Source organism: Pseudomonas sp. D2002 (genome assembly GCF_013385735.1).
GTDB lineage: Bacteria > Pseudomonadota > Gammaproteobacteria > Pseudomonadales > Pseudomonadaceae > Aquipseudomonas.
The window spans coordinates 1-57,671 of the sequence record NZ_JACAPL010000001.1 but is presented as its reverse complement, the minus strand read 5'-3'; the positions used below and the strand labels follow the sequence as shown (position 1 = coordinate 57,671).

General features: G+C 60.4%; 44 protein-coding genes (1 of these 44 running past the window's edge). 23 read left to right on the top strand and 21 right to left on the bottom strand.

All coding sequences use genetic code 11. The annotated features are described in order from the left end of the window. Nucleotides 1-314 carry the 5' end (the start) of a transporter substrate-binding domain-containing protein gene (locus HX783_RS00220; RefSeq protein ID WP_177015491.1) on the bottom strand. It extends 493 nt beyond the left edge of the window, so 314 of the gene's 807 nt are visible here — the first part of the coding sequence; it begins with the start codon at nucleotides 312-314; its stop codon lies off the left edge, out of view. A gap of 2 nt (nucleotides 315-316) precedes the next feature. After that, the gene (locus tag HX783_RS00215) at nucleotides 317-1,138 is read right to left on the bottom strand and encodes a transporter substrate-binding domain-containing protein (RefSeq protein ID WP_177015490.1); all 822 of its coding nucleotides are present in this window, start codon (nucleotides 1,136-1,138) and stop codon (nucleotides 317-319) included. A gap of 244 nt (nucleotides 1,139-1,382) precedes the next feature. Here HX783_RS00215 and HX783_RS00210 point away from each other — a divergent pair, with 244 nt between their 5' ends. Further along, nucleotides 1,383-2,234 carry a LysR substrate-binding domain-containing protein gene (locus HX783_RS00210; protein WP_159956917.1) on the top strand — a complete coding sequence of 284 codons (852 nt, stop codon included), beginning with the start codon at nucleotides 1,383-1,385 and terminating at the stop codon, nucleotides 2,232-2,234. Between the two features lie 144 nt (nucleotides 2,235-2,378). Here HX783_RS00210 and HX783_RS00205 read toward each other — a convergent pair whose 3' ends face one another. Next, a complete protein-coding gene (locus tag HX783_RS00205; protein WP_177015513.1) occupies nucleotides 2,379-3,773 on the bottom strand; it encodes a PLP-dependent aminotransferase family protein in 1,395 nt (464 codons plus the stop codon). Nucleotides 3,774-3,903: 130 nt separating this feature from the next. Between HX783_RS00205 and HX783_RS00200 the strand changes: the two genes are divergently transcribed. The 3 genes from HX783_RS00200 to HX783_RS00190 are packed head-to-tail and all read left to right on the top strand — an operon-like array spanning nucleotide 3,904 to nucleotide 5,400. After that, complete coding sequence (locus tag HX783_RS00200; RefSeq protein WP_177015489.1) at nucleotides 3,904-4,380, top strand: carboxymuconolactone decarboxylase family protein; 477 nt, start codon at nucleotides 3,904-3,906, stop codon at nucleotides 4,378-4,380. After that, nucleotides 4,373-4,813: a GNAT family N-acetyltransferase gene (locus tag HX783_RS00195; RefSeq protein WP_159956921.1), complete on the top strand. Its 441-nt coding sequence runs from the start codon at nucleotides 4,373-4,375 to the stop codon at nucleotides 4,811-4,813. The genes HX783_RS00200 and HX783_RS00195 overlap by 8 nt, the downstream gene beginning before the upstream one ends. After that, a complete protein-coding gene (locus HX783_RS00190; protein ID WP_177015488.1) occupies nucleotides 4,810-5,400 on the top strand; it encodes an FMN-dependent NADH-azoreductase in 591 nt (196 codons plus the stop codon). Before HX783_RS00195 ends, HX783_RS00190 begins: the two co-directional genes overlap by 4 nt. 62 nt (nucleotides 5,401-5,462) lie before the next feature. On the opposite strand, the gene HX783_RS00185 is transcribed toward HX783_RS00190, so the two are convergent. Next, a complete protein-coding gene (locus HX783_RS00185) occupies nucleotides 5,463-9,860 on the bottom strand; it encodes a hypothetical protein (protein WP_256347078.1) in 4,398 nt (1,465 codons plus the stop codon). A gap of 281 nt (nucleotides 9,861-10,141) precedes the next feature. Between HX783_RS00185 and HX783_RS00180 the strand changes: the two genes are divergently transcribed. Further along, nucleotides 10,142-11,287 (top strand): MalY/PatB family protein, encoded by a 1,146-nt coding sequence (locus HX783_RS00180; protein WP_177015487.1) that lies wholly within the window; start codon nucleotides 10,142-10,144, stop codon nucleotides 11,285-11,287. Between the two features lie 58 nt (nucleotides 11,288-11,345). Here the strand turns inward: HX783_RS00180 and HX783_RS00175 are convergent, their stop codons facing one another. Further along, complete coding sequence (locus HX783_RS00175) at nucleotides 11,346-15,710, bottom strand: hypothetical protein (protein ID WP_256347077.1); 4,365 nt, start codon at nucleotides 15,708-15,710, stop codon at nucleotides 11,346-11,348. A 315-nt stretch (nucleotides 15,711-16,025) separates the two neighbouring features. On the opposite strand from HX783_RS00175, the gene HX783_RS00170 reads away from it, so the two are divergent. Then, nucleotides 16,026-19,373: a hypothetical protein gene (locus HX783_RS00170; RefSeq protein WP_177015486.1), complete on the top strand. Its 3,348-nt coding sequence runs from the start codon at nucleotides 16,026-16,028 to the stop codon at nucleotides 19,371-19,373. Between the two features lie 44 nt (nucleotides 19,374-19,417). On the opposite strand, the gene HX783_RS00165 is transcribed toward HX783_RS00170, so the two are convergent. Then, nucleotides 19,418-19,633 carry a molybdopterin-binding protein gene (locus HX783_RS00165; RefSeq protein ID WP_003173733.1) on the bottom strand — a complete coding sequence of 72 codons (216 nt, stop codon included), beginning with the start codon at nucleotides 19,631-19,633 and terminating at the stop codon, nucleotides 19,418-19,420. A 319-nt stretch (nucleotides 19,634-19,952) separates the two neighbouring features. On the opposite strand from HX783_RS00165, the gene HX783_RS00160 reads away from it, so the two are divergent. The 3 genes from HX783_RS00160 to HX783_RS00150 are packed head-to-tail and all read left to right on the top strand — an operon-like array spanning nucleotide 19,953 to nucleotide 22,475. Then, a complete protein-coding gene (locus HX783_RS00160) occupies nucleotides 19,953-20,924 on the top strand; it encodes an aliphatic sulfonate ABC transporter substrate-binding protein (RefSeq protein ID WP_177015485.1) in 972 nt (323 codons plus the stop codon). Between the two features lie 10 nt (nucleotides 20,925-20,934). Beyond that, nucleotides 20,935-21,762 carry an ABC transporter permease gene (locus HX783_RS00155; protein WP_177015484.1) on the top strand — a complete coding sequence of 276 codons (828 nt, stop codon included), beginning with the start codon at nucleotides 20,935-20,937 and terminating at the stop codon, nucleotides 21,760-21,762. After that, a complete protein-coding gene (locus HX783_RS00150; RefSeq protein ID WP_159956933.1) occupies nucleotides 21,759-22,475 on the top strand; it encodes an ABC transporter ATP-binding protein in 717 nt (238 codons plus the stop codon). Before HX783_RS00155 ends, HX783_RS00150 begins: the two co-directional genes overlap by 4 nt. 92 nt (nucleotides 22,476-22,567) lie before the next feature. Here the strand turns inward: HX783_RS00150 and HX783_RS00145 are convergent, their stop codons facing one another. The 3 genes from HX783_RS00145 to HX783_RS00135 form a co-directional block, all read right to left on the bottom strand. Further along, entirely contained in the window at nucleotides 22,568-23,488 is a 921-nt protein-coding gene (locus HX783_RS00145) for a FecR domain-containing protein (RefSeq protein ID WP_177015483.1), read from the bottom strand. Next, entirely contained in the window at nucleotides 23,485-24,003 is a 519-nt protein-coding gene (locus HX783_RS00140; RefSeq protein ID WP_177015482.1) for a sigma-70 family RNA polymerase sigma factor, read from the bottom strand. Before HX783_RS00140 ends, HX783_RS00145 begins: the two co-directional genes overlap by 4 nt. 92 nt (nucleotides 24,004-24,095) lie before the next feature. Further along, nucleotides 24,096-24,713 (bottom strand): LpxA family transferase, encoded by a 618-nt coding sequence (locus tag HX783_RS00135; RefSeq protein WP_177015481.1) that lies wholly within the window; start codon nucleotides 24,711-24,713, stop codon nucleotides 24,096-24,098. Nucleotides 24,714-24,835: 122 nt separating this feature from the next. Here HX783_RS00135 and HX783_RS00130 point away from each other — a divergent pair, with 122 nt between their 5' ends. Next, entirely contained in the window at nucleotides 24,836-25,801 is a 966-nt protein-coding gene (locus HX783_RS00130) for a threo-3-hydroxy-L-aspartate ammonia-lyase (protein WP_177015480.1), read from the top strand. Nucleotides 25,802-25,827: 26 nt separating this feature from the next. On the opposite strand, the gene HX783_RS00125 is transcribed toward HX783_RS00130, so the two are convergent. The 6 genes from HX783_RS00125 to HX783_RS00100 all read right to left on the bottom strand — a co-directional run bounded on the left by HX783_RS00125 (nucleotide 25,828) and on the right by HX783_RS00100 (nucleotide 33,526). Next, nucleotides 25,828-26,454 carry a transcriptional regulator gene (locus HX783_RS00125; protein ID WP_177015479.1) on the bottom strand — a complete coding sequence of 209 codons (627 nt, stop codon included), beginning with the start codon at nucleotides 26,452-26,454 and terminating at the stop codon, nucleotides 25,828-25,830. A gap of 207 nt (nucleotides 26,455-26,661) precedes the next feature. Next, entirely contained in the window at nucleotides 26,662-28,272 is a 1,611-nt protein-coding gene (locus HX783_RS00120; RefSeq protein ID WP_177015478.1) for a GMC family oxidoreductase, read from the bottom strand. Nucleotides 28,273-28,299: 27 nt separating this feature from the next. Beyond that, complete coding sequence (locus HX783_RS00115) at nucleotides 28,300-29,517, bottom strand: mandelate racemase/muconate lactonizing enzyme family protein (RefSeq protein WP_177015477.1); 1,218 nt, start codon at nucleotides 29,515-29,517, stop codon at nucleotides 28,300-28,302. A gap of 1 nt (nucleotide 29,518) precedes the next feature. Continuing rightward, nucleotides 29,519-30,829: a nitrate/nitrite transporter gene (locus HX783_RS00110; protein WP_177015476.1), complete on the bottom strand. Its 1,311-nt coding sequence runs from the start codon at nucleotides 30,827-30,829 to the stop codon at nucleotides 29,519-29,521. Nucleotides 30,830-30,905: 76 nt separating this feature from the next. Continuing rightward, the gene (gene aldA / locus HX783_RS00105) at nucleotides 30,906-32,330 is read right to left on the bottom strand and encodes an aldehyde dehydrogenase (RefSeq protein WP_177015475.1); all 1,425 of its coding nucleotides are present in this window, start codon (nucleotides 32,328-32,330) and stop codon (nucleotides 30,906-30,908) included. 266 nt (nucleotides 32,331-32,596) lie between these two features. Continuing rightward, nucleotides 32,597-33,526 (bottom strand): LysR substrate-binding domain-containing protein, encoded by a 930-nt coding sequence (locus HX783_RS00100; protein WP_159956971.1) that lies wholly within the window; start codon nucleotides 33,524-33,526, stop codon nucleotides 32,597-32,599. Between the two features lie 286 nt (nucleotides 33,527-33,812). On the opposite strand from HX783_RS00100, the gene HX783_RS00095 reads away from it, so the two are divergent. Continuing rightward, a complete protein-coding gene (locus HX783_RS00095; protein ID WP_177015474.1) occupies nucleotides 33,813-35,045 on the top strand; it encodes an MFS transporter in 1,233 nt (410 codons plus the stop codon). Here the strand turns inward: HX783_RS00095 and HX783_RS00090 are convergent. Then, nucleotides 34,983-35,897 (bottom strand): LysR family transcriptional regulator, encoded by a 915-nt coding sequence (locus tag HX783_RS00090; RefSeq protein ID WP_177015473.1) that lies wholly within the window; start codon nucleotides 35,895-35,897, stop codon nucleotides 34,983-34,985. The genes HX783_RS00095 and HX783_RS00090 overlap by 63 nt on opposite strands. A 105-nt stretch (nucleotides 35,898-36,002) precedes the next feature. On the opposite strand from HX783_RS00090, the gene HX783_RS00085 reads away from it, so the two are divergent. From HX783_RS00085 to HX783_RS00050, 8 genes are all read left to right on the top strand, one after another. Beyond that, a complete protein-coding gene (locus tag HX783_RS00085) occupies nucleotides 36,003-36,884 on the top strand; it encodes a hypothetical protein (RefSeq protein WP_177015472.1) in 882 nt (293 codons plus the stop codon). A gap of 50 nt (nucleotides 36,885-36,934) precedes the next feature. After that, complete coding sequence (locus HX783_RS00080) at nucleotides 36,935-38,158, top strand: Xaa-Pro peptidase family protein (protein ID WP_177015471.1); 1,224 nt, start codon at nucleotides 36,935-36,937, stop codon at nucleotides 38,156-38,158. Nucleotides 38,159-38,547: 389 nt separating this feature from the next. After that, a complete protein-coding gene (locus HX783_RS00075; RefSeq protein ID WP_177015470.1) occupies nucleotides 38,548-40,182 on the top strand; it encodes an ABC transporter substrate-binding protein in 1,635 nt (544 codons plus the stop codon). Nucleotides 40,183-40,247: 65 nt separating this feature from the next. Next, nucleotides 40,248-41,201, top strand: a complete 954-nt coding sequence (locus HX783_RS00070; protein WP_159956983.1) for an ABC transporter permease — start codon at nucleotides 40,248-40,250, stop codon at nucleotides 41,199-41,201. Further along, nucleotides 41,198-42,034, top strand: coding sequence for an ABC transporter permease (locus tag HX783_RS00065; RefSeq protein ID WP_159956985.1), 837 nt, complete (start codon nucleotides 41,198-41,200; stop codon nucleotides 42,032-42,034). Before HX783_RS00070 ends, HX783_RS00065 begins: the two co-directional genes overlap by 4 nt. A 2-nt stretch (nucleotides 42,035-42,036) precedes the next feature. Then, complete coding sequence (locus HX783_RS00060) at nucleotides 42,037-43,674, top strand: ABC transporter ATP-binding protein (protein WP_177015469.1); 1,638 nt, start codon at nucleotides 42,037-42,039, stop codon at nucleotides 43,672-43,674. 85 nt (nucleotides 43,675-43,759) lie between these two features. Further along, on the top strand, nucleotides 43,760-44,929 hold the full coding sequence (locus tag HX783_RS00055) for a hypothetical protein (protein ID WP_177015468.1): 1,170 nt from the start codon (nucleotides 43,760-43,762) through the stop codon (nucleotides 44,927-44,929). Nucleotides 44,930-45,072: 143 nt separating this feature from the next. Beyond that, nucleotides 45,073-45,948, top strand: a complete 876-nt coding sequence (locus HX783_RS00050; RefSeq protein WP_177015467.1) for a LysR substrate-binding domain-containing protein — start codon at nucleotides 45,073-45,075, stop codon at nucleotides 45,946-45,948. Here the strand turns inward: HX783_RS00050 and HX783_RS00045 are convergent. From HX783_RS00045 to fae, 4 genes are all read right to left on the bottom strand, one after another. Further along, a complete protein-coding gene (locus HX783_RS00045) occupies nucleotides 45,895-47,271 on the bottom strand; it encodes an MFS transporter (RefSeq protein WP_177015466.1) in 1,377 nt (458 codons plus the stop codon). The two genes, HX783_RS00050 and HX783_RS00045, sit on opposite strands and share 54 nt — an antisense overlap. Before the next feature lie 192 nt (nucleotides 47,272-47,463). Beyond that, nucleotides 47,464-48,897, bottom strand: coding sequence for an NAD-dependent succinate-semialdehyde dehydrogenase (locus HX783_RS00040; RefSeq protein WP_177015465.1), 1,434 nt, complete (start codon nucleotides 48,895-48,897; stop codon nucleotides 47,464-47,466). Further along, a complete protein-coding gene (locus tag HX783_RS00035; RefSeq protein ID WP_177015464.1) occupies nucleotides 48,894-49,928 on the bottom strand; it encodes an aldo/keto reductase in 1,035 nt (344 codons plus the stop codon). Before HX783_RS00035 ends, HX783_RS00040 begins: the two co-directional genes overlap by 4 nt. Nucleotides 49,929-49,938: 10 nt before the next feature. Continuing rightward, nucleotides 49,939-50,451, bottom strand: coding sequence for a formaldehyde-activating enzyme (gene fae, locus HX783_RS00030; RefSeq protein WP_177015463.1), 513 nt, complete (start codon nucleotides 50,449-50,451; stop codon nucleotides 49,939-49,941). 325 nt (nucleotides 50,452-50,776) lie between these two features. On the opposite strand from fae, the gene HX783_RS00025 reads away from it, so the two are divergent. Beyond that, nucleotides 50,777-52,027, top strand: coding sequence for a ribonucleotide-diphosphate reductase subunit beta (locus HX783_RS00025; RefSeq protein ID WP_005788524.1), 1,251 nt, complete (start codon nucleotides 50,777-50,779; stop codon nucleotides 52,025-52,027). 147 nt (nucleotides 52,028-52,174) lie between these two features. Further along, entirely contained in the window at nucleotides 52,175-52,663 is a 489-nt protein-coding gene (locus HX783_RS00020; protein WP_159956999.1) for a DUF1289 domain-containing protein, read from the top strand. 125 nt (nucleotides 52,664-52,788) lie between these two features. Here HX783_RS00020 and mdeB read toward each other — a convergent pair whose 3' ends face one another. Next, a complete protein-coding gene (gene mdeB, locus HX783_RS00015; RefSeq protein WP_177015462.1) occupies nucleotides 52,789-55,467 on the bottom strand; it encodes an alpha-ketoglutarate dehydrogenase in 2,679 nt (892 codons plus the stop codon). Nucleotides 55,468-55,658: 191 nt separating this feature from the next. Between mdeB and HX783_RS00010 the strand changes: the two genes are divergently transcribed. Together HX783_RS00010 and pcsA are read left to right on the top strand one after the other, a co-directional pair. Beyond that, nucleotides 55,659-56,573 carry a class I SAM-dependent methyltransferase gene (locus HX783_RS00010; RefSeq protein WP_177015461.1) on the top strand — a complete coding sequence of 305 codons (915 nt, stop codon included), beginning with the start codon at nucleotides 55,659-55,661 and terminating at the stop codon, nucleotides 56,571-56,573. Nucleotides 56,574-56,722: 149 nt separating this feature from the next. Continuing rightward, nucleotides 56,723-57,439 carry a phosphatidylcholine synthase gene (gene pcsA, locus HX783_RS00005; protein WP_177015460.1) on the top strand — a complete coding sequence of 239 codons (717 nt, stop codon included), beginning with the start codon at nucleotides 56,723-56,725 and terminating at the stop codon, nucleotides 57,437-57,439. The last annotated feature ends 232 nt before the right edge of the window (nucleotides 57,440-57,671 follow it).

Genomic DNA, 57,671 nt, shown 5'->3' with positions numbered 1-57,671 from the left:
CGCTCTTCGGTGAATTGCATATTGGCGATCAGAATGTCGACCTTGCCCTGCTGCAGGAACTGCACGCGGTTGGGCGCCAGCACCGAGACCGTCTTGGTCTCCACGCCCAGCGCCTGGCCGATGCCTTTGGCCAGTTCGACGTTGTAGCCCAGGTGCTCGCCGGTTTTCGGGTCGAGGGTGCCGAACGGCGGGCCGCTGAGGATCACGCCGACACTGATGGCATGGCGTTGCTGGATCTTGTCGAGGGTGGCATCGGCGTGGGCGAAACCGGCGCACAGGGCCAGGCCAAGTGCGGTGAGGGTTTTAAACGGCATGCTCAGGCACCCTTGAACTGTTGTTGCAATTCCACCAGCGCCGGCGAGGCCGGGCTGATGCGGTTGCGGGTCTGGGCGTCGATCAGCCAGCCGCTGCGGTGCAGTTCCTTGACGATCGGGTCGAGTTTGGCCTGGGTGTCGCCTTCGCCGCGACGGGTCCAGATCACCGACGGCGCCGGTTTGAGTTCCGGGCTGATGGCGCGGTAGTCCTTCCATTCGGCGCTGTCGTTGATCAGCGGATTGATCAGCGTGGAGTCATGCACTGCCGCCACGCAGTTGTTGCCGCGCAGGGCCAGCAGCGATTCGGACGAGCTCTTGAAGGCTTTGATCTGCGCGCCGAACTCGGTCAGCGGCTTGACGTAGCTGCTGCCTTGGGAGGTGCACACGGGTTGGCCCTTGAGGTCTTCCCAGCGGGTGATCTTGCTGTCTTTGAGTACCGCTGCGGTGCCGCCGATGCGGTAGAACGGGGTTGGCACAAAGCCGAGGATTTCACCGCGCTCGGCGGTCCATTCCATGTTGGCGATCAGCAGGTCAACCTTGCCTTGCTGCAGGAACTGCACGCGGTTGGCGGGCAGTACCGGCACCAGTTGCACTTCGGCGTGCAGCTGGCGCCCCAATTCGTTGGCCAGGTCGACGTTCAAGCCCTTGGGCTTCTGCGTGGCCGGATCAATGCTGCCGAACGGCCCGCCAGACAGCAGCACGCCAACCACCAGCACATGGCGTTGTTCGATTTTGTCCAGCGTCGCATCGGCCTGGGCCGCCACACTGCCGCCCAGGGCGATCATCGATCCCAGGGCCACCGGCAACCATTTCTTGAACATCATTGGACTTCCCCCTGGCGAATGATCGGCGTACCCCGACCTGATGGAGGGGCATGCTAGGGAGAGTGCGGTTGCAACGGAAATGCAAATATCTCATATCGTTATAACTTGCCGTATAAGGGTGACCTTTGATTGAGGCATAACCCTTTATTTGCTGGCCTTGATAAAAATCAGCTTCAACAACACATTAATATCTGTAATGTTTAACTTCACACCCTTGATATAAAACCGCCTTTGGAAATGGCCTATGTCGACCCTCGACCTTGAACTGCTGCGCACCTTTATTGCCGTGGTCGACCACCACAGCTTCGCCGGCGCCGGCATGCACCTGGCGCGTACGCAGTCGTCCGTGACCCAGCATATGCAGCGCCTGGAACAGCAAGTGGGCGTGAGCCTATTTGAAAAGCGCGGGCGGCAGAAGCAACTGACCGAGCCGGGTTTGCAGCTGCTGCGGCATGCGCGGCAGATGCTGTCGCTGAATGACGACGCGCTGAATTCGCTGCGTGAAAGCAGCCTGAGCGGTGTGTTGCGCATTGGTTCGCCGCATGACATTGCCGACACGATTCTGCCGCCGATCCTCAGCCACATCGCCCGCTCGGCACCGCGTTTGCGTTTGGAAATCGATGTGGGGCGCAGCCCGTTTTTGATGGATGACTTGCACCGGGGCAAGGTGGACATGGTGATATCTACGCGGTCCGATCCGAACCTGGAGGGGTTTGCCTTGCGTACTTCGCCGGTGTGGTGGATTTGTTCGGCGCAGTACATTCACCAGCCGGGTGAACCGCTGCCGTTGATTCTGGTGGATGAGCCGAGCATATATCGGCGGTATGCGCTGGAGGCGCTGGAGCGGGCGAATATTCCTTGGCGGCAGGCGTACCTGGCGTCGAACCTGATCGGCATCAAGGCCGCGACCCGCGCGGGGTTGGGGGTGACACCGCGGAGCATGGAAATGCTCGGGCCGGATATGCGCGTGCTGGGGGAGACGGATGGGTTGCCGCGCATGCCTGAGGTCACTTACTACTTGTGGATTCGGCCGAATACGGCGAACCCGATTGCGCGCAAGGCTTATGATTTGATTCGGGGGAGTCAGGGGTTGTGATCGCGGGTACATATCCATTGAGGCTGTACTCAATCGAATGTGGGAGCGGGCTTGCTCGCGAAAGCGGTGGGCCAGTAACACATGAGCTGACTGAACCACCGCATTCGCGAGCAAGCCCGCTCCCACATTTTGGTCTCATTCCAATTAGATAGATTTAGCCGTTACCGAAGGAGTGGATAGGGACTCGACAATAACTCGGCGTAAAACCAGAGCCAACTCCGCTGCCTGCTCTGCCGTCAGCACATTCGTAAACCCCATCAACACCCCCTGCTCACTGCCAGGCTCCAGCATCCACCCCGATAACGGCTGAACAGCCAAGCCCGCGTTGTTTGCAGCCTCAACCACAACACAATCCGGCACCGAAACCAGCAACCGCGCCAGCAAGTTAATTCCCCCCGCCTGCTCATCCACCCGCAAAAACTCCGCGCAGTGCACCCCAAGCGCCGCCACCAACAACCGCCTGCGTTGCGCATACAAAAGCCGCATCTGCTTCAGGTGCCGCGTAAAATGCCCCTGCTCCAGAAAATCCGCCGCCGTCAGCTGCAACAGCTGTGCACTGCGCTGCTGCAACGCCTCGGCACTGCGGCCAAACGCCTCGACTAACGAAGCGGGCACCACCAGATACCCCAAGCGCAACCCCGGAAACAGCATCTTGCTGAAGCTCCCGGCATAGATCACCCGATCCCCCACGTCCTGGCTCTTGAGCGCCGCCAACGGCTGGCCCTGATAGCGAAACTCACTGTCGTAATCATCCTCGACCACCCAACTCCCCTGCTCCCGCGCCCACGCCAGCAACGCCCGTCGCCGCGCCGGGCTCAAGGCCACGCCCAAGGGGCTCTGATGCGCCGGCGTCACAATCGCCAACCGCGCCTGCCGATCGCGCTGCCTGCCGCGCTCAACGTCCAGCCCCTCAGCATCCACCGGCACCGGCACCAATTCTGCCCCCTGATGCAGTAACAACTGCCGCGCATGCAAATACCCTGGGTCTTCAAACCAGCAGCGCTGCCCCGCCATCTGCAGCGCATCGCACAACAGCGTCAGACACCCCGCATACCCTGAACACACAAACACCTGCTGCGGCGAACACTCCACGCCCCGGTACAACGCCAGGTAACTGGCAACCGCCGCGCGCAAGGCATGAGCGCCACGCACGTCGCCCATTGCCAGGCTGTCGGCATCGGTGCGGCGTACCTGCCGGGTAACCAACCGCGCCCACAGTTTGCGCGGGAATGCATCCAGCGCGGGCAGGCCCATTTGCAGCGGCCGGGGGCCGGAAGCGACCGGCGTAAAGGCCGGCTGCGGCTTCATCGGGGCGACTGGTATAGCCCCCGCAATCACAGTGCCCGCCTGCCCACGCGCCTCGAAAAAACCCTCACTGACCAGCAACTGATAAGCCGCCTCAACCGTACCTCGCGCCACCTTGAGTTCCAGGGCCAGGCTGCGCACCGACGGCACCCGATCACCCGGGCCGAGTTGGCCCTGGTCAATGGCCAGGCGAAAGCGCCGGTAAATTTCCTGGTATTTGGGCAGTGATGACATCGCAGACAAGCTCGGCAGAAACACACGGCCAAGTCTGATCATGTCCCAACCCACTTGTCCAATCATGCCCCTGTTGACCGGCCATCCCGCCGCCGAAAATGGCGCATCCCTTACCCCACAAGGAACGCCCATGAACCACCGTCTTGATTACGCCCAGGCCGCTCCCGTCGGCTACAAAGCCCTGGGCTCGGTGCACAGCTACATCCACGGCTGCGGCCTGGAGAAAGAGTTAATCGACCTGGTGTATTTGCGCGTTTCGCAACTCAACGGCTGCGCGTACTGCCTGGACGCCCATTCCCGCGACCTGCTCAAGAAAGGCGTAAGCCTGGAAAAAATCATGCTGCTGGCCGCCTGGCGCGAGTCGTTGCCGCTGTTCACGCCGCGTGAAAGCGCAGCCCTTGCGTGGGCCGAGGTGGTCACGCAGGTCGCACACACCCAGGTGCCGGACGCCGACTACGCCGAGGCAGCGGCGCTGTTCAGCGACAAGGAAATCGCCGACCTGACCCTGGCCATTGCGTTGATGAACGCCTTGAACCGCGTCGCCATCAGCTTTCGCAAAGTGCCGGCCGCGATCAAGGCCCACCTGGAGAACCTCAACGATGAATGACCACGTCGAATTCGTGCAGATGGAAACCGAGGCCGAGTACCTCGAATGCTTCGCGGTGATGCGGCAATTGCGCCCGCACCTGACTGACGCGCCAGCGTTCGCCGCGCAAATCCAGCGCCAACAGCAGAACGGCTACCGTTTGCTGGCCGCGCGCGAGCACGGCAAAGTGATCGGCCTGGCAGGTTACCGGCTCACGGAAAACACCCTGTACGGGCGGTTTATCTACGTCGATGACTTGGTGGTGGATGCCGCGCTGCAGCGTCGGCGCCTGGGCGAACAGTTGCTCGACCGGGTGCGTGAGGAAACCCGCGCACGGGGCTACCGCTTCCTGGTACTGGACACCGGCATGCACATGGCCCTGGCCCAACGCTTCTATTTCCGCCAAGGCTTGCTGCCACTGGGCATGCACTTTTCCCAGGACGTGAGCCAATGACCCGCGCGCTGTTGCTCAGTTTCAGCCCCCACGGCAAGGCCGCGCAGACCTTCAAGCTGGCGCGCGCCTTGCTCAGTGATCTGGTGCCCAACGCCGCTATCACCGAACGCGACTACGGCAGCCAGGCGCTGCCGCCGTTGACCCGCGAATACGCGAATGCCCTGACCACCCCAGGCGGGTTGAGCGGCAGCGCGACGGCCTTGTCGGAACAGTTGATCGTTGAGCTGGAAGCCTGCGATCTGCTGGTCCTCTGCACCCCAGTGCACAACTTCACTGTCCCTGCCGCGCTCAAGGGCTGGATCGACCATGTGGTGCGCATTCAACGCAGCTTCACGGTCAACCCGCAGTTCGAAAAGGTCGGCCTGCTCAACGACCGGCGCACCTTTGTGCTGGTCAGTTCAGGCAATGCGCGCAAGGGCCATGAACCGGACTTTCTCACACCATATGTGACCGCCATCCTGGCCACAGTGGGCATCCGCACGGTGCGTTTCGTCTATTTGGGCGCGATGGTGCGCGGCAAGGAGGCGGTCGATCAAGCCGTGGAGCAGGCACACCGGCAGTTATCCGAAGCAATCATTTCGGGCTGAGCCTGGGTCAGCCTGTGAGTGCCGGAATCGACTGGCCCTGTCCATGGGCCAGTCAACCCTCGTTACACCTTGGGCGACTCGACTTTCAAGCTGTTGACCTGCACAACTCGACTGGTTGACCCAGGTTTACGCGGGGCGTTGATCGTGATCATCGTGCCGTCGTTGGTGATGAATTTCGGCTTGGCCGTATCCTCTGTCGAGTCCTTGGGGTAGGCATTCTTGATAATCAGTGACCGACGTTCCCCCGGGTTATCGCCGTTCAATGTCGCCACCAAATCCCCCTCGGGCGTCACCCCCCAATCGTAGATTTGCGCGGCGCTGTAATCCAGCTTGATCACACTGTCGACCGGGTCGTTGATGATCACAGCCTGATGCCCCTTGTTAATTTCATAGGTGTTAAAACCGCCCTGGCCGACAATGTTGGCGCCGCCATTGACCACGATGACGTTTGCGCCTTTGCCCGTCAGCACCACGTCCTTATTGCCGTTCAAGATCAGGTGATTGTCCTGATCATCGCCCTGGATAAAACTTTCGCCATTTTCAACCGTGACGGCATTGGAAAATGAATGAAAATACGCAATGGTCGTTACACCGTTGGTTTTCGAGTCGGGTGTATTGACCGACACCGCGCCGGTTTTAAAGTTAATCACATGCCCTGAATAGGCGGCTCTTTGTGTCTCGCCAGCAACGCTGTAAGCGGTATTGAGTTCACCGGAAAAGCTCAGCGTGTTAGTGCCATCGCCCCCCCAGATTTCGGACGCTTTTGGGCTGAAACCGTTTTTCTCGGTGTCCGCCACCTGCCTCATCTGCTCGAGTGTCTGGCGTGCATCGGCGTTGAAGTTAAACGTATCGTCGGCGTCTCCCCCAGAGATCAATTTTTTGCCGCCGCCAAACGAAAAATAGTTGTGTTTTTTCATCACCCCCGTGACCACGTCATCCCCATCGCCCAACATCCATAACGTGCCGCGTTCTCCTCCTTGCACGCCTTCTACGGGTTTGATCGACATTCCGTTCCAGGTGTCTTCGGGCGCTCTGATATGATCATTACCGCCGCGCAAGTTGGCGCTCGGGACCTTGCCATCCACTTTAATCAGGCTCAGTAGCAAACTGGGAAGGTTCCACCACAGTGCGGGCATCAGCGGTACCTTTCCTGGAACCTGTGTGATCTCCACATCCGTGGCGCCAAAAACAACGCGCTCATAATGGTCCTTGCCTGGGCCTTCCAGAAACGCCTTGTACTGGGCCCTGGATTGGTCTTCGTGTGCCTTGGCGTACTTCGCTTGCAAATACGGTTTCATCACTTCATACCCCGGTGGAAATCCCAGGAATGACTTCAGGCCAAGCGTAAACTTCTGTTTACCTGTCAGTGGGGTGTATTTATTAATGTCTTCCACAGTGCGCACGGCTGAATAAATTGATTGTGCAACCATCAACCCACCCGCTATGACCAGCCCCGCCGGCCCTGCACCCGCGACGCCGGAGAGAAACGCGGCCCCCAAGGCTATCGAAGTAGCGGCATTGGCGACTGCAAATGCACCATTGACATAGTGATCCTGAGCGTCTTTACCGCTGCTACGCCCGGCCTTCTTGAACGAGTCGACAGCGTTGTAGACATCAAACGGAATACTGACACCCAAACCGACACCGCCGCCCATTTTGCCGATCATCTTGCCAACTGTGGCTGATTGGAACTTGAGTATTGTCGGTGCAGCGTTGCTGACGGCCTTGTGCGCGACTTTATTGAGTGCCACCTCCACGCCCATCCCAACGTAGTCGGCTCCCACGGCGCCAAGGCCTATGACACCTGCCGTGGTATCGCCACGTTGAATACTGTCAATGGAACTACGTATGCCTTGAAAGGAGCTGAAGGCCTGAAATCCAAGGCCTGCGGGATTACTCTTGCCCGCCCCATCGGTTGTACTCGAAGAAAAAAAACCCGCGGGGAGCGGCTTATTTCTGCGCTGCAAATCGCGTATGGCTGCCGAGTGTTGCGACATATCACTGAGGGATTTTTGCAGCGCCTCAGGGATGGATTTGCCATCGCGCCTGCTAACCAGCGGTGTGCCGGGCTCACGCAGAGAGGCGAACTCAGCAAGTACATCACCTGCGCGGGCGCCGGCATCGCTCGACTCGGACTTGAGATAGGCTTCAAGGCGCAGATAGTCGACCTGCATCGCGGCGACCATCTTGCTGCCCGTCGGATCATCGGGCAGCGGGCTCTCGATCGGTTGGCCATCAATGCTCACGCCCATTCTGTAAAGCTCGACACGGCTGACGTCCACTTCGCCGAACCGAATGGGGGGCTGGCTGGCATCGAGTGTTCGCAGACGCGCAACTACCGCCGGGTCAAGCGAGGCCGACGGGTTGTGCGGGGTTACCTTCGCTATTGGGGCCGGTGCTACCCTTGCGGGTTCGGTCGATGGCGTCACTACCTTGCCAGGTGGCTGAGTGATGGGTGCAGGCGCGATGCCTTTTGCGCCCGGGAAAAGTGTGTCGAGTGCTGTACTGGTTTGCTTGTCGAGCTTTCCTTCGTGCAGACGTGATGTGAACGTCTCTTCCATAAAGTCCCGTGAGCTTCTACCGGCACGCGCGCTGTGTTGTGAACCTGCGGGGCGAAACGGCTCCTTGTTACTGATGACCTCCAGGAAACCTTTGGCATCGGCTTTGTAGTAACCCAACATGCCCAACTTGCCAGCGATCAATGCAGCTTGTTTCTTGGCAACGCCATCAAGGCCGTTACCCTCAGCCCGGTGACCCACTCGGTCGGCCACGGTCGTGTTGCTCGAATCGACAGGCGCAAAAAAATCATCGCCGATAATCAACGTAGGCGGCCTGCTAAAGAGCATTTTCGTTTCCGGTTGATCGCCTGGCCTGGCAACAATCACGTCGATATCACCGGCTACTGCCAGTGCGTGTTTTGGGGTTTGCAACTGAATTCTCTGCAGCGCGGCTTCTACCGAACGGGCCACCTGTTCAGACCTTTTGGGGTCACTGCCCGCCGGGCTGACAATATGAAATTGGGTGTCTTCTACAGCCTTGGTGTGAAGATTGAACGACTTGCCCATTTGCGCCTCGGCCAGAGACGCTCGCTGTTGCTCTATGCGCTCGAAGGCATACGGATAGCCGACGGGCGTGCCCGCCGCGTTGAGGGCGTTGATCAACGTTCGCTCGAGTTCCCTCATGGGCGATAACAGCGGGGAGTCGGGGTGATGTTTCAAAAAGTTCTGGACTGACTTCAATGCACCTTTTGCATGATGGAATTTCGACATCCCTTTGGCGTCGTGCAGTTTCCCTAAGCCCGCTATAACCTGTTCATAATCGGCCTTTGCGTGCGCCGCAGGCGCAGGCGTCTGATGAGCAAAAGCGTCCTTCGTCGGCACATGCGTGGCGTCGATTACCTTCAGTTTATCAAGCCCTCCCAACGGCGCGTCATACATGAACCTAATGCCACTGGAGTCGCCGGAAAGCGCAGGCAAACGTTGGGGATCAAATACGCTGACCAGATACTTAGGGTTTTTAATATCGCGATTAAACGGGTCGTGAAAATCTTTCAATTCGGGGCTGGTAAAGATCCTTTTCAGCCCTTTTTCAAACGCCTCCCTGGAAAAAAACACCGTCAATCCAATATTCGGATCATTGTAATAATAGGTTCGCCCACCGGTATCATCTACGATCACTCCAGCGGACAACCGATGCTCATCGGCGCTGATCAGCAGTGTTTTGGTGGTCGGCGAACTGTAGAGCTGTGGCGCAATCTCGGTATAGGCTATCTCTTTCCTGGTAGCAGGATCATGCGCAACCCAAGCATCCGTCACCCTACTTTGTACGTAGGCCAACTTATGGAAAAACACTTGGGACTCGGGTGCGTCCGGATCCGCCAGTGCATTGTAGACATTACTTAAAAACGTATCCTGCTTGCCCTCGGCCACGGCCAACGACAGGAGGTGGATAAAACCTGCACATTGCCCGTCCGACAACTTGTTGATCACGGCGAGGTAATAATCTTGTGGCAGTGGCGTGATATTCACGCCTTTATCGGTCATCACCTTGGTGAACCGTCGAGCATCATCGTGTGGCAGAAGGAAGAGACGCTGTTCAAGCCGGTATCGGAGTGCCCCCATTTGCTGCGGACTCAACTCCGGGTCCAGCGCTAGCCTCATAAGTGCCAAGTCGCTCATCTTGGCATGATATTTGGGCAGTGCTACGGATGCCGGTGAGTCATAGCCTTGCTTAAATTCGCGATGACCTGTTCCCGCGGCGGCATCGCTCATCCTGGCAACAAAATGCTGCAGTACGTCCTCGTCCGCTACAGGGGTAGACGCACTTTTTGGGTCTGCATCCGCGGCACTTGACGTGTCCCTGCGTGTTCGACTGTGTTCGGAGGAAGCCGGTTGTTCATGCAGCAAGGGCTGGCTATAACCGGCGTACTGCTGAGTGGTAACTGGGAGTACTCGCAACATGAAGGCTTCCACGTATAAGTCAGTTGAAACGCCGCCCTGTAAAGGCATGTCGTAGAGGGGCCAACCTACAAATATAAAAAGGTGATCACTATCAGACTTATCTGCGCGCCCTCGCTCACTCGACTGGCCCATTCAGTTCCAGGTTTGTAGGTTCTTTTTTGTCCTCGCACGCCGTCTACGTCGGCCTCACAGCGGTGCGATGCAATCAGCGCTGGCCTATAAAAATAATGGCGCTAGAATCAGCGCCATTCTTGCGCCCGCCTCCCTGATACGAGCCCCCCATGAGCTTTGATTTCGACACGATCCACCCCCGCCTCGGCACCGGCAGCACCAAGTGGAACCGTTACCCGCAAGACGTCTTGCCGATGTGGATCGCCGACATGGATATCGCCGCGCCACCCGCCATACTGCAAGCCTTGCACGCGCGCCTCGACCAGCAGATCCTCGGCTACAGCGTTGCCGGACCCGATGTGCGCGACGCCATCGTCGCCGACCTGTGGGCCAAATATGCCTGGCGCGTGCAGCCCGACGAGCTGCTGTTTCTGCCCGGCGTCGAGCCTGGCTTCAACATGGCCTTGCACGCCTTCGTGCAGCCGGGCCAGCCGGTGGTGCTGCAAACCCCCAACTATCGGCCGATTCGCCTGGCGCCGGGCCACTGGAACCTGCCGCGCATCGAAGTGCCGTTCGAGTTGAGCCACGGCGAATACCTCACGCCAATGCCTGCCATGCTCCAGGCGCTCGCCGGCGCCGGCGCGCTGCTGCTGAGCAACCCGCATAACCCCATCGGCAAGGTCTTCCCACGCGAAGAGCTGCTCGCCGTCGCCAACGCCTGCCTTGCAAACGACACGCTGATCATCAGCGACGAAATCCACGCCGAGCTGTGCTTTGACGGCCGCCGCCACATCCCCACTGCCAGCCTCAGCCCGGAGATCGCCCAGCGCACCATCACCTTGATGTCGGCGAGCAAGGCCTACAACGTCGCCGGTTTGAAGACGTGCTTTGCCGTAGTGCAGAACGCCGACGTGCGCGAGCGCTTCAATAATGCGCGCTGCGGCATGGTCGACAGCGTCAGCCCGCTGGGCCTGGAAGCCACCCGCGCCGCCTACAGCCAGTGCAGCGAATGGCTCGACGCGTTGGTGCAGTACCTGCAAGCCAACCGTGACTACCTGCTCAACGCGGTAAAAACCCGTTTGCCCGGCGTAGTGATGCATGCCCCGCAGGGCACCTTCCTGGCGTGGCTGGATTGCAGCGCGCTGGGCCTGGATGACCCACAGCAGTTCTTCCTGGAACAGGCCAAGGTCGGTTTGAGCGCGGGAATCGAATTCGGTGATGACAGCCAGCAGTGTGTACGCCTGAACTTTGGTTGCCCACGGGCGATGCTGGAAGAGGGTTTGCAACGCATGGAACGCAGCCTGCAAAACCGTTGACACTGACGGGCACCTTGGCGGTGCCCATCAGCCTTCGTCACGGCTTAGGCTTTAGGCCTTAGGCTTTAGGCGTCACCTCAACCTTCATGCTATGGACCTGCACAACACGGTTGGATGAACCGGTCTGTCGCGGTGCACTGATCGTCATCATCACGCCGTCATTGGTGATGAATGTCGGCCGCGCCTTATGGTCTGGCGAGTCGTTGGGAAGCGCCTTCTTGATCACCAGAATCCGTGATTGATCGGAGGTATCGCCCGTCAGGGTCACGATCAGATCCCCCGAGGGTAACAGGGTCCAGTCCGAGACTTGTGCGGCGCTATAGTCGAGCCTGATGATACTGTCGGCAGGGTCTTCAATGACCACGGTGCTATTGGCCTGATTGGCCTTGTTAAGCAGGTAGGTATTGGCCCCACCCTCACCGACGACTTCAGCGCCGCCATTGATCACCACAAAGTTCGCGCCTTTGCCGGTGAAAACCCTGTCGATTTTGCCATTGAGTGTGAACAGATTGTTCTGATCATCACCCTGGATAACGCTTTGCCCTTGCGCCACCGTCGTCACATCAGAGAATGCCTGGATATGGGCGATTTTTTTCAAGCCGTCCGTATCGACTTTATAGTCTCGGTCTTTCAACCGGGTTGGGGTTCTGATTGAGACTGTATTGGTTTGCAAGTTGATGTGATGCCCCAGGTATTTGGTGGTTGTGTCCTGGCCATTCTCTTTGAACGTGGTGGTTAAAGGCCCGGAAAAGATCAACGCATTACGACCCCGCCCGCCATCGAGTACGCTCGCGTGGGCATTGCTGTCCTGGTTGGGCGCTTGCTCCACCTCGCTGGCTTGCTCCCGTGCCTGGCGTGCATCGGCATTAAAGACGAACTTATCGTCCGCCTCGCCGCCCTTGATCCCTTTTTTGCCGCCGCCCATCACGAAATAGTTGGGTTTTTGCTTAATGCCCTCCACCCAGTCATTGCCATCGCCCAAGTCCCAGTAGGTGGCTTTGTTTTGCCCTTGCTCGCCTTCTACCGTGTTGACCGGCTTTTGGTTCCAGGACGTGAGGTCGCTGGAAATATGATCCTTGCCACCTTTTGCGCTCACCTGCGGCACCAGGCCCGGCGCCGGGATAAGGTTCAATAGCCACGTGATGGGCGAATACCAAAGTGACGGTGTCAGCGCAACGCTTCCCGGTACCCGCTTGACCTCTACGTCGGTCGAGCCGATCACCACCCGCTCAAAAAACTCTTTGCCTGGCCCCTTGAGAAAATTCTCGAAGCGGGTCCGGTTATTTTCGTCATTCGCCTTTGAATAGTTGGCTTCCAGGTAGGGCTTCATGACATCGAAGCCTGGTTCAATCCCCAGGAAGAACTTCAGGCCACTGCTGAATTTTTGCGGGCCGGTCAGCGGCGTCACGCCATCAATGTCCTCTACGCCACGCACCGCCGTATAGATCGCTTGCGCCGACATTAACGTCGCCGCCACCGCCATGCCCACTCGGGATGAAGCCCCGCCGCGGGTCATAAACGAGGCGCTCAAGGCAATCGAAGTGACCGCACCCGCGACGGCCATCGTACCGTTCACATAGTGATCCTGAGCCTCTTTGCCCGTGGTTTTTGTGGCTTTGGTGAATGAATCGATGGCGGTGTAGATATCAAAAGGCACGCTCAACAGCGAGCCGACTCCACCACCGGCCTTGCCGATCATTTTGCCGAGGCTGCTGGTCTTGAAGCCGGCAATGCTGGGTGCTTGGCTGCTGATGATCTTTTGCGCCGCGCGGTTCATGGCATATTCAGCGCCGTCACCTGCGAAATCCGCCACGACGGACCCCAAATTAATAACCCCTGCCGTGGTGTCTCCACCCTCCAGGTTCTGGATGCCACTGCGCAATTGATGATAAGTCGAGAAGGCTCGCATCCCCAGGCCTGCGGCGGTAGTCGCGCCGACCTTGCCAGGTGCTTCTGAAGCGAAGAAATCCTCAGGCAGCGGCTTGCCGCTGCTCTCCAACGCGCGCAGCTCATCAGCGTGTTGAGTAATCTCACGGATAGGTTTTTGTAAGGTCTCAGGCACCAGGCCGCCATCGGCACGGCTGATCAAGGGCGCCACTGCAGAGCTGCGATTAGCGGCCAAGGCCTCAACAACATCGGTTATACGCCCAGTCCCATCCTCCGACGCAGTTCTGCGATAGGCCGCAAATTGCACGTAGTCGATCTGCAGGGTGTTGGCGAGCGTGCGCCCCTGCGGGTTGGCCAGCGCGCTTTCAATCGGCTTGCCATTGAGCGTGGCACCCATTTTGTAAAGCTCGACACGACTGACTTCCACCTCACCGATTCGCAAGGCAGGCTGGGTATCATCAAGTAATTTCAGGCGCTTCACTTGATCCGGGTCGATGGTCACCCCACTGGCGGCCGGTGGTGTGACGGTCACAGGCACCTGGGCAACGTCGGGTAACGGAAGAATCGTGCGGATTGACGTTTCGATCTGGTTGTTCAGTGCGCCATCGTAGAGACGGGCGGTAAACGCTTGCGTCATGAAGTCCGCTGAACTTCTGGAGGCGCGCGGGCTGAGGTGACTACCGACGCCACGAAACGGTTCGGGGTTGTTGAGCATCTCGAGGAACGCTTTGGAGTGGTTTTTGTAATAACTCACCATTCCCAGCTTGCCGGCGATCAGCGCCGCTTGTTTTTGCGTGGACGGGTCGCCGCCATCCGCTTGGGCCTCACGGCCAATACGGTCGGCAACGGTGCTGTCGGCCGTGGTGGGAGCGGCAAAGAAATCGTCACCTATGACCAGAACCGGCGGTTCGCCCAAGCGCAATTGTGTTTCCGCTTGATCGCCGGGGTTGGCAATGACCACTCTGATCTTCTCGCCCACCGCCTCTGCGGCGGCCGGATCACGCTGCAAGAGTTTCTTCAGTGCTGCGTCGACCGCATCGGTCACCGCTTTAGTCCGGCTGGGGTGGGTGCTGCTATTATTTTTTATATCAACAGACTTGCCCTGAATACGCTCGGTCTTGAATTGCGTAGGTGAACCGATTGCCTGCTCTGCCAACCTGGCACGGTCTGCCTCCATTCGCTCAAAGATATACGGAAAGTCGACAGGCGCCTCAGCCTCATTGATCACATTGACCAACTTTTGCGCAAGTGTCTTCATGACTGACATAAGCATGGAGTTTGGATGATCAGCCATAAAGTACTTGACCGAGTCCAACACGGCCAATGTCTTGTGATATTGAGCCATGCCTTTACCCGCCTGCACGTCGTCCAACCCTTGCAACACCTGATCATACTGTTTCGAGGCATCACTATCGGGGGCCGGGGCCTGCTGGCGTATATCTTCCGCGGTCGGCAGCCGTGAGGCATTGATTACCTTGACCTTATCGAGCCCGTACAAGGGCGCGTCGTACATAAACTTGATGTTATTGGTGTCGCCGGACACTTCAGGTATGTGATTGCGGTTAAACACGCTGATCAAGTACTTAGGGCCGTCAGAGTAGCCCTGCAACGGCTGAGTCAAATGCTGCAGCCTTCTGTCGGTAAAGACTTTTTGCAGCCCCTCTTCAAAAAGTTCGGCGGACGCAAACTTGGTAGGACCGATATTTGGATCGGTATAGTAATACGTTCGGGTATTCCCCGGCCCCACGATCACGCCCGCCGTCAAACGATGGCCTTCGCTGCTGATCAGTAGTGTTTTGGTGGTGGGTGAATCTTTAAGCAGTGGAGCGATGCTGGTAAAGGGCGCCACTTTAACCGTGGCAGGATCATGCGCAATCCCACGGTTTTTCAGCTTGCCTTGAACCTTGGCAAGCGTTTGGAAGAACGCTTGGGACTCGGGTGTGTCCGGATCCACAGTTGCCTGGAAGATATTCCCCAGGAAGATGTGCTCTTTACCCTCTGCCACCGCCAACGAATGCAAATGTGAGAACCCTGCGCATTCGCCACCGGCTAATTGGTTAACAATCGCCAGGTAGTAACTTTGGGGATTGCCTGTGGTGGTCACGCCTACCTTGGTCATGACCGAGTTATAGGCCGCTACGTTGTTACCCGCCGCACGCATGACGCGATGTTCACTCCAGTACTGCAAGGCCCCCAGTTGGTCCGGATCGAGCTCGTTATCCAGCGCAAGCCTCATAAGCGGCAATTGTTTCATTGATGCAGAATAGTCGGGCAATTTCACAGACGTGGGTGCCTTATAGCCCTTCAAGTAAAGGTCAGCGTCGGCGCCGTACTTGGCCTGTATGACTTTTGCTTGAAAAACCGCAGGCACTTCCTCATCCGGAATAACCTGACGAGATGCGGTTGCAGTCGATGTGTCGCGGCGGGCACGATGATGTTCAGAAGTATCGGGTTGTACGGAAGACGCTGCCAAAGTGTCGCGAGCGGGTACAGCGGGAGGAGAAAACAGGGTTGTTATCGGAGTAGATATGTTCATGATTATTTCCGAAATATAAACTTACTAGTTTGACCTCCCTGGCGAATCGAGTCCCACCCCGCAAACGTACAAGTAGAAAAACAGCAAAACGATCAGACTTATCCGCCAACGCTTCGCGAGGGTTTTACAAGGTGTTTTAGTTCGGACATTTAATGTTAATACGGGCGGTAAAACCTCGATTAAGTAACGACTTATTCTTAATCAATCCCCGGCCGTGACTCGCCCTATTTCACAACGTTTCGCAACGTGGGCCCAGCCTCGGCTGTTACTGTTTTTGCCTATCCGTCCCACCGGCAACAGCAGGAGTTCCATGGCATGGCCACCCAGCCTCTCGATCGCGCGTCCGACCCTAAAGCCCTTCCCAGCACGCCATCCAAATCGAGCGCCGCTTTTCACGTGCTGCTCAAGAACAGCGCCAACAAAAAAGTCGAAGCCCAGGACAAGCCGCCCTCGGGGCTGGATACCAGCAAGAAAGACGGCTACGAACTCGCCGCCAAGGACGCCACTCCACCGCCGGCCCTGTCCGACTACAAGGCCATTGGCCCGCCCGATGAAGTCGGCCCGGGGTTGATCCGCTACGAAACCCAGGACGGCAAGAAAGTCATTGTCAGCGAACAGGACAGCCCGGATCTGTTCAAGCAAGTCAGCGCCGACTTCAAATCGCTGACGGGCGTGGTTGCCAGCCAGAACGCCGGTTACCAAAGCCTCGGCGCCGATGGCAAGGCCCCGGAAAAACTCGCCGACTACAAATCCCTCGGGCCGCCGGATGAGACCGGCCCTGGGGTGATCCGCTATGAAACCCAGGACGGCACCAAGGTCGTCATCAGCCAGCGCGACAACCCCGAAGCCTTCCAGAAAGCCAAGGACGACTATGCAAGTTTCAGCGGCCTTTCCAGCAGTGAAGACGCCGGCTACAAGCGCGCCGGCGACAACGAAGTGTGGCCGCCCTACGCCGGCACCACGGTCGGCCCTGAAGATGAAGTCGGCCCGGGCCTGATTCGCTTTGAAAGCAACGGCCAGAAGATGATCGTGGCGCGTGATGACAACCCCAAGCTGTTCGACTACCTGGCGGGCCTGCACGCGGTCTATACCGACCCGGGCAAGAAGGCCGTGGTCGAAGGCGAGTTGAATAACGGTGCAGCGCTGGCCGACGCCAATACGCCGGTGCCGGGCCTGAACGACTACAAGACTTTCAGTTGGAACAACGACCAGAAAGACAGCATCCTCACCTACGAACTGCACGATGGCACCAAGGTGGTGGTGTCTTCCGACGTCAGCCCCGAGTTGTTCAAGAGCGTTGCCACCGCACACGACACCTGGGACAAGATCCACACCAGCGAAAGCGAAGGCTACAAGCTCGCCGGGCCGAATGACTTTCTGAAAAACACAGATATTACCTTCGGCTCACCCGACGAACTCGGCGATGGCCTGATCCGCTATGAAACCAGCGAAGGCAAGGTCATCGTCTCCAAGGAACTCAGCCCGCAGCTCTACGATGACGTCAAGGCCAAGTGGGACGCCTTCAGTGCCGGCGCGGTCGACGACACCCGCGCCAAGCACAACCTGCCCAAGGCCGGCGACCTCGATGTACTGAACATGGACACCGGCGTGCACGCCGATGAAAAGGACGACAAATCGCCGACCCTCAGCGTCAGCGAACTGGCCACCACCCAGTTGATCGACACCTACCGGGCCGGCGTCAAGGACGGCTCGATTGCCAAGGACGACCCACGGGCCAAGCTGGTGCGCGCGCTGGAAGCACAAGCCGCCTACCAGAACGGGCACGGCATCACCGGCTATGAGGAGGCTCGCCGCCCGTTCAACACCACTTGGCGTGAATCCGACAGCAAGCAGACCGAGCTGACCTCGGCCGACATGCACGACATTATCGACGGCAAAGCCGTGCAAAAGCAGATCGGCGAGCTGTTCAACGACCCGACGGTGCAGGCCGACTACAAGTCGAAGATGGACGATGCGATCAACAAACTGCCGAACAAGGACGAGATCAAGCAAAAGCTGCTCGACCTGACGTCCAACCCGGATTACGTGCTGTACCTCAAAGACCTGCAAGACCAGGGCAAGACCTCCGAGGCGCAAAAAGACCTCAGCGACACGCTCACTTCGCTGTCGCTGTTCGACCCCGAAGCGGCCAGCAAAGCGGCACAAAACATCCAGGCCGATGGCTTGACCACCGACCTTAATACGATTCTGTCGGACCCGAGCAAGATCTCCGACGAGAACAAAACGCTTGCCACCAAGGACCTGTTCGGCCTGCTCAAAGGCGTGTTGAAGGGCACCTTGCTCGACCTGCCGCGACGCTCCCAGGAAACCCTGGAGAAATTCCTCAACGAAGGCCTGGAAGGCAAGGAAAAATCCGCCGCCGTCACCAAGGCGCTGGAAGAGTTGGGCGAGGTGTACAAGAACAACGGCTCCATCAGCGAAGCCGACCTGAAAACCGCGCTGAGCAAACCCTATATTCCGGTGGCCGACCGCGGCATGCTCGGCGAGGTGTTCCACACGCTGAACAGCAAGGGCATCCTCGGCTCCCTCGGCGCTGGCGTGACCATGTTCTCGGCGATTTACCAGTTGGTCGGCAAAGGTGGCAAGCTCGGTGAAACGCCGGCGCAGCGCATGTCGATCGCCAAGGACTTCTTGAGCTTTGCCGGTGGTTCCAGCCACTTTGTGCGCCTGGGCGACAAGATCGGTGAGACGCTGGGCAAAGGCGGCCTGGTGGATTTCCTCGGCCTGGACAAGACCTTGCCGGAGATCTGGGGCAAGACCGGCCTGCAGGAGCCGAACTTCGAGTTTCGCGTCAGCGATTTGCCTGCCGATGTCAAAACCAAGATCAGCACCGCACTCGACGCCGTGCCCGACAGCCAATACGACGGCATCTCGAAGATGTTCGGCGAGGGCGACAAAGCCGTCACCGAAGCCACCGAAGGCCTGGCGACCCACCTGGATGACGGCCTGGCCGCCGCAGGCGCGGCCAAGTTGGGCGCGTCCAAATCGGCGAAGATCGCCGGCTCAGTGATCAAGGTACTCGGCCCGGCCACCGACATCGCCGGCGGCTTTGCCGATATCGTCTTGGGTGCGCTGGCGATCAAGAGTGGCGTGCAGAGCAAGGACCCGTTGGCGCAAGCCGCCGGCGGCCTGCAAGTGGCGGGTGGCGCTTTCGGCGCCTCGGCCGGGGTGTTGGGCGCGGCCGCACTGTTTGGCGTGGGCACGGCAGCGGCCCTGACCGGGCCGTTGTTTCTGGTGGGTGCGGTGCTGGCGGTGGTGGGCGGGATTATCGGTTTCTTTGTCGACCACAACAAAAAACAGAAGGCTACCAACGCTGAAAACGATTGGTATCGCGACCTGGCAGGTGATGGGTTATTGCAAGGCGACTGGGCGGAAAAAGTCGAGTACGCCCACTACGAAATCCACCATTACCACGGCCGCGACACGCCGACGGATGACAGCCTGTTTCGCTTCCAGCAATCGGAATGGGAACACTTCGAGCAGACGCCGGGTAAAGGCGGCTCGTCGAGCAACCGCCTGGATGGTGATTTGCACAAGGACTACAAAGACCCCGACGCACCACCGCCAAACCTGCCGAGCGATGCCCCGCCGGACAAACCGCAACCGCATCAACCGGGTGGTGGTGGGCCGCGCATCAACTGACAACGATGGGAGGGAGCTTGCTCCCTCCCACATCTGGATAGGGTTTACAGCTTGGCAATCGAGACTTCGGTCGACTTCACAAAGGCAATCACTTCACTGCCCACTTTCAATTCCAGGTCGCGCACCGAGCGCGTGGTGATCACCGAAGTGACGATGCCGGACGCGGTTTGCACGTCAATTTCGGACACCACTTCGCCCAGCAGAATCTCCTTGATCACGCCCTTGAACTGGTTGCGCACGTTGATGGCTTTAATGGTCATGTCGGCTTTCCTTTTGGCTGTTGGGTCAATCCGCACGAATGCGCAGGCCCTCAAAGTGCGCCATCTGAAAGGACATTAAAAGGAATATATAACTATTTATTTATTCTATATAGATATATATGCACTGTTTGCCTGGCAACAGCTGATCAACAAACTGCTCGTCCACGTCACAGCGTCATTGGCCTAAAGCCTCGCAAATACGCCTCCGTACTAGATGGCACAGAGACTGCATATTCCTACAAAGCATGATGGAACATGTCGATTCGATTTTCTGAATATAAGAAATGCCTTCTCTCAACGCCTTGTCCGGAGCTGTTCCATGAAACCCTTTACCCAACGCTTACTGGGCGCCTGCGCCCTCGCCTTGTGCCTGCAACCGCTGGCCCACGCTGCCGAAGCCGACCCCGCGCAAGTCAATCTGGATTACGCCTACTACTCTCCGGTCAGCCTGGTGCTCAAGCATTTCGGCTGGCTGGAACAAGCGCTGCCGCAGACCAAAGTCGGCTGGGTACTCAGCCAGGGCAGCAACCGCTCGCTGGAATACCTCAACAGCGGCGGCGTGGATTTCGCCTCCTCCGCCAGCCTCTCGGCCGTATTGAGTCGCGCCAATGGCAGCCCGATCAAATCGGTGTACGTCTACAGCCGCGCCGAGTGGACCGCATTGGTGGTGCGCAAAGACTCACCGTTCAAGAACGTGACGGACCTGAAAGGCAAGAAAATCGCCGCCACCAAAGGCACCGACCCGTACCTGTTCACCCTGCGCAGCCTGCAACACGCCGGGCTGAAAAAAGACGATGTTGAACTGGTGCACCTGCAACACCCGGACGGCCGCGTCGCTCTGGAGAAAGGTGACGTGGACGCGTGGGCCGGCCTCGACCCGCACATGGCCGCCAGTGAAATCCAGGCCGGTTCGCGCCTGCTGTACCGCAATAAAGACTTCAACAGCTATGGCGTGGTCAGCGTCACCGAGAAGTACGCCGAGGAGCATCCGCAGACCATCACCAAGGTGCTCGGTGCCTATGAAAAAGCCCGCGACTGGGCGGTAAAGCACCCGGATGAATTCGCCAAACTGCTCGCCGACGAATCCGGCCTGCCGCTGGAAGTGGCCAAGCTGCAACTGTCGCGCACCGACCTCGGCAGCCCGTTGTTGACGGGTAAGGATGTGGTCTCGTCCAAGGCCGCTGCGCCGATTCTGGTGTCCGAAGAATTGGTCCGCCGTGGCGTGAATGTGGATCAGGTCATCGACCAACTGATCGACACCTCGTTCGGCCAGGCGCTGCCTAAGCAGTAAGGGGCGCGTGATGACCAGCAAAACCCAAGCAGTGCCGCGACCGGTGCCGGTGATTGCTCACCGCAGCGCCTGGCCGCGGCGGCTTAAAGGCCTGGTGTTGCCGGTGCTGATCCTGCTGGTGCTGGAGGGGGTGGTGCGTATCGGCTGGCTGCCGTCGTACCAGATGCCGGCGCCCAGCGAAATCGCCGTGACCCTCACCGACCTGGCTGAAGGCGCGTTGTGGAAACACATCAGCGCGAGCCTGTTGCGCGTGCTGGCCGGCTTCGCCATCGGCGCCAGCCTGGCCTTGGTGTTTGCCGCCTGGGTGGGGCTCAGCCGCGAAGCCGAGGCTTATCTTGAACCGACGTTTGCCGGGCTGCGCTCGATCCCGAGCCTGGCCTGGGTGCCGCTGTTGCTGCTGTGGCTGGGCATCGATGAAACCTCCAAGATCGTGCTGATTGCGATTGGCGCGTTCTTCCCGGTGTACCTCAATGGCGTCGCGGCGATTCGCGATATTGACCGCAAGCTGGTAGAGGTCGGGCAAATGTACGGTTTCAGTCGCCGTCGACTGGTACGACGCATCCTGTTGCCCGCCGCCCTGCCCGGCCTGTTTACCGGTTTGCGCAGTGGCCTGAGCCTGGCGTGGATGTTCCTGGTGGCGGCCGAGTTGATCGCGGCCACCAAGGGCTTGGGCTACTTGCTCAGCGACGGGCGCGAAACCTCGCGGCCAGACATCGTGTTGGCGGCCATTATCGTGTTGGCACTGCTTGGCAAAGTCACTGATGGCTTGCTTGCAGCCCTGGAAAAACGCTGCCTGGCCTGGCGCGACACGTTCAATGGCCAAGGGGCGGAGCAATGAGCATGCAGCCATTACTGGACATTCGCGTCGAGCGTAAAAACTTCGCCAGCACCACCGTGCTGAGCCATGTACACCTGGCCTTGCAGCCGCGCGAAGCGGTGAGCCTGCTGGGCCCCAGCGGCTGTGGCAAAAGCACCTTGCTGCGCATCGTCGCCGGCCTGGAAAAGGACTTTCAAGGCGAACTGCGCAGCCCCGAAGGTGAAGTGGCGTTTGTGTTCCAGGAGCCACGGCTGATGCCTTGGCTGACCGTGGAACAGAACATCGGCTTCACGGATGACGACCGCTATGACAAAGCCTGGGTCGCGCAATTGATCGAGGAAGTCGGCCTCAAGGGGTTCGCCCAGGCGCTGCCCAAGGCATTGTCCGGCGGCATGGCGCAACGGGTGGCAATCGCTCGAGGCCTGTATTCGCGCCCGCAGGTGTTGCTGCTCGACGAGCCGTTCAGTGCGGTGGATGCCTTCACCCGCATGAAACTGCAGGACTTGCTGCTGCAACTGGCTGAGCACCATGCCATTGCGTTATTGCTGGTGACCCACGATGTGGACGAGGCGCTGTACCTGAGTGATCGGGTGCTGGTGATGGACAACCGCCCGAGCAGCATCCGCCAGGAACTCGCGGTGGATTTGCCGCACCCACGGGACCGGCGCGACCCTTTGCTGGCGCGGCTCAAGGCGCTGGCGTTGACCGAGTTGCAGCGGGCGCATGTGATTTAGGATTTGGGCTGCAGGGCGGCGTTATTGTGGCGAGCCCGCTCGCCACAACAAGCCCCTCGCCACAGGTAGACCGCTGGCCACAACAAAATGGGTCAAGCCAACGTGCGGCTCAACGTCACCCAATACCGCGTCCGCGCCCGCACTTCAAACCCCAGGGTCTGGGATAGCAAGGCAAGGATGCGGTCAGTGTCATCCAGGCGAAAACTGCCGGTGACGCGCAGCGTTTCCAGGCTCGGGTCCCAGCGCAATACACCGGGGCGGTAACGCTCCAATTCACGCAGAAAATCCCCCAGCGCCTGGTTCTGTGCGGTCAATACGCCGTCACGCCAACCCAGCTGCAGCACATCGAACGGCACCCAGGCGCCGAGCCCTTGCGGCGTCAATGGCGCTTGCTGGCCGCTGCTCAAGGTCGCCCGTCGCCCGCTCACATCGCGTACCTGCACCGCGCCCTTGAGCACCGACACCCGGCAACCGGAAGCCAGTTGGCGCACACACACCTCGGCCTGGCTGACGAGTACCTCGCCATAGCGGGTATGCACGGTCAGCGGCGCCGAACCTGGAACAGTCAGCGCCAGCTCACCCTCCACCAGCGTGATGCGCCGTTGTGCAAGGTCGACATCCACCGCCGTGGCCGTGTTGAGTTGCAGGCTGCTGCCATCGGCCAACGGCAGGCGCCTGCGCTCTCCCGTGGCGGTGTGCACATCGGCCCGCCATGCTTCGATGGGCAACTGGCGGCTGATCAGCCAGGCGCTCGGCACCAGTGCCGCGACACCCAGGGCGCGCTTGAGAATTGCCCGCCGCGTCGCTTGCGGACGGTCGAGGCTGGCCATCGCCAAGGCTTGCGGCAAGTCACTGAAACGCTGGCGCAGGGATTGGGCTTTCTGCCAGGTCTGCTCGTGTTGGGGATGGCTGTCGCGCCACTGCTGCAAGGCCGCGTGATCGCGCTCGGTGGCGGCGCCGGACTCCAGCAACGCCAGCCACTGGGCGGCCGCCCGTGCGACATCGCGGCTCACAGGTCGACCAGCAAGCAGTGTTCGTAGGCGTGGGCCATGTAGCGCTTCACCGTGCGCTCGGACACCTCGAGCCGTCCGGCGATCTCGCGATACCCCAGGCCTTCCAGCTGGCTCCACAGAAACGCACGGCGCACCAGCACCGGCAAGCCGTCGAGCAATTCATCCAGCGCTTGCAGGGTTTCCAGCACCAGCCAGCGTTGCTCCGGCGACGGCACACAAGTTTCCGGCAGATTGGCCAGGGCACTCAGGTAAGCCTGCTCAAGGCTGCGCCGCTGATGAAAGTTGACCAGCAAGCGCTTGCCGACCGTTACCAGATATGCGCGAGGCTCCTGCAACTGCGCAATCGGCTGGGCGCTGGCCAGCACGCGCAGGAAGGTATCCTGGCTCAGGTCCGCAGCATCCCAGGCGTTGCCCAGGCGGCGGCGCAGCCAGTTTTCCAGCCAACTGCGGTGGTCGCGGTACAAACTCGACAGCGTGTGGTCGGCGGCGTGGGTCGGGACAACGGCATCATTCATGGCAAGCGACCTGCGCGGCGCGAGTGAGTCTCAAATGAGATTCATTCTATTTAATAACGTGCCGACACACCATGGTCTTTTCAACATTGCGTTTATGCAGACGCCTCTGCGTCGAATACCTGCCCTCGCCCGACAACACTCGCAGCTGCCAACAAGGCACCCGGCGCCAACACCGCATTCGCGCCGACACGGCATTGATCACCCAGCAAGGCGCCAAACTTGTCGCAACCGGTACGCTGCAACTGCCCCTCGATGCGCACTAATACTTCCTTGTCCGCCCGTTCATTGCGGTAGTTGGCGACGATGCTGCCGGCTTCCAGGTTGACCCCATGGCCGAGCACCGAATCGCCGACAAAATTGAAGTGCGCCAGCTTGCTGCCGCTGAACACGAACGAGGTCTTCAGCTCGGCGCCGGGGCCGATGATGCACCCTGCGTCCAACCAGCAGCCACCGCGCAGCAGCGAGCCGCTGGCGATAAAACACTCGGCACCGATGATCAGCGGCCCCTTGAGCAAGGCGCCGGGTTCGACAATGGCCGTACGGTGCACGGCGACGTCGCCGTGAATGGTGTAATCGTCAGCCGGTAGTTCCGCCAGCAACGTGCGCACAATCACCGGCGCTTGTGTCACCAGCGCCCAGGGCGCCAGGTCAGCCCACGGCGCCAAAGGGCTTTGGGCAATGTCGGCGATGTAGTCAGTGAGTCGAATCAATGGCGAACCCTCGAGCGGTCAGAGAAGCTCGAAACGCTAGCATGTCCGCAAGCCCGAACGGAACTTTACTAATTATCTTGATATGGATATTTTATCCAGATAAAGCCTACGAGGTCTGTCCCATGCAATTGCCTAGCTACCAAGACGTCATCGCCGCCGCCCAACGCCTGGAAGGCGTCGCGCACACCACGCCGGTGCTCACGTCACGCACCCTCGACGCCGAAACCGGCGCCCAGGTGTTCATCAAGTGTGAAAACCTGCAACGCGCCGGCTCGTTCAAGTTTCGTGGCGCGTTCAATGCCCTGTCGCAGTTTGACGCGCAGCAGCGCAAGGCCGGCGTGGTGGCGTTTTCCTCCGGCAACCATGCCCAAGGTATTGCCCTGGCCGCGCGGTTGCTGGGCATGCCGGCAACCATAGTGATGCCCACCGATGCACCGGCGGCCAAAGTCGCCGCCACCCGTGACTATAGCGCCAGCGTGGTGCTTTACGACCGTTTCACTGAAGACCGCGAGCAAATCGGCCGCGCGCTCGCCAACGAGCAAGGCATGACGCTGATCCCGCCCTACGACCACCCGCACATCCTCGCCGGCCAAGGCACGGCCGCCAAGGAATTGCTGGAATTCACCGGCCCGCTGGACGCCTTGTTCGTCGGCCTCGGCGGCGGCGGCATGCTCTCGGGCACGGCGTTGTCGACCCGCGCGCTGGCGCCGGATTGCCAACTGTTCGGCGTCGAACCCGCAGCCGGCAATGACGGCCAGCGCTCGTTCCGCACCGGCAGCATCGTGCACATCGACACCCCGAAAACCATTGCCGATGGTGCGCAAACCCAGCATTTGGGCAGCTACACCTTCCCGATCATCCGCGATCAGGTGAACGACATTCTCACCGTCACCGATGCGCAATTGGTCGACAGCATGCGGTTCTTCATGCAGCGCATGAAGCTGGTCGTCGAGCCCACCGGCTGCCTGGGCCTGGCGGCCTTGCGCCAATTGGGCGAGCGCTTCAAGGGCCAACGCGTGGGTATTATCGTCACCGGCGGCAACGTCGATATCGAGCGCTACGCCGCCCTGCTCAGCGAGGCGCCATAAACCTCATCCACACCCCGGATGGCGCGTTACTTGGCGTAGGTGTAGACCGCCGCGCGCGACACCCCCAGGTGCGAGGCGACGGTTTCCATGGCGCGGCGAATGTCCATGCAGCCTGAGTCCTTCAGCTCTTGCATCAGCGCGCGCCGATCCGCCGTCTTGAGTGCGCGCGGAGTGGTCGCCAGGCGCGCGGCGAATTGGTCGATACGCGCGCGAATCACATCGGCGCCGGACGGGTCCAGGGACTCGTGGGGCTTGTCGCCACTGACCGAACCGAACTGCTCCAGCATGCCCTGCAAGCCACGGAACAACGACAAATCGACGTTCATGCACAACGCCGCGACGTACTTGCCGCGGGTGTCCTTGATGCCGATGGACGTGCTTTTGACTTGGCGGCCATCGGCGAACTGGTTCTGGTAGTTGGCAATGACCTGCGGGTAGTCCGGGTCGGCAATCCGCGCCAGCCCCAACTCGGTAGCGGGGTCGCCGGCTTGGCGCCCGGAAAGGTTGTTATGGATCGCCAGGATCGCGTGCTGCGGGTCGCGCAAATCGTGCAGCACCACTTCGCAGAACGGGCTGAAGGTTTTGCTCAAGCCTTCGGCAATCTGCTCGAGTTGGCTGATCAGGGTGGTTTCTTCGGGAGAGGTCTTTTTCATGCAAGACAACATATCCAATACTGGACATTACATCAATTGCCTGCATTCCCACACAGAGGCAATGGCGCTTGTGTGATTGATCGTTCCCACGCTCCGCGTGGGCACGCATCCTGTGACGCTCCGCGTCACGACATCAAGAGCAGGACGCAGAGCGTCCGGGGCAGCATTCCCACGCAGAGCGTGGGAACGATCAAACGGAGCGGCCAGTCAGGCATCCTGCAAAATCAGATCCGCGCCCTTCTCCGCCACCATCAACACCGCCGCATGGGTATTACCCGACGTCACATTCGGGAAAATCGACGCATCGACGATGCGCAGCCCGTCCAGCCCGTGCACTTTCAGGCGCTTGTCCACCACCGACACCTGCGGGTCCGAGCCCATGGCGCATGAGCCGCACAAGTGGTAGATCGAGCCGCTGTTTTCGCGGAAATATTGCAGCATCTGCTCATCGGTTTGCACCGCCGCACCGGGCAGTACTTCGGCCACGGTGATGCCTTTGAGCGCCGGGGCCTGCATGATCTTGCGCATCAACCGGCTGCCCTGGATCACCTCGTCGATATCCTTTTCGGTGCTCAGGTAGTTGGGGTCGATCAGCGCCGCGTCCCGTGGGTTCTTCGAGGCAATACGGATGGTGCCGCGACTGGTGGGACGACACGGGTTGAAGCACAGCAAAAAGCCGGAATACGGTTCGGGCTTGAGGCTGGCCTTGTTGTTTTTCGGGATCTGATACGACAGCGGGTTGAAATACAGCTGCAGGTTCGGATCCTTCTGTTGATCGTTGCCGCGAAAGAAGCCACCGGCCTGGTTGACGCTCATGGCCAGCGCGCCCTTGCGGGTCAGCAGGTACTTAAGGCCAAGTTTGAGTTGGCCGAACAGCGAGCTGAGTTCGTCATTCAAGGTCGGGATATTGGCCTTGTAGTAGTAGCTGGCGCACAGGTGGTCCTGCAGGTTTTCGCCCACGGCCGGCAGGTGCTTGACCAGCGGGATAGCGTGTTCGGCAAGCAATTGCTGGTCGGCCACACCGGATAATTGCAGGATCTTCGGCGTGTCCACCGCACCGGCGCAGAGGATCACTTCCTTACGCGCGGTGAAGGTTCGCGCCACACCGTGCTGGGTGACGGCGATGCCGGTGGCGCGCTGCTGGTCGTCAAACAGCACGCGGTCGACCAGCGCATGCAGTTCCACGGTGAGGTTCGGACGGCCGAGCGCCGGGTGCAAATGCGCAAAACTGCTGGAGCAGCGTTCGCCATTACGCGTGTTGACGTCATACAGCCCAGCGCCTTCAAAGTGCGGGCCGTTGAAGTCATCACTGTGCGCGTAGCCCAGCTGTTCGCAGCCCTTGAGGAAAACGTCGCAGATCGGGTGGGTCTGGCCCTTCATTGGCGTAATGCTGATGGGGCCGCTGGCGCCGTGGTACTCGGTATCGCCCAAGGGATGGTTTTCCAGCTTGCGAAAGTACGGCAGCACGTCCGCAAAGCTCCAGCCGTCGTTGCCGTTGGCGGCCCAGTCATTGAAGTCATGGGCCTGGCCACGCACGTAGATCATCGCGTTGATCGAGCCCGAACCGCCCTGCACTTTGCCGCGCGGCGCGTAGATTTCACGGCCGGCCAGTTGTTGTTGCGGCTGGCTGTAATACATCCAGTTGAAGGTCGGGTTGTAATACATCTTGGCGAAACCGACGGGGATCTTGAACCACCAGGAACTGTCCTTGCCACCGGCTTCCAGCAGCAATACCGAATATTGCCCGGACGCGGACAGCCTGTTGGCGAGGATGCAACCCGCCGCGCCTGCGCCAGCGATGATGTAGTCGTATGTCATTCACGGTTACCGCGTAAGTCGTTTTTTTTAGCCCTTGGCGGGCGAAGTGTCTTTGACGTCAGCCGGTGTGGCAGCCATTTGCAGGTGCAGGCGCTCGCCGGTATACGGCGTGTGTCTGCGTACCACGTCCATGTTCAGCTCCACGCCCAGCCCCGGCTCGGTGGATGGGATGATGTAGCCGTCCTCCCATTGCAGCGGCTTGGTCAGGACTTCGGCATGGAAGCCGCCCCAGGTCATGATGCTTTCCTGGATCAGGAAGTTCGGCGTGCAGGTCGCCAGCTGGAAACTCGCCGCCGCGCCAATCGGCCCGTTGTACAAGTGCGGCGCGATCTGCGCGTAGTAGGCTTCGGCCATGCTCGCGATTTTCTTCGCCTCCAGCAGCCCGCCGCAGCGCGCCACGTTCATCTGCAAGATCGACGCGCCACCGGCTTGCAGCAGCTTGAAGAATTCGTACTTGGTGGTCAGTCGTTCGCCGGTGGCAATCGGGATGCTGGTCTTGGCGGCAACCTGGGCCATTGCTTCTTCCTGGCCCGGCGGTACCGGTTCTTCGAACCACAGCGGGTCATATTTCTCCAGGCGCTTGGCCAGGCGAATCGCCGACGATGGCACCATTTGCCCGTGGGTGCCGAACAGCAGGTCGCACTTGTCGCCCACCGCCTCGCGGATCTTGCGGCAGAAGGTCTCGCAGCGTTCCAGCACTTGCAGCGAAATCTGGTGGCCGGAGTACGCCGTGTAGGGGCCGGCCGGGTCGAACTTCACCGCGGTGAAGCCTTTGTTCATGTTCTCGCTGGCGCACTCGGCGGCCAGGTCCGGGTCGTCGTAGTCGTACTCGCCCTTGCTGTTGACCGGGTACAGGTAGGTGTAGGAGCGCAGGCGTTCGTTGACCTTGCCACCGAGCAATTCGTAGACCGGCTTGTTCGCGGCCTTGCCGATGATGTCCCAGCAGGCCATTTCCAGGCCGCTGACCACGCCCATCATGGTCAGGTCCGGGCGCTGGGTGAAACCGCTCGAATAAGCCTGGCGGAAGAAACGCTCGATATGGTGCGGGTCATGGTTGAGCAGGTAGCGCTCAAACACATCCTCGATAATCGGCAGCATGGCCTTGGGGCCGAAGGTGGCGGCGTAGATCTCGCCGACGCCTTCGAAGCCGCAGTCGGTCTTGAGTTTGACGAACAGCCAGTACATGCCACCGATATGCGGCGGTGGAACGGCAACGATATGGGTTTCAAGGGCGACGATTTTCATCTCAGGCACCTGTCTGGTTGATTTTTTTTCGGTTGATTCGGGCGCGCAACGTCAGGGCCGCTAGGGTCCCGAGCACGCCGACAAAGGCGATGTAGCCGAAATACAGGTTGTAGCCGGGCTTGCCTGGGTAGGTATCGGTCAGGTAGCCATTGATCAGCGGGATAAACGTGTCGGGCAAGTAACCCACCACCGAGACAATGCCAATGGCCAAGCCGGTGATGCGCAGCGGAATGTCGCAGCTGTCGAGGATCGCCCAGTACAGGCCGCGAATCGCATAGGTCATCAGGCCAATAAAAATCACCGTGCCGATCAGCAGGCCCAGGCTGTTAAAGCCGGGGAACACAATCAACCCGAGCATGCCCAGGGTCACCAGCACCAGCGCGACAATCAGCACCGAGATGTTCGAGAACTTGTCGCCCAGCCAGCCGCCACCGATGCCGCCGATGGGGCGCATCCACAGCTTGATGGTGGTGATGGTGCCCGCCATCACGGCGGTCATGCCGCTGCCTTGCAGGTAGTCGGAGAAGCTGTAAGTAGCCCAGAACATGTGATAACCACAGAACACAATGGCAGTCACCAGCCACAGCTCGGGGATTTTCACCAGGGTGGTCAGGTCGGCGATCAGGTTGAACTTGCCCTTCTCCACCGGCGACGTCTCGGCCATGGACTTGGGGTCCTTGAGCAGTACCAGCCCGCAGCCGATGGCGATACAGATAAACGAGTACAGGTAGACCACGTGTTTGAAACCTTCGGCGGCCGACTGGCTGCGGGTTTCGGTGGCATAGGCGAACAGCCCCAGGGCCACGGTCGCCAGCAAGGCTTCCACCAGCCCGCGCCCGCCATCCAGGATGCCGAAGAAACGCCCCTGCTCGCTGTGATGGGCGATCATCTTCACGCGCTTGAGCACCGAGGCCCAGAACGTCAGGCCGGTGGTCAGGCCCCAGCAGCCGAAGATGATCATCAGGCCGGTCATCGACGGCACGGTCGAATACCACAGGCCCAACGCGCCAGTGGCGACCAGCGAGAAGAAAATCAGGAAGCGCGGCGGCAGGCGATCCGCCAACCAACCACTGGGTAAGTAACTGAGCAAAAAGATCGTGCCGAGCATCGAGTACAAATAACCCAGCTGGCTGTGGTTGATCTGGAACACTTCAAGCATGGTGGTCTGGTAGACCTGGCGCAGGTAGAGGATCGGGTAGATCGCCCCGGCGGCCAACACCAGCAACAGCAATTGGAAATAGCGACTGGCAGTGTCGCTTTTTACCGCGGACACGGCATCGAAACCCTGGGCAACGGGTGCAGGCTTGGACATCTTGATGACCTCGGGCACCCACTGTGCAGGTGCCCTGATAATTGTTTTTATTGAAGGTACAACCGGTATTCGTGGATCAGTACTTCATCACCACCAGGCGAGTCTGGGTGAACTCAAGCATCCCGTGCTTACCGTCATCGCCGCCCAGCCCTGAGCGTTTCCAGCCGGCGTGGAAACCCTGATACGGGTCTGCCGGGGTGCGATTGACGTACAGCTCACCGGCTTCGATGGCGTTTGCCACTTTCATCGCCGTGCGGTAGTTCTCGGTGTAGAGCACCGACGACAGGCCGAACTGATGGTCGTTGGCCATCGCCAGTGCTTCGTCGATGTCGCGGTATTTGAGTACCGGCAGCACCGGGCCGAAGATTTCTTCCTGGATGATTTCCATGTCCTGGCGGCAGCCGCTGAGCAAGGTCGGCGGGTAGAAATGGCCCGGGCCGACCGGCAGCACACCGCCTGTTTCCAGTACAGCACCGGCAGCGACGGCGCGCTCGACCATGGCGTGGATATTCTTCTGGGAACTGGCGTTGACCAGCGGGCCCATCAGGCTTTCGTCGACGGCGCGGTCACCGTATTTCACGGCGCTGATTTTGCTTTTGAGCAACGCGAGGAACGGCTCGTACACGCTCTCGTGCACGTACACCCGCTCAACCGCCGTGCATAACTGGCCGCAGTGGGTGGTCTTGGAGGCAACAATCGCGCTGGCAGCTTTTTCCAGGTCGGCATCGGCCTCGATGATCGCCGGGGTCTTGCCGCCCAACTCCAGGGACGGCTTGGCGATATTGGCCTTGCAGTAATCGAGCACGATACGACCGGCGTTGACGCTGCCGGTGAGGGTGATCAGGCCAACGGCTTTATGGGTGCAGACGGCGGCGGCGGTGGCGTGGTCCATGGTCAGGATATTGATCACACCGGCCGGCAGCCCTGCCGTGACCACGGCCTTGGCAATTTCAAATGCCGACAGCGGCGTGTTGTTGCTCGGGCGTACCACCACGGTGTTGCCGGCAATCAACGCCGGGGCGATTTTGCGCAACAGGGTATAGACCGGGTAGTTGAACGGGATCAGGCAGGCGACCACGCCAATCGGTTCGCGTTGCAGGAACAGGTTTTCATCCGGCGTGTCGCTGGGGATGATTTCGCCTTCGATACGGCGTGCCCATTCGGCGTGGTAGCGGGTGATTTGTGCGGCGTAGCGGGCTTCGTTGCTGGCGTCACTGACACTTTTGCCGGATTCGCGGGCCAAGGCCGCGCCGATCGCTTCGGCGTGGGTGTCGAGGGCGTCGGCCAAGGCGCGAAGGTAGTCGGCGCGCTGAATACTGGTGAGCTTGCCCCAGGTTTTCTGGGCAGTGGCGGCGGCGTCGACGGCAGCGGTGGCCTCATCGGCCGTCGCGGCGCTGACATGGCCGACCAGGGTTTCATTGGCAGGGTTGTAGACGGCGATCAGGGCGTCGCTGGCGGGTTCGACGAACTGCCCATTATAGAAATTGCGCTCGAATTGCATGTGGTTTGCCCAACGTTGTTGTTTTGCGAGTGACATGCAGTTTTGTATTTGCTTGGGGGGTGTGCAAACGACTTATTGGGTGGGGTAACGTGCGAAAAATGCAGGTTACTGGGGCTCGGCGTGCCCAAACGCAGGCAAATGTGGGAGCTGGCTTGCCTGCGATAGCATCGACTGTGTGTCACTGATGCACCGAGGTGCCTGCATCGCAGGCAAGCCAGCTCCCACATTTGGATCTCACGCCCTCAAATTAACCGATATGCACGCAATCAAACCGCCGCCGTAGAAGGCTCAAGCTGGCGCTGAGCCAACCAGATCTCCTCCTGCAACCACCGCCCAAACACCTGCAACTGCGGCATATCCGTCTGCTCAGGCCGAGTCACCAGCCAATACGACTGATGCCCCTCCACGTGCACATTCAATACCTGCGTCAACTGCCCCGAGGCTAACTCGGCAGCCACCATGTGCCAGTCCGCAATGCTAATCCCCAACCCATCCGTCGCCGCCCGGATTGCCAGGTCCAGCAGGTCAAACTCATACCCGCCCTGGGTATCCACCCCATGAATCCGCGCCGCGTCCAGCCAGTGCTTCCACGTCAGGTAACGCTGATCCTCACTGGCCAACACATGCAGCAACGTCATGCGATTCAAATCCACTCCATCACTGCACTCGCGGGCATACAGCGACGGCGCGCACACCGCAATGTGCCGCTCCTGGATCAGCAACGAACTGTCCAGCCCATCCCACTCACCATTACCAAACCGAATGGCGCAATCGAGGGTGCTGGTCTGCGCCAGGCTGTCCTGCAAACACGTGGTAATGCTCAACTCCAACTCAGGATGCGCCTCACGCAAACGCCCAAGACGTGGCATCAACCAACGGCTGGTGAACGTTGGCGGCGCGTTGATGTGCAGTCGGTTGGAGTGGGTTTTCTGCTGGATGCTGCGCACCGTCAGCTCGATCTTGTCGAACGACTGGTGCAACGCCCGCAACAACACGCGCCCGGCGCTGGTGAGTTCAAGGTGGTGATGGCGCCGCTCCAGCAGGTTCTCACCCAATTGTTCTTCAAGCTGGCGCACTTGGCGACTGACCGCACTTTGGGTCACGTTCAACAGCTCCGCCGCCCGGGTAAAGCTGCCAGTGCTGCCGGCCACTTCGAAGGCTTTAAGGGCGTTGAGACCAGGCATTTTGCGTTTCATGGAGGGCACTCGACAGCAGCATTCAAGGAAGATCAAGCAAAGAAACTCTGCACACAACATACCTTTTTGTATTGGGCCAGGGGTAGCACCCTGTGCAGCGGAAAAATACGCGGATTAAAACAACGCTGTCGTTTTTCGATCAATGACGTCGTGGATGAACACAGAGCACGCGTATAACGCATGCACACTAAGACAATTAAGCATTGGTCGCGAAGTCGCGACAAAAGTTAGTCTGCCGAACAACTAACGCTTCCCACTTTGCGATCATTTAAACCGGGGCCTCGCCATGTCCGACCTACCTGTTTCATCGCGGCGAAGTATCGGGCTGCTGGCATTCGTCTTTACTGCGTGCAACGCCACGACCCATGGTTTCAGTGTGTTTCTGTATTCCGCTTTATTACCGCAGATTCGTCAGGCATTTGAACTGAGCTACAGCCAGGCCGCCCTGATTGCCGCGTTGTTGCAACTGTTCTACATGGGCGCTTCGATTGCCAGCGGCATCGCCGCCGCGTGGGTGAGCCCGCGCACGATGGTGCGCCTGACCATCGTGCTGAGCCCCGCGCTGCTGGCACTGGCCGTCGCCACCCCGTGGGTGCTGCCGTTTGCCCTGTGCCTGGCGCTGGTGTCGGCGTGTGCGGTGTCGAACTGGAATGCCATTGCAGCCCTGGCGCGCGAAGTCATCCCGGCCAGCCACCGCAGTCGCGTGCTGGGGCTGGCCTCGTCGGGCGCAGCGTTTGCGATCTGCTTGAACGGCGTGTTGATCGCGCTGTTGCAGGGGCTGACGTTGCGGCAGTTCTGGTTGATCTGTGCCGGATTAACGCTGTTGGTCACGCTGCTGACCCTCTGGGCCTTGAGCCCGCACGCCGAGCAGGCGCCCCGCGCCGCCCAGCCACCCGCCTTCACTCACGTACTGAGGCAGTGGTTGCGTGTGTGTCTGGAACAGCCCGTGGCGTTGCAGATTGTGTTGCTCAGCGGGTTTATCGGCGCGATCAGTGGGCCGTTTCTGAATTTCCTGTCGGTGTTTGTCAGCGATCGCCTGCACGCCAGCCCGGCAATCACCGGTTCGATGTGGACGTTGATCGGCATCGGCGGTGCCCTCGGCGGGCTGCTGCTGGGTGCGCTGGCGGATCGTTGGGGCGCGTTGCGGGTGCTGGCGCTGAGCATCGGTGCGTTTGGCCTGGCCATGCTGGGCCTGCTGGCGCACCCCAGCCTGCTCGTGAGCTGGTGGGCCGCCGGGTTATTTGCGCTGTTCTATTTCCCCTCATGGGGGTTGATGGCGGCCTACCTAAGCGCGCGTCTCAACCCGGTGCACAGCCTGCAAGTGGTGAGCCTGAGCATGGTCAGCTATGGCCTGGCCAGTGCCACCGCCAACGGGCTCTGTGGCTGGCTGTTGCAAGTCAGTGGTGAGTTTGCCGTGGTGCACGGCTGGATCGCCGGCTGGGTGATCGCCTGCCTGTTACTGCTCAAGCGCATGGCTCATCGACAAACCGCGCAGACGCTGCCTGTCCATGTGCCCTGAGCGCCCCAACTGGCGCTGCAGAATCTCCACCAATGCCTCCACCTCCGGCACCTGGCAGCCGCTTGAGCGCCAGAGCATCAGGCGGGCCGACGCAATCGGTGGAAAGCCTTGCTGCTCATCCAGAATCTGCCAGCCGGCCGGCACCAGGCGCCGCGCCATCACCCCGACCGACAAGCCCTGCTCAATCGCAATTGCGATCCCGCGCGGGCTCTGGCTGGTATACACCACCTGCCACGAGCGCCCGGCCTCGGCCAACGCCTGCACGGCATTGGCGCGGAAGGCGCAGCCCTCGGCGTAGACCGCAAGCGGCACCGATTGGCGCCCCACGCAACTCCAACTCGGCGCCGCCACCCACACCAACGGTTCGTCGCACAGGTATTCGCCGGGTTGCAGGCCGGCATGTTCAACGCCCAACACCAGGTCCAGCTCGCCACGATGCAAGCGGGCGACCAGCGCGGTCGACATCTCGCAACAGATGTCAGGGCGGACCTGGGCAAACTGGGCCTGGAAGTCCTTGAGCATCCCGCCCAGGCAATATTCGGCGTAATCCTCCGGCATGCCCAGGTGGATACACACCTGCTCATTGGGCAATTGTGCGGCGCTGACGGCCTCCAGGTGCAGCTTGAGGATTTGCCGCGCGTAGATCAGAAAGGTCTCGCCACTCGGGGTCAGGCCAATGGAGCGACTGGTGCGGCGTATCAGCGGCGTGCCGACAATCTCTTCGAGCCGCTGCAAACTCTGGCTGACGGTGGATTGGGTTTTATGCAGGCGCTCGGCGGCGGCCGAAAACCCCTGGCACTCAATAATTGCCACAAATACTTTAAGTAAACCGCCATCCAGTTCGCCTGACATGACTATCGCCCCTGCCGATGGATTCGATCACAACTTGTAATTTCCACTTCCAAACGCTTTACGCAACTATCGACTCAACACAACAACCGACGTCAGGAGCCGTGTATGAGTCTTAAACTTGCCGATGCCGAAACCGGCGATATCAGCGACATCATTAATACCGAGCTGTACCCCATACATGATTCGGGCCATGTTCAATTACAGGCCTTAATTGAACATGCGCGGGCCGAGTTGGCCGAAGACGGTTGCTGCCTGCTGAAAAACTTCCTGCGCCCTGAAGTGCTGGAGCAGGCGCGCCTGGAAGGTCAGGCACTCTCGGGCAAAACATTTTATTCGGTGCGCAAGGTCAACGCCTATTTCACCGAGGACGACGCCAGCCTGCCCCAGGATGATCCGCGCCGCACGTTCATGGAGCGCACCAGCGGCTTCGTGACCCGCGACATGATCGCCCCCGACGCGATCATCCATCGCCTGTACGTCTCACCGATGATGAAACGTTTTATCGGTGCCTGCCTCGACGAATCGGAGATTTTCGAATACGCCGACCCCTTCGCCGGGCTGGTGATCAACGTGATGCCCGAAGGCACCGAGCAGCCTTGGCACTTCGATACCAACGAATTCATCGTCAGCATGATGACCCAGAAACCCGAGGCCGGTGGCCTGTTCGAATACGCGCCGATGATCCGCTCGCGCAGCCAGGAAAACCTCGGCGCCGTCGGCAAAGTGGTGCGCGGCGAAGATCGCTCGCGGGTCCAGGAGCTGGCACTCAACCCGGGTGATCTGCAGATTTTCAAGGGCCGCTTCTCGGTGCACCGGGTCACCCGCGTAGAAGGTGCCACCGAACGCAACACAGCGATCTTCGCCTACTCGGAGAAGCCCGGAATCATCGGCCGCGCCCAGCGCACCAAACAGCTTTACGGACGCCTGTCCGAAGCCCATCTGCAAGCCGAACGCAACCTGGTGCGCAGCGACCAGTTGCTCGACTGATTCCCCCCTCAAAAAAAACCAAAACCGTATGTGCCCTGCGAGGAACACCCATGAGTCTGTCCGGCCCCAACCGCAACCCCGCTGACTGCGAACCCACCGAGGACGAGATCCAGCAAATCCAGCTGGACCGCCTGCAACGGGTGCGCAATGAACTGAAAAAACGTGACTACGCCGCCTGTGTGCTGTTCGACCCGACCCACATGCGCTACGCCACTGGCTCGCGCAACATGCAGGTGTACTCGGCGCGCAACCCGGCGCGCTATGCGTTTATCCCCGCCGAAGGCCCGGTGGTGATCTTCGAGTTCGGCGGCTGCCTGCACCTGGCTGAAAGCCTGAACACCGTGGACGAAGTGCGCCCGGCCAAAGCCATCTCCTACTACTTCTGTGAAAGCTTTCTGGGCAACGTCACCGCCGACTGGGCAGCCGAGATTGATGAGCTGGTGCGCCAGTGCGGTGGCGGCAAACGTATCGCCATCGAGAGCGCCACCTCGGCGGCGGCCTTCGAATTGCAAAAGCTCGGTTACCAGGTGTTTGACGCCCAGGAACCGCTGGAACGGGCGCGCTGCATCAAAGTGCCCAACGAGCTCAAGATGATCCGCGCCAGTCTGCGGGCCACCGAGGCCGGGGTGCGCTTGATGGAAAGCAAGCTGGTGCCGGGCATCACCGAGAACCAGCTGTGGTCGCACCTGCACCAGCATGTGATCGCCACCGATGGCGACTATGTTGAGACGCGCCTGCTGTCTTCCGGGCCGCGCACCAACCCGTGGTTTCAGGAGTGCAGCACGCGGCCGATCGAGGCCGGCGACCTGGTGGCACTGGACACCGACGTGGTCGGGCGTTTCGGCTATTACGCCGACTTCTCACGCACCTTTCTCTGTGGCGATCAGGCCGCCACCGCCAAGCAGCAAGAGTTGTACAAACTCGCCTACGAGCAAGTGCAAACCAACGTGGAAATGCTCAAGGCCGGGCGCAGCTTCAAGGAATACGCCGAGATGGCCTGGAAGATTCCCGAGCATTACAAAAACAACCGCTACTTCGCCCTGGTGCACGGGGTTGGCATGACCGGTGAATACCCTTACGTGGTGCACCGCGAAGACATCGACGCGCTGGGCTACGACGGTGTGTTCGAGGCCGGCATGACCATCTGCGTGGAAAGTTACATCGGCCACGACGACGGCGGCGAAGGCGTAAAGCTTGAAGAACAGATCTACATCCACGAACACGGCATCGAGTTGCTCTCCGACTACCCGTTCGACCCGCGCCTGCTGCGGTAATGATCGTTCCCACGCTCTGCGTGGGAACGTATCCCGTGACGCTCTGCGTCACCGTTGCGCAGAGGCGACGCAGAGCGTCTGGCCAGCATTCCCACGCAGAGCGTGGGAACGATCGGTCGACGCGGGGCAGCATGTAACATGCATTTATAGAAGGTTACTGCGCAGAATTTGTCGTTTGTCGATCTTTGCGCAAATGACAAAACTGCGGGCATCTCTAATAAAAACAACATGAGAGCTGCCCTATGTCCTGTCCCATTGCCCGCCTCCTCACTTCGTTGCGCCTTGTTCTTCTGCCGGCTTCACAGCGGTCCGTGCTGCGCCTTTACTGCGCCTGCCACTGACCCTTGCGGTTCAACAAAAACGCATATTCGCAAGTACCGGAGAGGCTTATGAAAGAGTTGACTACCCTGGACGGCGCCGAGGCGCATCCAGCCATCAATGACCTGTGTGCCCAAGCACAAAGCGGCGAGATCAACCGCCGCCAGTTCCTGCGCACCGCTGCCCTGCTGGGAATTACCGTGGCCAGCGCCAGCAGCTTTATCGGCTCGGCCCTGCTTGGCAACGACGCCCAGGCCGCCGACGCCACACCCGCCCGCCAGGGTGGCAGCCTGCGCTTTGCCTGTGCGATCCAGGAAATCCAGGACCCGATGCTGATCACCTGGATCGAAGCCTCGAACCTGTTGCGCAACTCGCTGGAATACCTGACCTGGGTCGACGCCGACAACATCACCCACCCCTACCTCGCTGAAAGCTGGAGCCCGTCCGACGACCTCACCACCTGGACCTTCAACCTGCGCCAGGATGTGAAGTGGAGCAATGGCGACCACTTCACTGTCGAGGACGTGCAACACAACATTGAACGATGGATCGCGGCGGACTCCAAGTCGGTTAACCGCACCGCATTCCAGGACATCAAAGCCTTCGAGAAAATCAGCGACTACCAGTTCCGCCTGCTGCTCAAGCGGCCGATGCTGGCGATCCCGGAAATGCTCAACGCGTTCACCTGCGCCATCGTCCACCGCAGCTTCAAGGCCGGTGACGACTGGGCGAAAAACCCGTTGGCCACAGGGCCGTTCAAGCTGGTTTCATTCGCCGTGAACAAACAGGCGACGTTCGCCAAGCGCGCCGATTACTGGGGCAAGCCTGCCAACCTCGACGAGCTGCGTTACATCGACATGGGCACCGACGTGTCCACCCACCTCGCCGCCCTGCAGGCCGGCCAAGTCGACGTGTTGTACCGCGTCACCGTGGCCGAACTCGACTTGGCCAAGCGCCTGCCCGGCGCGCAGTTGCTCACCTGTAAATCCGCGCAAACCGTGGTGATGCGCATGGCCTGCGATCAGAAGCCGTTCACCGACCTGCGCATCCGTAAAGCCGTGGTGCTGTGCGCCGATAACGCGCAAATGCTCAAGATCGCCTATCGCGGCATGGGCACCCTGGGCGAAGACCACCATGTGGCGCCCTCCCATCCCGAGTACTTCCCTCTGCCCAAGCGCAACCGCGATGTGGCGGCGGCGAAGAAGCTACTGGCCGAAGCCGGCTTTGCTAATGGCATCGACATCGATTTGATCGTCGGCAACACCCAGGGCCGCTATGAGCAGGACTGCGCGCAAATCCTGCAGCAAAACTGCCTGGAAGCCGGGATTCGCATCAACCTCAAAGTGGTGCCCGCCGCCCAATACTGGCCGATCTGGGACAAGGCCGCGTTCAGCCTCACTTACTGGGCCCATCGCCCGCTGGGCGTGATGTCCCTGGAGCTGGCCTACCGCGGCGGTGGCGCCTGGAACGAAAGCCACTACAGCGACCCGGCTTTTGACGCCGCGCTGGACAAGGCCATGGGCATCATCGACCCCAAACAACGCGCTATCGCGATGCAAAACGTCGAGCAGATCCTGCAAGACGCCTGCGTCATCGTGCAGCCGTTCTGGGGTGACAAGTTCACCGCCGTGAGCAAAAAGGTCCAGGGCTTTCAGGTGCACCCTTCCGACTTCTACCCCATGGGCAATGTGTGGCTGAGCGCCTGAGTTAAGGCGCGCCCTTCCTGCCCGACTGCGGGCAGGCCTCCCTTGAACAGTCGGAGCATGCACCCATGGCTCATTTTCTATTGCGCAAATTACTGGCGCTGGTGGCGACCCTGCTGTCGGTGTCACTGATCGTGTTCCTGGCCCTGGAACTCAATATCGAGGACGTGGCGATCAACGTCCTCGGCCCCTACTCCGCCGCCGACCAGCGTGCGGCGTGGCTGGTAGAGCACGGCTATAACCAACCTTTTGTTTGGCGTTACCTGCTGTGGCTCAAGGACTTTGTCAGCGGCGACTGGGGCACCTCGGTGTACTTTCGCGAGTCGGTGATCAAGCTGTTGCTGCCCAACCTGGCGCAAACCCTGACCCTGGCCGGCCTGGCCTTACTGGTGATGGTGCCGGTGGCGTTGACCCTGGGCATCCTGGCCGGCATCCGCCAAGGCTCGCTGCTCGACCGCCTGGTATCGTTCGTGTCGATTGTCACCACTTCGATTCCCGACTTTGCCAGCGCGGTATTCGTCTCGGCGATCTTTGTGTTCTGGCTCAACTGGCTGCCCGGCGTCAGCAGCATGAGCGACGGCTTCAGCGCGGTGGAGCTGGTGCTGCCGTTAATGGTGCTGTGCCTGTTCGGCATCGGCTACCTGGCGCGGATCACGCGGGCGTCGATGGTTGAAGTGATGCAGTCACCTTACATCCGCACGGCGCGGCTCAAAGGCGCTTCCACTGCGCGCATCGTCGTACGGCATGCCCTGCGCAATGTGCTGATCGCCCCGATCACAGTGATCATGCTGTACATCCCGTGGCTGCTGTCCAACGTGATCGTGGTCGAGGTGTTCTTCGCCTACAAGGGCTTCGGCTCGCTGCTGTATACCGCCTCACTGAACCATGACGTGTACCTGATCGAAGCCTGCGCGATGGTCAGTGCCGTAGTGGTGGGCATCACCAAGATCTTTTCGGACCTGGCCTACACCTGGCTCAACCCGCGCATCACCCTGCGCAGTCTCGGCGGAGGTGCCCAATGAACCGTCTGCACGCCTTCAAACATCCCCTGGCGTTGCTCGGCCTGTTGCTGGTCGGCGGCTGGGTGTTGATCGCGCTGTTTGCACCCTGGCTGGCGCCGCATGATCCGCTGGAAAGTTTCACGCCCTTGCTGACGCCGATGACTACCGGCGACAACGGCCAGAGCTTCCTGCTGGGCACCGACATGATCGGTCGCGACATTCTCTCGCGGCTGATCTGGGGCACGCGCACCGTGCTGTTCTGGTCGATCCTGGCCACACTCACCGCGTTCGCCGTGGGCATCGCCATGGGCTTGTGCGCCGGTTACTTCAACGGTTGGGTGGATGCCGTGCTGTCGTATGTGGCCGACACCGTGCTGTCGTTCCCGGTGCTGGTGTTGTACATCGTGATCATCATCGCCCTGGGTGCTTCGGCGCTGAATATCCTGATTGCGGTGACCTTCACCAGTGCCCCGGCGATCTTTCGCATCATGCGTGCGCTGACGATCGACATCCGCTCGCGCGACTACGTACTCAGTGCGATCACCCAAGGTGAAGGCTCACTTCGCATCATGCTGGTAGAAATTTTGCCCAACTGCGGCGGCCCGTTGATCGTGGATTTCTGCCTGCGCATCGGCTACACCGCGATCATGATCGGCGCCCTGGGTTTTCTCGGCCTCGGCCTGCCGCCACCGACGCCGGACTGGGGCGGCATGATCAACGATGGCCGCGCCATGGCCATTGCCTTCCCACACCTGGTGATCTTCCCCTGCATTGCCATCTCCACCCTGATGCTGGGCCTGAGCCTGCTGGCGGACGGCCTGGATGAAAACGCCCAGCACGGCGCGAGGAATTGAACATGAACGCTGAAACCGTATTGCGGGTAAAAAACCTGTCGGTTGAACTGCCCGCCGGCGCCGACCGCAGCCATGCCGTGCACGGCATCAGCCTGGAGGTGCGCAAGGGTGAAATCCTCTGCGTGATCGGCGAGTCCGGCTCGGGCAAATCCGTGCTGTCGGCGGCGATCATGGGCGACTACGCCAAAGGCCTGCGACATGCCGGTGGGGTGATTGACTTTCTCGGTGACGATATCTGCGCGCTGGATGAAGCACGCTTGCGGCAATTGCGCGGTAACCGCATCGCCATGATTTTCCAGGAGCCCATGGCGGCACTGAACCCGGCGATTCGGATCGGCAAACAAGTCGAAGAAATCTTCGACATCCACGCCGCGCACATGCCCCAACGCGAGCGCCGCGAACGCATGCTCGCGCTGCTCGAATCCACCCAGCTGCCAGACCCACCGCGCATCGCCAACAGCTTTCCCCATCAACTTTCCGGCGGCCAGTGCCAGCGCGTGGTGATCGCCATGGCCCTGGCGATGAACCCGGACTTGTTGATCGCCGACGAACCCACCACGGCGCTGGACGTGACCACCCAGGCCCAAGTGCTGAAGCTGGTGCGCGACCTGCGCGGGCGTGGCCAGCACGGCATTGTGTTTATCACCCATGACTTCGGTGTGGTGGCACAGATTGCCGACCGCATTGCGGTGATGGAAGGTGGCCGCCTGGTGGAGATTGGCGACCGCGACCAAGTGCTGAACGCCCCGGCCCACGCCTACACGCGCAAACTCATCGCCGCAGTGCCGGCCCTGCACCCGGAACTGCACACGCCGAGTGCCGACGGTGAGTTGGCGTTGCGCATCGAACACCTGACCAAAACCTACAACGTCGGCGGCAGCTCCGTCGCGGCGCTGCGCAACGTGTCACTGAACCTGCCACGCGGCAAGACGCTGGCGATTGTCGGCGAGTCCGGCTCGGGCAAAAGTACCTTGGTCAAGGCTGCAATCCGTCTGGTGGAGAGTGACAGCGGGCATGTGTGGGTCGGCGATACTGACTTCCTCGCCTTGCGCGGCTCAGCCCTGGCGGCCAATCGGCGGCGCATCCAGATGATTTTCCAGGACCCGTACGGTTCGCTCAACCCACGCCATCGCGTCGGCGACATCATCGCCCGCGCCGCGCAATTGCGCGGGCTGTCGGCAAAGGACGCCTGGGCCGAGGCCGGTGACTTGCTCGAACAGGTCGGCCTCAAGCGCGACGCCCTCAAGCGCAAGCCCCGGCAGTTTTCCGGTGGCCAGCGCCAACGCATCGGCATCGCCCGCGCCCTGGCCATGCGCCCGGAAGTGTTGATCGCCGATGAGAGCGTCTCGGCGTTGGATGTGTCGGTGCAAAAACAGGTACTCGAACTGCTCGCCGAGCTGCAACAGCAACTGAACCTGAGCATCCTGTTTATCACCCACGACCTGCGCGTGGCGGCGCAGATCAGCGACCACATCGCGGTGATGCGCCAGGGCGAAGTCGTCGAGTACGGCACCGCTGAACAGGTGCTGCTGCGCCCACAAAACAGCTACACCCAGGCGCTGCTCGCGGCGGCGCCGGGCGCCACGCAATTACCGGCTGCCGGGCCGCCACTGAGGCTGATCCGCCCCGCCGCGCACTGAGTTGCAAAATTTTCCCCACGTCGCAGCGTTCGCTGCGGCAACGGGCTGCTGTTGCCAAAAAATAACCAATAATGAGAGCGAAACCATGCGACCAACCCTACGTTACATCGCCCTGGTCCCAGTGCTCGGCGCCCTGGCGGCGCCAGCCATGGCCTACCAGGTCACCGACAACCTCGACCTCGGCGGCGCCGTGCGGGCGCGCTGGGACTATGACCCGGATCGCGGCATCCAGAAGTTCGGCCTCGACACCGCGTTCCTCAGCGCCAAGTACAACTCCGACACCTGGACCGGTGAGGCCCAGTACCGCTTTTACGGGCGTTCGTACCCGTACCAGTACACCAAGAACTACGGCGATATCCAGTTCGCCAAGTTTGCGTGGGTGGGCTACAAGTTCAACCCCGACCAGCAAGTGCAGGTGGGCCTGAACACCGTGCCGTTCGGCTTGCAGCCGTATTTTGGCAGCACCTTCTATGAAACTCTGGGCAACGTGATCGGCCTGGAAGACGTGCAGCAGGTCGGCGCCAAGTACATCCAGCAAAGCGGCGACTGGAACATCCAGGCCGGCTACTACCTGCGCCCGGCGTGGCAAGGCAAAGGCACCAGCAAGGGCGTGACCTACTCCAGCGTGATTTCCGAAGCCGACAGTTACGTGGGCGACGGCAGCAACAACCAGGAACGCAACACCGTGGTGGTGCGGGTGGCCAAAGCCATGGACCTGGGCAACTGGAAGTCGGAAGTCGGGCTGTCCGGCTTGACCTCAACGCTTGAGAACAAAGACACCAACAACGACGGTCGGCGCAACGCCGTGGCGATCCATTACCTGGGCAAAAACGGCCCGTGGGGCGTGCAATTGCAGGCGGCGCGCCAACAAATGTCGCCACGTAACCCCGGCACCGACAGCGTGGTGACGCTGGGTGGCTATGACGGTACGTTCAACGTGGCCAGCCGGGGCAATTTGTATGTGGCGGACTTGAGTTACGACGTGGGCGGAAAATACCTGTTTGACCAAGTCAGCGGCGTGAAGCTGTATGCCAACTACAGTGCGTTTGATAAATCCGAGGATCAATTCAAGACCTCGCAACGGGTGATTCTGGGCACGTCATTTTCCGTCAGCAAATTGTGGGTAGCGACAGAGTGGTTGATCGGCAAGAACGATCCGTATATTGGCGGGAGCAGCTATACCGAGAGCCTGGGGGCTGGGGGGAGTAACCAGTGGGAGAATCAGCTGTATATGAACATTGGGTATTACTTCTAAAATAGGCGGCGTCATCACTGACGCCTTCGCGAGCAAGCCCGCTCCCACATTTTGACCGCAGCGCCGATCAAATGTGGGAGCGGGCTTGCTCGCGAAGAGGCCACCAAAAACACTATAAAAACAACCGGTGTGGAATCCTTTTCATGCGCCAACTGCCCGCCCTCAACATGCTGCGTATCTTCGAAGAAGTCGCTCGCCACCGCAGCTTCAGCCAGGCCGCCGTGGGCCTTAACGTCACCCAGGGCGCCGTCAGCCGCCAGATCAAACAACTCGAAGACTACCTCGGCATCGCTCTGTTCATCCGCACGCCCCAGGGCCTGTCCCTGACCGAGGCCGGCTTTGCGCTTTCCCCACACCTGAGCGACGCCTTCGACCATATCGAGCGCGCCCTGCAAGCCGTGCGTGTGCCCAACCTGCGCCAGCGCCTGCGCATCGTCGCGCCGCCGACGTGGGCCACACGCTGGCTGTCCGCGCACCTGCGACGCTTCTGCGAGCGTTACCCGGATATCAACCTCAGCGTCACCCACCAGAACAGCCACGACAGCCTGACGGAAATCGACTGCAGGATTCGTTTCGGCCTGGAACCGGCGGCGCATTGCAGCAGCCAATTGCTGGTGATGGAACGGCACATCGCCGTCGCCAGCCCGGAGCTGTTCAGCGCCGGCCAACCGCCTGACCTGCGGCGTTTTCCATTGCTGCATATCCTGCATGACGGCAAGCGCTTGAAGGTCTGGGAAAACTGGCTGGCGGCCATGGGCCGGAACGACATCGATGCGGGCCAGGGTCTGGAATTCAGCACCCTGGACCAGGTGATCCACACCGCCCTGGCAGGCGGTGGCTTAGCCGTGATCGACCGGCAGATGATCGAGCGCGAGTTGGCCAATGGCAGCCTGCTGCCGATCACGCCCGTGGAAGTGATCGGCCCTTATGGCTATTGGCTGGATGTGGCGAGTGACAAACAGGGTTTATCCAAGGTTCGTTTGTTTACGCAGTGGCTGGGCCAGGTCAGCAATCCCTGACACCGGTGGCGCCTGGGCCTTGCACGCCTGGCTCAAGGTCAGCGCCTTGGTTTCCGGGGCCCAGGCCCAGGAGATAATCGCGCCCACTACCAGTATCGCCGCCAGAATGCCCATGGTCGGGCTCAAACCAATCCCGGCCACACTCACTGGCAAAAGAAACGTACTGATCGCCGAGCCCAGGCGACTCACCGCCGTTGCCAGGCCAATGCCGCTGGCACGCACTTCGGTGGGGAAGCTTTCTGCCGGGAATACCCCGACCAGGTTGCTGACCGCCGACAACACCAAAGTAAACACACCGAAGGTCAACACCATCAGCCACGCCATGCTCCCCGGCAGCACCGCCAACAGGAACAGCGCCGCAGCAAGGATGATGAACGAATTGATCAGAAACCCACGGCGCGAGAACTTCACCGTGCACCAGATGCCGATCAAGGCGCCGATGATCAGCAGCACGTTGAGCATCAATTCTGTGCCAAAACCTTCGGCCAGGCCCATTTTCTTCAGGATCGAGGGCAGGAAGGTGTAGATCGCGAAATACGGCATCACGATGCATACGAAGAACAGGCAGTTGAACGCCGTGCGCTTGCGGTATTCGCGGCTGAACAACACGCCATAGCCGGAACGGGTTTGCGTCGACGGTTCCTCATCCAGCACCACATGCACGCCCAGGTGCTTTTTGACGATGGCACGGGCTTCGGCGATGCGCCCCCGGTTGACCAGCCAGCGCGGTGATTCCGGAGTGCCGATGCGCGCGAGCAGAATCAGCCCGGCCGGGATCGCCGACGATGCGAGCATCCAGCGCCAGGCATCGTCACCGAGGCTGAGCATCGCGGTGCCGACAAAGGTTGCGGCCACGTAGCCGACGGTCCAGACCACGCTGAAGGAGCCGAGCAGCACACCCCGATGTTTCTTCGGCGAAAACTCGGCCAGCATGGCATGGCCGACGCTGAAGTCGCCGCCCAAGCCAATGCCGATCAGCACTCGGCATAGCAACAGCCCCATGGCAGTTTCAGCATAGAACTGCATGACCGACGCCACCGTAATCAGCACAAAGCTGACGAGAAAGATCTTCTGCCGACCGAGGGTGTCGCAGATCCAGCCGAAAAACAGGCTACCCAGGAACAAACCGATCAGCGCCGAAGCACCAATCAAGCCTTGCCAGAAGGCGTCGAGTTGCATCTGCGGGCTGAGCAGAGTGAAGGCGATACCGATCAAGCCGAGGATATAGCCGTCGGTGAAGTGCGCACCAAAGGTCAGACCGGCGATCTTCAGATGAAAGCGGCCGATCGGCAGGTCGTCGATTTTGACGGATTGAGCAGTCATGGTGTTCTCCATATTGTTGTTCTTGACGGAGTAACAGCGGGCAAAACCCAATCCGAATGTGGGAGCGGGCTTGTGTGGGAGCGGGCTTGCTCGCGAAAGCGGTGTGTCAGTTTATGGATGTGGTAACAGACCCACCGTATTCGCGAGCAAGCCCGCTCCCACATTGGATCTGTAGTGATTGGAAGACCGCGCTTACAAGCCGCCCATCAACAAGTATTTGATCTCCAGATAATCATCCAGCCCGTACTTGGAGCCTTCACGGCCCAGGCCCGATTCCTTGATGCCGCCAAACGGCGCGACTTCGGTGGAGATAATCCCTTCGTTGATGCCGACCATGCCCGCTTCCAGGCCTTCGGCCATGCGCCACACGCGGCCGATATCGCGGCTGTAGAAGTACGCGGACAAACCGAACGGCGTGTCATTGGCGCGCTGCAGTACTTCGGCTTCATCTTGGAAACGAAAGCATGCCGCCACCGGGCCGAATGTTTCTTCCTGGGCAATCAGCATGTCGCCATGGGCTTCGGTGAGGATGGTCGGTTCGAAGAACGTCCCGCCCAACGCATGACGACGCCCGCCGCACAGCAGTTTGGCGCCCTTCTCCAAGGCGTCGCCGACATGGGCTTCGACCTTGGCCAGCGCGGCCGCATTGATCAGTGGGCCTTGTTCGGTGTCGCCGTCCAAAGCGCTGCCGACGCGCATCGCGCTGACCGCCTCAGCCAGTTTGCGGGTGAACGCGTCATACACGCCATCCTGGATAAAGAAGCGGTTGACGCACACGCAGGTTTGCCCGGTATTGCGGAACTTGGACGCCATTGCGCCTTTGACGGCGGCGTCCAGGTCGGCGTCGTCGAACACGATAAAGGGTGCATTGCCGCCGAGTTCCAGGGAGACTTTTTTCAGCGTGTCGGCCGCCTGGCGCATCAACAGTTTGCCGGTGCGGGTGGAGCCGGTGAACGACAGCTTGCGCACTACGCTGGAGGCTTGCAGCGCGCCACCGATGGCCACCGCATCGCCAGAAACGATGTTGAACACACCGGCTGGAATACCCGCCTGCTCGGCCAGCACCGCCAGGGCGAAGGCAGACAGCGGGGTTTCTTCCGAAGGTTTGAGGATCATCGTGCAACCCGCCGCCAGTGCCGGGCCGACCTTACGGGTGACCATCGCCAGGGGGAAGTTCCACGGCGTGATCGCCGCCACCACGCCGATGGCTTCCTTGACGACGATGATGCGTGCGTCGGCCTTGTGGCTGGGAATTACGTCGCCGTACGCACGTTTAGCCTCTTCGCCGAACCACTCCAGGAAGCTCGCGGCGTAAACCACTTCGCCCATGGCTTCGGCCAGGGGTTTGCCTTGCTCCAGGCTGAGCAGTTGCGCCAGGTCTTTCTGGTGGCTGAGCATCAGCTCGCTCCAACGCTTGAGGCGCTGGCTGCGTTCCTTCGCCGTGAGCTTGCGCCAGGCCGGCAAGGCGCGGTTGGCGGCGTCGATGGCCAGGTGGGTGGCTTCGCCCGCGGCGCGCTGCACGTCAACGATCAACGCGCCGTTGGCCGGGTTGAGCACCGGGTAAGTCGGGCCGCCGCTGGACCAGCAGCCATCAATGTAATTGCCAGTACGAATCAGCGGGTTCATGCCACGGCCTCAATCAGGTTGAAACGGTCCAGGCCCGGGCGGGCCTCGCGCAGGATGCGCCGGCCGGCGGTGTAGTCGTTGATCACATCGCACGGCGTGTAATTACGCTCCAGCTCGTACAGTTCTTCGGCATCCAGTTGGGTGTCGAGGGCCGCCAGTGCACTGTCAAATTGGGCGGTGGTGTCGGCCCCCACCAGCATCACGTCGACGCCAGGGTGGTTGGCGACCCAGGCCTGGGCGATCTGCGCATTCGACACGCCACGGGCACGCGCCACGCGCTGCACCGAATGGGCGATATCGAACGAGGCCTGGTCGCTGTACATCTGCTGGGTGAAAAAGTCGGTCTGGTTGCGAGTCGACTGCACTTCGCCGGTGAGTAACCCGCGCGCCAGCGGGCTGAACACCGAGACACCCAGGCCTTGGTCGCGGCAGAACGGGATCATCTCGCGCTCTTCTTCACGGTACGCGCAGTTCAGTTGCAGCTGCATATTGATGGGCTTGACCCAGCCATTGCGCTCGCACGCCATGAGGATCTTGGCCAACTGGCCGGTGAGCATGGTCGACACGCCGATGTAGCGCGCCTTGCCGGAGCGCACGATGTCGTTCATCGCCGCCATGGTCTCTTCGACCGGGGTGTTCAGGTCGAAATAATGCAGCATGAACACATCAACGTAATCCATGCCCAGACGGCTCAGCGAGGCGTCGATGCTGTCCATGATGTGCTTGCGCGAATGGCCGCTGGCATTGATGCCGCTGCGGGTGCCGTAGCCGACTTTGGTGGTGACCACAATGTCTTCGCGCCGTGCGACGCGCTTGAGGATGCGCCCCACCACTTCTTCACCGACGCCTGCGGAGTAGAAGTCGGCCAGGTCGATGAAATTGACGCCGTTGTCCAGCGCGTGGGCGACGATGGGCTCACTTTGCTTTTCGTCGAAAATCCACGGTTTCCAGTCCGGGGTGCCCATGTTCATGGTGCCCAGGCACAGGCGGGAGACTTGCAGGCCGGAGTTGCCCAAACGGATGTATTGCATGGGGATGTCCTCAGGCCTTTGGCGTGTAGAAAGGGTTGCTGATGTGGTTGACCACATCGGCCAGTTGCGCGGTGTAGGGCGTGCCATTGAGGGCGGCGCGGATCGCGGTGCGGCAGGCGTTGTAGTTGTTCAGGTAGACGGCGTCCAAGTCATCGCAGGCCGGGTTGACCCAGTTGGCGGTGACGATGGCCCATTCGTCTTCGGCTTCCGGCGGCAAGGTGCCGTCGAGCAAGGCTTCCAGCACCGCCTTGGCGATCCCGGCCTGGGACGCACCCCAGGTGGCATTGCCGTGCAAGTCGCTGCCAATCGCGGCCTTGTTGACGTAGAGGGTCATGGGCTTGACCGGGATGTTTGGCTGGGCAATCACCATGAACGGGCAATGGCCCTGGCTTGGCGACGCAAGGCTGTTGGCAAACGCCTGGCCGGCCGGCCCGTTGCGTGGGCCGATGAGGATGTTGATGTGGGCAGCATTGACGCCTGGGCCTTCGAAGCCCTCGCCGATGTACAGATCAAGTGGGTTCATTTCGCAAACGCTCGTTGTTGTTATGAGGGGAGCTTGTTGGCGATTTTTTAGCACTGGAGCTGGCAGCGGCCGTAACCATTAAAAGTCATAGGGGTGTGAGTTTTGCTCATGGCCCCTGCGACGATCGATGCCGTTTTGTGTCGTTGACCTACTTTGTTACACACCATATAGTGTGCCCACAAACAGAACAGACCACTACATAGTGTGCAGTATCGGTATTTACCGACCACACTACGCGCAATATTTCAATGCCTAGTAGCCTGCAAACCGCATATTTTTGGACGGGTTCACACACCGTCAGAACAGACCAGGAAGGAGTATTTCAATGCTGAGTTGGGATGAAGTCGACAACGAAGACACCGGTGCAGCGGTGATCAAGGGCGCCAACGCCGGGCATGCCAGCGAAGCCAACATGGACCGCCTCGACGGTGCCGGCGCCGCTGCCGCGCTGGAAGCGCGCAACGTGACGGCCAACGACTCCGCCGCGATCATCCGCGCCAAGGCCGCCCTCGACAAACTCGACGTCGCCGAAGGCCTCGCCGAGCTGGAAGGCTCCGCCGCCCGCGTCGCCGTTGACGAAAAACGCATGATCAACTGCCGCGCCGACCTCAACCAACTCGTGCCTTTCAAGTACGACTGGGCCTGGCAAAAGTACCTCGACGGCTGCGCCAACCACTGGATGCCGCAAGAGGTCAACATGACCGCCGACATCGCGCTGTGGAAAAACCCCGAAGGCCTGACCGACGACGAACGCCGCATCGTCATGCGCAACCTCGGCTTCTTCTCCACCGCCGACTCCCTGGTTGCCAACAACCTGGTGCTGGCCGTGTACCGCCTGATCACCAACCCGGAATGCCGCCAGTACATCCTGCGCCAGGCCTTCGAAGAAGCGATCCACACCCACGCCTACCAGTACTGCATCGAATCGCTGGCCATGGATGAAGGCGAGATCTTCAACATGTACCACGAGATTCCATCGGTCGCCAAAAAGGCTGCCTGGGGCTTGAAGTACACCCGTTCGATCTCCGATCCGAAGTTCGAAACCGGCACCGTCGAGACTGATAAAGAGTTGCTGCGCAACCTGGTCGCCTACTACTGCGTGCTGGAAGGCATCTTCTTCTATTGCGGCTTCACCCAGATCCTGTCCATGGGCCGTCGCAACAAAATGACCGGCGTGGCGGAGCAGTTCCAGTACATCCTGCGCGACGAGTCGATGCACCTGAACTTCGGTATCGATGTGATCAACCAGATCAAAATCGAAAACCCGCATTTGTGGGATGCCGAGATGAAGGAAGAAGCGACCCAGATGATCCTGCAAGGGACTCAGCTGGAGATCGAGTACGCACGTGACACCATGCCGCGTGGGGTGTTGGGCATGAATGCGGCGATGATGGAGGATTATCTGAAGTTCATCGCGAATCGTCGTTTGTCGCAGATTGGGTTGAAGGAAGAGTATCCGGGGACGACCAACCCGTTCCCTTGGATGAGCGAGATTATGGACTTGAAGAAAGAGAAGAATTTCTTTGAGACTCGCGTGATCGAGTATCAAACAGGCGGCGCACTGAGCTGGGACTGATCAACAACACAAACCAAATGTGGGAGCGGGCTTGCTCGCGAATGAGCAGTGTCAGTCACAGATGCATTGACTGATTCACCGCATTCGCGAGCAAGCCCGCTCCCACATTGGTTATCGGTGTTCCACGCATTTTGCAAACATACCTTTATGCCCAATCAAACCATCAAAACGCCCTGCGTCGGCCTGTGCTCCACCGTTTACGGCGACCTGGTCTGTCGGGGCTGCAAGCGTTATCACCATGAAGTGATTCAGTGGAATGGCTACAACGCTGACGAGAAACAGGCCGTGTGGCTGCGCCTGGAGCAGTTGCTGGTGCAGGTGATGGCCAGCAAGCTGGAAGTGTTCGACCCACAACGCCTGCGCCAGCAGTTGGAAGACCGCAAGATTCGCTTTATGCCGCACCAATCGCCGTATTGCTGGGCGTACCAGCTGATTGCGCGGGGCGCGCGGGTGATTTCCAGGCTGGATGCGTATGGCTTGGCGTTGTTGCCGGAGTTTCGTGAGCGCAGCCTTGCGGATTTGCGTGATGCGATTGATCGGGAGTTTTTCCTGCTTTCCGAGGCGCACTACGAGCGCTACATCGCGCCGGGGTTTCTGAAGGAGGCGTTCGGGCCTGCCCTGATTGCCACGTTTTAACAGACACTACAAAACTGAAATGTGGGAGCGGGCTTGCTCGCGAAAGCGGCGTGTCAGTCAATACATCTGTAACTGATCCACCGCTTTCGCGAGCAAGCCCGCTCCCACATTTGGATTTGCGTCAGTCAGGAGGCCCAGGAAGCTTCGCGCTCGGTCTGCAAGCCATACCGCTCAATCGCCTGCTCACACACCTGCGGCGCCAAACTCCCCTGCTCCACCAACGCCGTCAGCGCCGCCAGCACCAGGTGGTGGCGGTCCACCTCGAAGAAATCACGCAACGCCGCCCGTGTATCACTGCGACCAAACCCGTCAGTACCGAGCACCGTGTAGCGCGAGTCCAGATACGACGCGATCATCTGCGGCACTGCGCGCACATAGTCGGACACGGCAATCACCGGCGCGCCTTTGGGCAAACAGTCATTCACATGGCTGACGCGCTTGGCGCCCTGCGGGTGCAGGCGATTCCAGCGTTCCACCTCCCGCGCATCCCGCGCCAGCTCGCTGAAACTGGTGACGCTGAACACCTCGCTCGCCACGTGCCAATCCTCAGCCAGTAACTGTGCCGCCGCCTGGGCTTCGCGCAATAGCGTGCCGGAACCCAACAGGCGCACCTTGGCGTCAGCCGCGCCCTGCAGGCGGTACATGCCTTTGATGATCGCTGCTTCCACGCCTTGCGGCAGGCTTGGCTGCGGGTAGTTTTCGTTCATGAGGGTCACGTAGTAGAACTCGTCCACGTCGTGTTCGAGCATCTGGCGCATGCCGTGGTCGAGGATCACCGCAAACTCGCCGGCAAACGCCGGGTCGTAGGCGCGGCAATTGGGCACGGTGGCGGCGCTGAGGTGGCTGCTGCCGTCCTGGTGCTGCAAGCCTTCGCCGCCCAGGGTGGTGCGCCCGGCCGTGGCACCGAGCAGGAAGCCACGGGCGCGTTGGTCGGCGGCGGCCCAGATCAGGTCGCCGACGCGCTGGAAACCGAACATCGAGTAATAGATGTAGAACGGCAACATGCGCAGGCCATGCACCGAGTAGCTGGTCGCCGCCGCCACCCACGAGCTGATGGCGCTGGCTTCGCTGATGCCCTCTTCGAGAATCTGCCCGTCGGTGGCTTCGCGGTAGCTGAGGATCGAGCCGATGTCTTCCGGCTCGTAACGCTGGCCGACGCTGGAATAAATGCCGATCTGCTTGAACAGGTTGGCCATGCCGAAGGTACGCGCCTCATCCGCCACGATCGGCACAATGCGCGGGCCGAGGGCTTTGTCCTTGAGCAGGTTGGTGAGCATGCGCACGAAGGCCATGGTGGTCGACATTTCCTTGCCGTCGGCCGCCGTGGCGAAACCGGCGTAGCCCGTCACCGGCGGCACAGCGACTGGCGCCGCGGCCTGGCTGCGGCTCGGCACATAGCCGCCGAGCGCGTTGCGGCGTTGGTGCAAATAGCGCAGTTCAAGGCTGTCATCGGCGGGTTTGAAGAAGCTGAGCGCTTCGGTCTGCGCGTCCGACAGCGGCAGCTGGAAGCGATTGCGAAAGGCGATCAGCGCGTCGCGATCCAGCTTCTTTTGCTGATGGGTGGTCATCTTGCCCTGCCCGGCTTCGCCCATGCCGAAACCCTTTTTGGTCTGGGCCAGGATCACCGTCGGCTGGCCTTTGACGCGGCGTGCGGCGTGGTAGGCGGCGTGGATCTTGACCATGTCATGGCCGCCGCGCTTGAGGCGGTCGATCTGTTCGTCACTCATGCCCTCGACCAGTTTGGCGAGTGACGCGCTTTGACCGAAGAAATGTTCGCGGTTATAGGCGCCGTCCTTGGCGGCAAAGGTCTGGAATTGCCCGTCGACGGTCTGCGACAGGGTGTTCACCAGCGCGCCGTCAGTGTCTTTGGCGAGCAACCCATCCCAATCCGAGCCCCACACCAGTTTGATCACGTTCCAGCCGGCGCCGGCGAACAACGCCTCGAGTTCGTCGATGATCCGCCCATTGCCGCGCACCGGGCCGTCGAGGCGTTGCAGGTTGCAGTTGACCACCCAGGTCAGGTTGTCCAGGCCTTCGCGGGCGGCCAGGGTCAGGGCCGACATGCTTTCCGGTTCGTCCATTTCGCCGTCGCCGAAGACGCCCCAGACGTGGCGGTCGGTGGTATCGAGCAAGCCGCGATGTTGCAGGTAGCGCATGAAGCGTGCCTGGAATATCGAACTGATCGGGCCGATGCCCATGGAGCCGGTGGGGAACTGCCAGAAGTCCGGCATCAGCCACGGGTGCGGGTAGCTGGAGAGCCCACGGGCGCCGTTTTTTGGCCCGCCGATTTCCTGGCGGTAGTGCGCCAGGTCGTTTTCAGTCAGGCGGCCTTCCAGATAGGCGCGCGCATAAATACCCGGCGCGGAATGCGGCTGATAGAACACCAGGTCACCGCCAAAGTTGTCATTGCGGGCGCGAAAAAAGTGGTTGAAGCCCACTTCGAACAAATCCGCCGCACTGGCGTAGCTGGCGATATGGCCACCCAACTCGCCATACGCCTGATTGGCGCGCACCACCATGGCCAAGGCATTCCAGCGCACCAGCGAGGCCAGGCGTTCTTCGGTGGCGAGGTCGCCGGGAAAGGCCGGCTGCTGCTCGACGCTGATGCTGTTGATGTAAGGCGTGCCGTGCCGCGGTTTCCAGTCGATGTGCGCGGCGCTGCCTTCGCGGGCCAGCAGGTCGAGGATCTGCCGTGCGCGTTCGGGGCCGGCGTTGGCCACCAGCGAGGCCAGGGCGTCGCGCCACTCGTCCTGCTCTACCTGATCCAACGCGGTGTGATTGACTGCACTCGCGAAACCGTTCATGGGCACCTCCGGGCTTTTTTTCCAGTTTATGTCGGGGCTTGAGGATTTTTTGCCTGTTATCCGGCGCAGGCGCGTCGATTTTGAGCATGAATCACTGCCAATTGGCTTTTTCCCAGCACGTTGTGCTCAAGCCACACGAAACGTTGCAACTGTGTTTAAAATGCCGCCCGCTTAATGACCGACGCTGACCGATGACCCCAGACGTACTCGCCACCCTGCACGCCCACCTGCTCACCGCCCTGGCCCCCCCGCCCACCGAAACCCGGCGCCTGTTCCACGGCCGTGGCCGCTGCTGGCCGGGCCTGGAGCAACTGACGGTGGACTGGTTGCAAGGTGTGATGCTGGTGTCGCTGTTCAAAGAGCCCGACGCCGAGCAGTTGGAGGCGTTGAAACATATGCTCAAGCAGCAGTTCGGCGTTTATACCGTCGCCCTGCAACACCGCTACCTGCCGCAAAGCACCACCGAATGGCTGGTCGGTGAAGCCGTGGACGAGCTGACCATCACCGAGGGTGGCCTGCGTTACCTGATCGACCTGGGCAAAAAACAGAACAGCGGGCTGTTCCTCGACATGCGCTACGGCCGCAACTGGGTGCGCGAGCAGGCCCAGGGCCAGCGCGTGCTGAACTTGTTTGCCTATACCTGCGGCTTCTCGGTCGCCGCCATCGAAGGCGGCGCCGACCACGTCGTGAACCTCGACATGGCCCGTGGCGCCCTCAGCCGTGGCCGCGACAACCACCGCTTGAATGGCCATGACCTCGGCAAGGTCACCTTCCTCGGCCACGACCTGTTCAAGTCGTGGGCAAAGGTCACTCACAGCGGCCCTTATGACTTGGTCATCATCGACCCGCCATCCTTCCAGAAAGGCAGTTTCCTGCTGACCAAAGACTACCAACGCGTACTGCGCCGCCTGCCGGATTTGCTGACGCCACAGGGCACCGTGCTGGCGTGCATGAACGACCCGGCGTTCGGTGAAGACTTCCTGATCGACGGCGTCACCCGCGAAGCACCGGGCCTGCGCTTTGTGGAACGGCTGCAAAACCCGCCTGAATTCCCGGATATCGACCCGCAAAGTGGCCTGAAGGCGCTGGTGTTCCGTCAGGGTTGATGCTGAAACGTCCTACGCTTGCTACGCTAAGTCATACACCGGGGCGGTGAACCTTATCCTCCCCTTCCCGGTCGATACCTGCATTCCCTGGCCAGACTCGACGGCGTTACGTCGTCGGCTGCCCTGTTTCACCTTTTGGAGAACCGCCCGTGATATCGACCCTGCATGTAGCCAGACTCAAAGCCTGGGGCGCCCACGGCTTTACCGCCACCGGTGTGGTATTGGCCTTCCTGGCCACCCTGGCCCTGCTGGAAAACTCACCCAAGGCCTGTCTGCTATGGCTGGGCCTGGCGCTGGTGGTCGATGGCGTTGACGGTTCGCTGGCGCGACGGGTGAATGTCAGCACGGTATTGCCGAGCTTCGACGGCTCGGTGCTGGACCTGGTGATTGATTACCTGACCTATGTGTTTATTCCGGCGCTGTTTATCTACCGCTATATCGACCTGCCGGACTTTACCCACCTGTTCACCGTCTCGGTGATTCTGGTGTCGTCGCTGTTCTGCTTCTGCAATGTGAACATGAAGAGCAAGGACAACTACTTTGTCGGCTTCCCCGCCGCCTGGAACGTGGTTGCCCTGTGCGTGTACATCATCCAGCCGGAAGCCTGGGTCACCTTGCTGACCGTGATTGGCCTGGCGCTGCTGACCGTGACGCCGATGAAGTTTTTGCACCCGTTTCGGGTCAAGCGGTTTATGCCGATCAACATCGCCGTGACCACGATCTGGTTGCTGTGCAGCTTTTTGATGGTGGTGGATTATCCGAATACTAACCCGTGGACGTTCGGGTTGTGGTCGCTGATGTCGGCTTACTTCCTGGGGATTTGTGTGTGGCGTACGGCGTTGGAGTGGTTGGGCACCCATAAATAGGTGGGAGCTGGCTGCCTGCGATGGCGCCGGGTCAGTGACAGCCGTTGGGCCTGCCCTACCGCTATCGCAGCCTAATATTTTTTACGGGTTGAGTACTGCGGTTGGCGCGGGGCCGCTGGGTACATATCCGTTATTTGGGTTAGGGCTGATATGGGTTCCGCCCTTACGGCGGCTCACTTTTGAACAGCGCAAAAGTAAGCAAAACGCTCTTGCCGGTATGACTCACCCACAT

Excerpts from the sequence above, each read along its gene's own strand:
- HX783_RS00215 (WP_177015490.1), bottom strand. The coding sequence starts at position 1,138 with ATGATGTTCAAGAAATGGTTGCCGGTGGCCCTGGGATCGATGATCGCC.
- HX783_RS00210 (WP_159956917.1), top strand. The coding sequence starts at position 1,383 with ATGTCGACCCTCGACCTTGAACTGCTGCGCACCTTTATTGCCGTGGTC.
- HX783_RS00205 (WP_177015513.1), bottom strand. The coding sequence starts at position 3,773 with ATGTCATCACTGCCCAAATACCAGGAAATTTACCGGCGCTTTCGCCTG.
- HX783_RS00200 (WP_177015489.1), top strand. The coding sequence starts at position 3,904 with ATGAACCACCGTCTTGATTACGCCCAGGCCGCTCCCGTCGGCTACAAA.
- HX783_RS00195 (WP_159956921.1), top strand. The coding sequence starts at position 4,373 with ATGAATGACCACGTCGAATTCGTGCAGATGGAAACCGAGGCCGAGTAC.
- HX783_RS00190 (WP_177015488.1), top strand. The coding sequence starts at position 4,810 with ATGACCCGCGCGCTGTTGCTCAGTTTCAGCCCCCACGGCAAGGCCGCG.
- HX783_RS00185 (WP_256347078.1), bottom strand. The coding sequence starts at position 9,860 with ATGTTGCGAGTACTCCCAGTTACCACTCAGCAGTACGCCGGTTATAGC.
- HX783_RS00180 (WP_177015487.1), top strand. The coding sequence starts at position 10,142 with ATGAGCTTTGATTTCGACACGATCCACCCCCGCCTCGGCACCGGCAGC.
- HX783_RS00175 (WP_256347077.1), bottom strand. The coding sequence starts at position 15,710 with ATGAACATATCTACTCCGATAACAACCCTGTTTTCTCCTCCCGCTGTA.
- HX783_RS00170 (WP_177015486.1), top strand. The coding sequence starts at position 16,026 with ATGGCCACCCAGCCTCTCGATCGCGCGTCCGACCCTAAAGCCCTTCCC.
- HX783_RS00165 (WP_003173733.1), bottom strand. The coding sequence starts at position 19,633 with ATGACCATTAAAGCCATCAACGTGCGCAACCAGTTCAAGGGCGTGATC.
- HX783_RS00160 (WP_177015485.1), top strand. The coding sequence starts at position 19,953 with ATGAAACCCTTTACCCAACGCTTACTGGGCGCCTGCGCCCTCGCCTTG.
- HX783_RS00155 (WP_177015484.1), top strand. The coding sequence starts at position 20,935 with ATGACCAGCAAAACCCAAGCAGTGCCGCGACCGGTGCCGGTGATTGCT.
- HX783_RS00150 (WP_159956933.1), top strand. The coding sequence starts at position 21,759 with ATGAGCATGCAGCCATTACTGGACATTCGCGTCGAGCGTAAAAACTTC.
- HX783_RS00140 (WP_177015482.1), bottom strand. The coding sequence starts at position 24,003 with ATGAATGATGCCGTTGTCCCGACCCACGCCGCCGACCACACGCTGTCG.
- HX783_RS00130 (WP_177015480.1), top strand. The coding sequence starts at position 24,836 with ATGCAATTGCCTAGCTACCAAGACGTCATCGCCGCCGCCCAACGCCTG.
- HX783_RS00125 (WP_177015479.1), bottom strand. The coding sequence starts at position 26,454 with ATGAAAAAGACCTCTCCCGAAGAAACCACCCTGATCAGCCAACTCGAG.
- HX783_RS00120 (WP_177015478.1), bottom strand. The coding sequence starts at position 28,272 with ATGACATACGACTACATCATCGCTGGCGCAGGCGCGGCGGGTTGCATC.
- HX783_RS00115 (WP_177015477.1), bottom strand. The coding sequence starts at position 29,517 with ATGAAAATCGTCGCCCTTGAAACCCATATCGTTGCCGTTCCACCGCCG.
- HX783_RS00110 (WP_177015476.1), bottom strand. The coding sequence starts at position 30,829 with ATGTCCAAGCCTGCACCCGTTGCCCAGGGTTTCGATGCCGTGTCCGCG.
- aldA (WP_177015475.1), bottom strand. The coding sequence starts at position 32,330 with ATGCAATTCGAGCGCAATTTCTATAATGGGCAGTTCGTCGAACCCGCC.
- HX783_RS00100 (WP_159956971.1), bottom strand. The coding sequence starts at position 33,526 with ATGAAACGCAAAATGCCTGGTCTCAACGCCCTTAAAGCCTTCGAAGTG.
- HX783_RS00095 (WP_177015474.1), top strand. The coding sequence starts at position 33,813 with ATGTCCGACCTACCTGTTTCATCGCGGCGAAGTATCGGGCTGCTGGCA.
- HX783_RS00090 (WP_177015473.1), bottom strand. The coding sequence starts at position 35,897 with ATGTCAGGCGAACTGGATGGCGGTTTACTTAAAGTATTTGTGGCAATT.
- HX783_RS00085 (WP_177015472.1), top strand. The coding sequence starts at position 36,003 with ATGAGTCTTAAACTTGCCGATGCCGAAACCGGCGATATCAGCGACATC.
- HX783_RS00080 (WP_177015471.1), top strand. The coding sequence starts at position 36,935 with ATGAGTCTGTCCGGCCCCAACCGCAACCCCGCTGACTGCGAACCCACC.
- HX783_RS00075 (WP_177015470.1), top strand. The coding sequence starts at position 38,548 with ATGAAAGAGTTGACTACCCTGGACGGCGCCGAGGCGCATCCAGCCATC.
- HX783_RS00070 (WP_159956983.1), top strand. The coding sequence starts at position 40,248 with ATGGCTCATTTTCTATTGCGCAAATTACTGGCGCTGGTGGCGACCCTG.
- HX783_RS00065 (WP_159956985.1), top strand. The coding sequence starts at position 41,198 with ATGAACCGTCTGCACGCCTTCAAACATCCCCTGGCGTTGCTCGGCCTG.
- HX783_RS00060 (WP_177015469.1), top strand. The coding sequence starts at position 42,037 with ATGAACGCTGAAACCGTATTGCGGGTAAAAAACCTGTCGGTTGAACTG.
- HX783_RS00055 (WP_177015468.1), top strand. The coding sequence starts at position 43,760 with ATGCGACCAACCCTACGTTACATCGCCCTGGTCCCAGTGCTCGGCGCC.
- HX783_RS00050 (WP_177015467.1), top strand. The coding sequence starts at position 45,073 with ATGCGCCAACTGCCCGCCCTCAACATGCTGCGTATCTTCGAAGAAGTC.
- HX783_RS00045 (WP_177015466.1), bottom strand. The coding sequence starts at position 47,271 with ATGACTGCTCAATCCGTCAAAATCGACGACCTGCCGATCGGCCGCTTT.
- HX783_RS00040 (WP_177015465.1), bottom strand. The coding sequence starts at position 48,897 with ATGAACCCGCTGATTCGTACTGGCAATTACATTGATGGCTGCTGGTCC.
- HX783_RS00035 (WP_177015464.1), bottom strand. The coding sequence starts at position 49,928 with ATGCAATACATCCGTTTGGGCAACTCCGGCCTGCAAGTCTCCCGCCTG.
- fae (WP_177015463.1), bottom strand. The coding sequence starts at position 50,451 with ATGAACCCACTTGATCTGTACATCGGCGAGGGCTTCGAAGGCCCAGGC.
- HX783_RS00025 (WP_005788524.1), top strand. The coding sequence starts at position 50,777 with ATGCTGAGTTGGGATGAAGTCGACAACGAAGACACCGGTGCAGCGGTG.
- HX783_RS00020 (WP_159956999.1), top strand. The coding sequence starts at position 52,175 with ATGCCCAATCAAACCATCAAAACGCCCTGCGTCGGCCTGTGCTCCACC.
- mdeB (WP_177015462.1), bottom strand. The coding sequence starts at position 55,467 with ATGAACGGTTTCGCGAGTGCAGTCAATCACACCGCGTTGGATCAGGTA.
- HX783_RS00010 (WP_177015461.1), top strand. The coding sequence starts at position 55,659 with ATGACCCCAGACGTACTCGCCACCCTGCACGCCCACCTGCTCACCGCC.